Origin of the sequence: Mucilaginibacter gilvus (genome assembly GCF_004054195.1) — a bacterium.
GTDB lineage: Bacteria > Bacteroidota > Bacteroidia > Sphingobacteriales > Sphingobacteriaceae > Mucilaginibacter > Mucilaginibacter gilvus.
The window spans coordinates 1-57,671 of sequence record NZ_SBIW01000001.1; the positions used below are offsets into that span (position 1 = coordinate 1).

Annotated in this window: 60 protein-coding genes (1 of these 60 running past the window's edge); 40 read left to right on the forward strand and 20 right to left on the reverse strand. The window is 46.0% G+C overall.

All coding sequences use genetic code 11. The features are described 5' to 3' along the window. Positions 1-139 precede the first annotated feature (139 nt). Positions 140-331, forward strand: a complete 192-nt coding sequence (locus tag EPL05_RS00005) for a hypothetical protein (RefSeq protein WP_128531458.1) — start codon at positions 140-142, stop codon at positions 329-331. A 113-nt stretch (positions 332-444) separates the two neighbouring features. Here the strand turns inward: EPL05_RS00005 and EPL05_RS00010 are convergent, their stop codons facing one another. Continuing rightward, on the reverse strand, positions 445-939 hold the full coding sequence (locus EPL05_RS00010) for a hypothetical protein (RefSeq protein WP_128531459.1): 495 nt from the start codon (positions 937-939) through the stop codon (positions 445-447). 116 nt (positions 940-1,055) lie between these two features. Here EPL05_RS00010 and EPL05_RS00015 point away from each other — a divergent pair, with 116 nt between their 5' ends. Both EPL05_RS00015 and EPL05_RS00020 read left to right on the forward strand, forming a co-directional pair. After that, positions 1,056-1,610 carry a GNAT family N-acetyltransferase gene (locus EPL05_RS00015; protein ID WP_166727593.1) on the forward strand — a complete coding sequence of 185 codons (555 nt, stop codon included), beginning with the start codon at positions 1,056-1,058 and terminating at the stop codon, positions 1,608-1,610. Positions 1,611-1,756: 146 nt separating this feature from the next. After that, positions 1,757-1,969: a hypothetical protein gene (locus tag EPL05_RS00020; protein ID WP_128531461.1), complete on the forward strand. Its 213-nt coding sequence runs from the start codon at positions 1,757-1,759 to the stop codon at positions 1,967-1,969. A 52-nt stretch (positions 1,970-2,021) separates the two neighbouring features. Here EPL05_RS00020 and EPL05_RS00025 read toward each other — a convergent pair whose 3' ends face one another. Continuing rightward, positions 2,022-2,504 (reverse strand): CYTH domain-containing protein, encoded by a 483-nt coding sequence (locus EPL05_RS00025; RefSeq protein ID WP_128531462.1) that lies wholly within the window; start codon positions 2,502-2,504, stop codon positions 2,022-2,024. A 102-nt stretch (positions 2,505-2,606) separates the two neighbouring features. On the opposite strand from EPL05_RS00025, the gene EPL05_RS00030 reads away from it, so the two are divergent. From EPL05_RS00030 to EPL05_RS00045, 4 genes are all read left to right on the forward strand, one after another. Then, positions 2,607-5,330 (forward strand): carboxypeptidase regulatory-like domain-containing protein, encoded by a 2,724-nt coding sequence (locus EPL05_RS00030; protein ID WP_128531463.1) that lies wholly within the window; start codon positions 2,607-2,609, stop codon positions 5,328-5,330. A 124-nt stretch (positions 5,331-5,454) separates the two neighbouring features. Next, positions 5,455-5,859: a DUF1761 domain-containing protein gene (locus tag EPL05_RS00035; protein ID WP_128531464.1), complete on the forward strand. Its 405-nt coding sequence runs from the start codon at positions 5,455-5,457 to the stop codon at positions 5,857-5,859. Positions 5,860-6,066: 207 nt separating this feature from the next. Next, a complete protein-coding gene (locus EPL05_RS00040) occupies positions 6,067-6,936 on the forward strand; it encodes an aldo/keto reductase (protein ID WP_128531465.1) in 870 nt (289 codons plus the stop codon). Between the two features lie 89 nt (positions 6,937-7,025). Continuing rightward, positions 7,026-7,445, forward strand: a complete 420-nt coding sequence (locus EPL05_RS00045) for an amidohydrolase family protein (protein ID WP_128531466.1) — start codon at positions 7,026-7,028, stop codon at positions 7,443-7,445. A 34-nt stretch (positions 7,446-7,479) separates the two neighbouring features. On the opposite strand, the gene EPL05_RS00050 is transcribed toward EPL05_RS00045, so the two are convergent. Beyond that, a complete protein-coding gene (locus EPL05_RS00050) occupies positions 7,480-7,773 on the reverse strand; it encodes a YciI family protein (RefSeq protein ID WP_128531467.1) in 294 nt (97 codons plus the stop codon). Between the two features lie 138 nt (positions 7,774-7,911). Here EPL05_RS00050 and EPL05_RS00055 point away from each other — a divergent pair, with 138 nt between their 5' ends. The 4 genes from EPL05_RS00055 (at position 7,912) to EPL05_RS23830 (ending at position 10,630) form a co-directional block, all read left to right on the forward strand. Continuing rightward, positions 7,912-9,087, forward strand: coding sequence for a galactokinase (locus EPL05_RS00055; RefSeq protein ID WP_128531468.1), 1,176 nt, complete (start codon positions 7,912-7,914; stop codon positions 9,085-9,087). A 100-nt stretch (positions 9,088-9,187) separates the two neighbouring features. Beyond that, on the forward strand, positions 9,188-9,718 hold the full coding sequence (locus EPL05_RS00060) for an RNA methyltransferase (RefSeq protein ID WP_128531469.1): 531 nt from the start codon (positions 9,188-9,190) through the stop codon (positions 9,716-9,718). Positions 9,719-9,783: 65 nt separating this feature from the next. After that, positions 9,784-10,443, forward strand: a complete 660-nt coding sequence (locus tag EPL05_RS00065) for a YdeI/OmpD-associated family protein (protein WP_128531470.1) — start codon at positions 9,784-9,786, stop codon at positions 10,441-10,443. Between the two features lie 40 nt (positions 10,444-10,483). Continuing rightward, positions 10,484-10,630, forward strand: a complete 147-nt coding sequence (locus EPL05_RS23830; RefSeq protein ID WP_166727594.1) for a hypothetical protein — start codon at positions 10,484-10,486, stop codon at positions 10,628-10,630. A 228-nt stretch (positions 10,631-10,858) separates the two neighbouring features. On the opposite strand, the gene EPL05_RS00070 is transcribed toward EPL05_RS23830, so the two are convergent. Next, complete coding sequence (locus EPL05_RS00070) at positions 10,859-12,340, reverse strand: glutamate synthase subunit beta (RefSeq protein WP_128531471.1); 1,482 nt, start codon at positions 12,338-12,340, stop codon at positions 10,859-10,861. 2 nt (positions 12,341-12,342) lie between these two features. Further along, positions 12,343-16,866 (reverse strand): glutamate synthase large subunit, encoded by a 4,524-nt coding sequence (gene gltB, locus EPL05_RS00075; protein WP_128531472.1) that lies wholly within the window; start codon positions 16,864-16,866, stop codon positions 12,343-12,345. Positions 16,867-17,116: 250 nt separating this feature from the next. Between gltB and EPL05_RS00080 the strand changes: the two genes are divergently transcribed. The 12 genes from EPL05_RS00080 to EPL05_RS00135 all read left to right on the forward strand — a co-directional run bounded on the left by EPL05_RS00080 (position 17,117) and on the right by EPL05_RS00135 (position 28,736). Beyond that, positions 17,117-17,608, forward strand: a complete 492-nt coding sequence (locus EPL05_RS00080) for a D-glycero-alpha-D-manno-heptose-1,7-bisphosphate 7-phosphatase (RefSeq protein WP_128531473.1) — start codon at positions 17,117-17,119, stop codon at positions 17,606-17,608. A 235-nt stretch (positions 17,609-17,843) separates the two neighbouring features. Beyond that, entirely contained in the window at positions 17,844-19,379 is a 1,536-nt protein-coding gene (locus EPL05_RS00085; protein ID WP_128531474.1) for a hypothetical protein, read from the forward strand. Between the two features lie 336 nt (positions 19,380-19,715). Continuing rightward, positions 19,716-20,567, forward strand: a complete 852-nt coding sequence (gene hisG, locus EPL05_RS00090) for an ATP phosphoribosyltransferase (RefSeq protein WP_128531475.1) — start codon at positions 19,716-19,718, stop codon at positions 20,565-20,567. A gap of 93 nt (positions 20,568-20,660) precedes the next feature. Continuing rightward, the gene (hisD, locus tag EPL05_RS00095; RefSeq protein ID WP_128531476.1) at positions 20,661-21,950 is read left to right on the forward strand and encodes a histidinol dehydrogenase; all 1,290 of its coding nucleotides are present in this window, start codon (positions 20,661-20,663) and stop codon (positions 21,948-21,950) included. A 143-nt stretch (positions 21,951-22,093) separates the two neighbouring features. Continuing rightward, positions 22,094-23,140: a histidinol-phosphate transaminase gene (gene hisC, locus EPL05_RS00100; RefSeq protein ID WP_128531477.1), complete on the forward strand. Its 1,047-nt coding sequence runs from the start codon at positions 22,094-22,096 to the stop codon at positions 23,138-23,140. Beyond that, the gene (gene hisB, locus EPL05_RS00105) at positions 23,137-24,285 is read left to right on the forward strand and encodes a bifunctional histidinol-phosphatase/imidazoleglycerol-phosphate dehydratase HisB (protein ID WP_128531478.1); all 1,149 of its coding nucleotides are present in this window, start codon (positions 23,137-23,139) and stop codon (positions 24,283-24,285) included. Before hisC ends, hisB begins: the two co-directional genes overlap by 4 nt. A 43-nt stretch (positions 24,286-24,328) precedes the next feature. Beyond that, positions 24,329-25,012, forward strand: coding sequence for an imidazole glycerol phosphate synthase subunit HisH (gene hisH, locus EPL05_RS00110; RefSeq protein ID WP_128531479.1), 684 nt, complete (start codon positions 24,329-24,331; stop codon positions 25,010-25,012). Positions 25,013-25,017: 5 nt separating this feature from the next. Next, positions 25,018-25,767: a 1-(5-phosphoribosyl)-5-[(5-phosphoribosylamino)methylideneamino]imidazole-4-carboxamide isomerase gene (locus tag EPL05_RS00115; protein WP_128531480.1), complete on the forward strand. Its 750-nt coding sequence runs from the start codon at positions 25,018-25,020 to the stop codon at positions 25,765-25,767. Between the two features lie 53 nt (positions 25,768-25,820). Continuing rightward, positions 25,821-26,072, forward strand: coding sequence for an endonuclease domain-containing protein (locus tag EPL05_RS00120; protein WP_208394643.1), 252 nt, complete (start codon positions 25,821-25,823; stop codon positions 26,070-26,072). Positions 26,073-26,207: 135 nt separating this feature from the next. After that, positions 26,208-26,996: an imidazole glycerol phosphate synthase subunit HisF gene (hisF, locus tag EPL05_RS00125; RefSeq protein WP_128532051.1), complete on the forward strand. Its 789-nt coding sequence runs from the start codon at positions 26,208-26,210 to the stop codon at positions 26,994-26,996. 173 nt (positions 26,997-27,169) lie between these two features. Further along, on the forward strand, positions 27,170-27,757 hold the full coding sequence (hisIE, locus tag EPL05_RS00130) for a bifunctional phosphoribosyl-AMP cyclohydrolase/phosphoribosyl-ATP diphosphatase HisIE (RefSeq protein ID WP_128531481.1): 588 nt from the start codon (positions 27,170-27,172) through the stop codon (positions 27,755-27,757). A gap of 76 nt (positions 27,758-27,833) precedes the next feature. After that, positions 27,834-28,736, forward strand: coding sequence for a WD40 repeat domain-containing protein (locus tag EPL05_RS00135; RefSeq protein WP_128531482.1), 903 nt, complete (start codon positions 27,834-27,836; stop codon positions 28,734-28,736). 450 nt (positions 28,737-29,186) lie between these two features. On the opposite strand, the gene EPL05_RS00140 is transcribed toward EPL05_RS00135, so the two are convergent. Both EPL05_RS00140 and EPL05_RS00145 read right to left on the reverse strand, forming a co-directional pair. Next, entirely contained in the window at positions 29,187-29,912 is a 726-nt protein-coding gene (locus EPL05_RS00140; RefSeq protein ID WP_243837177.1) for a C40 family peptidase, read from the reverse strand. 147 nt (positions 29,913-30,059) lie between these two features. Then, entirely contained in the window at positions 30,060-30,413 is a 354-nt protein-coding gene (locus EPL05_RS00145; RefSeq protein WP_128531484.1) for a 4Fe-4S dicluster domain-containing protein, read from the reverse strand. A 104-nt stretch (positions 30,414-30,517) separates the two neighbouring features. On the opposite strand from EPL05_RS00145, the gene EPL05_RS00150 reads away from it, so the two are divergent. The 5 genes from EPL05_RS00150 to dnaJ all read left to right on the forward strand — a co-directional run bounded on the left by EPL05_RS00150 (position 30,518) and on the right by dnaJ (position 34,649). Next, on the forward strand, positions 30,518-31,540 hold the full coding sequence (locus tag EPL05_RS00150; RefSeq protein WP_128531485.1) for an acyl-CoA reductase: 1,023 nt from the start codon (positions 30,518-30,520) through the stop codon (positions 31,538-31,540). A 119-nt stretch (positions 31,541-31,659) separates the two neighbouring features. Beyond that, complete coding sequence (locus tag EPL05_RS00155; protein ID WP_128531486.1) at positions 31,660-31,863, forward strand: fructose-6-phosphate aldolase; 204 nt, start codon at positions 31,660-31,662, stop codon at positions 31,861-31,863. A 3-nt stretch (positions 31,864-31,866) separates the two neighbouring features. Then, the gene (locus EPL05_RS00160) at positions 31,867-32,550 is read left to right on the forward strand and encodes a cell division ATP-binding protein FtsE (RefSeq protein ID WP_128531487.1); all 684 of its coding nucleotides are present in this window, start codon (positions 31,867-31,869) and stop codon (positions 32,548-32,550) included. A 222-nt stretch (positions 32,551-32,772) separates the two neighbouring features. Further along, complete coding sequence (locus tag EPL05_RS00165; protein WP_243837178.1) at positions 32,773-33,363, forward strand: nucleotide exchange factor GrpE; 591 nt, start codon at positions 32,773-32,775, stop codon at positions 33,361-33,363. Positions 33,364-33,482: 119 nt separating this feature from the next. Further along, entirely contained in the window at positions 33,483-34,649 is a 1,167-nt protein-coding gene (gene dnaJ / locus EPL05_RS00170; RefSeq protein WP_128531489.1) for a molecular chaperone DnaJ, read from the forward strand. Positions 34,650-34,882: 233 nt separating this feature from the next. Here dnaJ and EPL05_RS00175 read toward each other — a convergent pair whose 3' ends face one another. Then, on the reverse strand, positions 34,883-35,872 hold the full coding sequence (locus tag EPL05_RS00175) for a nucleoside hydrolase (protein WP_128531490.1): 990 nt from the start codon (positions 35,870-35,872) through the stop codon (positions 34,883-34,885). Between the two features lie 81 nt (positions 35,873-35,953). Here EPL05_RS00175 and EPL05_RS00180 point away from each other — a divergent pair, with 81 nt between their 5' ends. The 4 genes from EPL05_RS00180 (at position 35,954) to EPL05_RS00195 (ending at position 39,990) form a co-directional block, all read left to right on the forward strand. Continuing rightward, entirely contained in the window at positions 35,954-36,577 is a 624-nt protein-coding gene (locus EPL05_RS00180; protein ID WP_128531491.1) for a hypothetical protein, read from the forward strand. A gap of 50 nt (positions 36,578-36,627) precedes the next feature. Then, positions 36,628-37,533, forward strand: a complete 906-nt coding sequence (locus EPL05_RS00185; protein ID WP_128531492.1) for an ABC transporter ATP-binding protein — start codon at positions 36,628-36,630, stop codon at positions 37,531-37,533. 3 nt (positions 37,534-37,536) lie between these two features. Further along, the gene (locus EPL05_RS00190; protein ID WP_128531493.1) at positions 37,537-38,790 is read left to right on the forward strand and encodes an ABC transporter permease; all 1,254 of its coding nucleotides are present in this window, start codon (positions 37,537-37,539) and stop codon (positions 38,788-38,790) included. A gap of 252 nt (positions 38,791-39,042) precedes the next feature. Continuing rightward, positions 39,043-39,990, forward strand: a complete 948-nt coding sequence (locus EPL05_RS00195) for a Ppx/GppA phosphatase family protein (RefSeq protein WP_128531494.1) — start codon at positions 39,043-39,045, stop codon at positions 39,988-39,990. Here EPL05_RS00195 and EPL05_RS00200 read toward each other — a convergent pair. From EPL05_RS00200 to EPL05_RS00215, 4 genes are read right to left on the reverse strand one after another with little or no spacing between them, the layout of a single operon-like run. Further along, on the reverse strand, positions 39,987-40,250 hold the full coding sequence (locus tag EPL05_RS00200) for a hypothetical protein (RefSeq protein ID WP_128531495.1): 264 nt from the start codon (positions 40,248-40,250) through the stop codon (positions 39,987-39,989). The genes EPL05_RS00195 and EPL05_RS00200 overlap by 4 nt on opposite strands. A 1-nt stretch (position 40,251) precedes the next feature. Continuing rightward, entirely contained in the window at positions 40,252-40,524 is a 273-nt protein-coding gene (locus EPL05_RS00205; RefSeq protein WP_128531496.1) for a hypothetical protein, read from the reverse strand. A 6-nt stretch (positions 40,525-40,530) separates the two neighbouring features. Beyond that, positions 40,531-41,934 (reverse strand): radical SAM protein, encoded by a 1,404-nt coding sequence (locus EPL05_RS00210; RefSeq protein ID WP_128531497.1) that lies wholly within the window; start codon positions 41,932-41,934, stop codon positions 40,531-40,533. Beyond that, positions 41,927-42,676, reverse strand: a complete 750-nt coding sequence (locus EPL05_RS00215) for a prolipoprotein diacylglyceryl transferase (protein ID WP_128531498.1) — start codon at positions 42,674-42,676, stop codon at positions 41,927-41,929. Before EPL05_RS00215 ends, EPL05_RS00210 begins: the two co-directional genes overlap by 8 nt. Before the next feature lie 108 nt (positions 42,677-42,784). Between EPL05_RS00215 and EPL05_RS00220 the strand changes: the two genes are divergently transcribed. Next, positions 42,785-44,764 (forward strand): M1 family metallopeptidase, encoded by a 1,980-nt coding sequence (locus EPL05_RS00220; RefSeq protein WP_128531499.1) that lies wholly within the window; start codon positions 42,785-42,787, stop codon positions 44,762-44,764. Between the two features lie 286 nt (positions 44,765-45,050). On the opposite strand, the gene EPL05_RS00225 is transcribed toward EPL05_RS00220, so the two are convergent. From EPL05_RS00225 to EPL05_RS00245, 5 genes are all read right to left on the reverse strand, one after another. Next, positions 45,051-45,620, reverse strand: a complete 570-nt coding sequence (locus tag EPL05_RS00225; protein ID WP_128531500.1) for a Maf family nucleotide pyrophosphatase — start codon at positions 45,618-45,620, stop codon at positions 45,051-45,053. A gap of 43 nt (positions 45,621-45,663) precedes the next feature. After that, positions 45,664-46,185, reverse strand: coding sequence for a KdsC family phosphatase (locus EPL05_RS00230; protein WP_128531501.1), 522 nt, complete (start codon positions 46,183-46,185; stop codon positions 45,664-45,666). Between the two features lie 71 nt (positions 46,186-46,256). Next, entirely contained in the window at positions 46,257-46,499 is a 243-nt protein-coding gene (gene iscX, locus EPL05_RS00235) for a Fe-S cluster assembly protein IscX (RefSeq protein WP_128531502.1), read from the reverse strand. A gap of 33 nt (positions 46,500-46,532) precedes the next feature. Then, a complete protein-coding gene (locus EPL05_RS00240) occupies positions 46,533-46,865 on the reverse strand; it encodes a 2Fe-2S iron-sulfur cluster-binding protein (RefSeq protein WP_128531503.1) in 333 nt (110 codons plus the stop codon). A 19-nt stretch (positions 46,866-46,884) separates the two neighbouring features. Further along, positions 46,885-47,667 carry a Rossmann-like and DUF2520 domain-containing protein gene (locus EPL05_RS00245; protein ID WP_128531504.1) on the reverse strand — a complete coding sequence of 261 codons (783 nt, stop codon included), beginning with the start codon at positions 47,665-47,667 and terminating at the stop codon, positions 46,885-46,887. Positions 47,668-47,754: 87 nt separating this feature from the next. Between EPL05_RS00245 and EPL05_RS00250 the strand changes: the two genes are divergently transcribed. The 3 genes from EPL05_RS00250 to EPL05_RS00260 all read left to right on the forward strand — a co-directional run bounded on the left by EPL05_RS00250 (position 47,755) and on the right by EPL05_RS00260 (position 50,746). After that, on the forward strand, positions 47,755-48,675 hold the full coding sequence (locus EPL05_RS00250; RefSeq protein WP_128531505.1) for an alpha/beta fold hydrolase: 921 nt from the start codon (positions 47,755-47,757) through the stop codon (positions 48,673-48,675). Between the two features lie 31 nt (positions 48,676-48,706). Further along, entirely contained in the window at positions 48,707-49,036 is a 330-nt protein-coding gene (locus EPL05_RS00255; RefSeq protein ID WP_128531506.1) for a YbjQ family protein, read from the forward strand. A 339-nt stretch (positions 49,037-49,375) separates the two neighbouring features. Next, entirely contained in the window at positions 49,376-50,746 is a 1,371-nt protein-coding gene (locus EPL05_RS00260) for a dipeptidase (protein WP_128531507.1), read from the forward strand. Positions 50,747-50,978: 232 nt separating this feature from the next. Here EPL05_RS00260 and EPL05_RS00265 read toward each other — a convergent pair whose 3' ends face one another. Then, entirely contained in the window at positions 50,979-52,091 is a 1,113-nt protein-coding gene (locus tag EPL05_RS00265) for a mandelate racemase/muconate lactonizing enzyme family protein (RefSeq protein ID WP_128531508.1), read from the reverse strand. Positions 52,092-52,326: 235 nt separating this feature from the next. Between EPL05_RS00265 and EPL05_RS00270 the strand changes: the two genes are divergently transcribed. The 4 genes from EPL05_RS00270 (at position 52,327) to EPL05_RS00285 (ending at position 56,844) form a co-directional block, all read left to right on the forward strand. Next, positions 52,327-53,112, forward strand: a complete 786-nt coding sequence (locus EPL05_RS00270) for a DUF4290 domain-containing protein (protein ID WP_128531509.1) — start codon at positions 52,327-52,329, stop codon at positions 53,110-53,112. A 211-nt stretch (positions 53,113-53,323) separates the two neighbouring features. Continuing rightward, a complete protein-coding gene (murA, locus tag EPL05_RS00275; RefSeq protein ID WP_128531510.1) occupies positions 53,324-54,631 on the forward strand; it encodes a UDP-N-acetylglucosamine 1-carboxyvinyltransferase in 1,308 nt (435 codons plus the stop codon). Between the two features lie 177 nt (positions 54,632-54,808). Then, a complete protein-coding gene (locus tag EPL05_RS00280) occupies positions 54,809-56,323 on the forward strand; it encodes an ArnT family glycosyltransferase (RefSeq protein ID WP_208394644.1) in 1,515 nt (504 codons plus the stop codon). 149 nt (positions 56,324-56,472) lie between these two features. After that, complete coding sequence (locus EPL05_RS00285) at positions 56,473-56,844, forward strand: DMT family protein (protein WP_128531512.1); 372 nt, start codon at positions 56,473-56,475, stop codon at positions 56,842-56,844. 60 nt (positions 56,845-56,904) lie between these two features. Here the strand turns inward: EPL05_RS00285 and EPL05_RS00290 are convergent, their stop codons facing one another. Further along, the gene (locus EPL05_RS00290; protein ID WP_128531513.1) at positions 56,905-57,210 is read right to left on the reverse strand and encodes an NTF2 fold immunity protein; all 306 of its coding nucleotides are present in this window, start codon (positions 57,208-57,210) and stop codon (positions 56,905-56,907) included. A 132-nt stretch (positions 57,211-57,342) separates the two neighbouring features. Further along, on the reverse strand, positions 57,343-57,671 hold the end of the coding sequence (locus tag EPL05_RS00295) for a pyridoxal-phosphate dependent enzyme (protein ID WP_128531514.1). Its footprint extends 1,033 nt past the window's final position; only the last 329 of its 1,362 coding nucleotides appear in the window; its start codon lies off the right edge, out of view; the stop codon is at positions 57,343-57,345.

The window sequence follows — 57,671 nt, forward strand, 5'->3', positions numbered from 1 at the left end:
ATTGGCCAGGCTGATACCAAAAAAGACATCGGACAGGCTGATACTAAAAAAGACATCGGTCAGGCAGACTAATTAATACCAATACCCCAAAGCGAATTAATAACATAAACAGATAACAACAACCCAAACAATATAGATCATGAAAAAAGTAATCGTAGCAGCAGCATTAATATTAACAACAGGCGTAGTATCAGCATTCACTATAGCTACCCCGGTAAAACGCGATACCACTACCACCAAACCATCAACTAAAAAAGACATTGGCCAGGCTGATACCAAAAAAGACATCGGACAGGCTGATACTAAAAAAGACATCGGTCAGGCAGACTAATTACAATACCTTTTATAACAGCCTCTAAATACAAAATGCACCAGGCAGGCCCGGCGCATTTAAGTAATTGTAAATTTAAATGAATAAGCGGCTGTTATTAAAACAGCTCTTCGCTACTTTTTAAATTTATCGCAGTTATCCATATTATATATAATAGTATAATCGGCCTTGGTATCTACCTGCTGGCGGCCGGTTTTAGCATCAACAGTAAAAGGCTTTTGGGCCAGTTGCTGCGAAGAAAGCTTAAACTCTACCGCCATGGTATCGGTTTTCCCCTCTTGCATAAAACTCCACACCGCTTTTATCTTATCACCATCTAAAGTCCCCAAAAGGGTTCCTTTGCGCCGGTCTTTTTCTTTGGGCAGCCAATTCATTTCTCCGCTTACCTTATTGGCATTTATTACGAGGTGCAGGGCAGTTGTGTCCTGCGCGGCAGTACCATCGGTATGTACAAAGCAGTACTCCATATTTTGGGCTGGTGTATTTGCTTTAACCGCGTAAGAGGTATCTGTTTTACCACTATCGGTTGCTACCGTATCGGCTCCTTTTTTACTGTTGCCCGCGCATGATGCCAGTGCAAGTACACCTATAATAATATAACTCTTCATGGGTATCGTGTTTAATTTTTTACTACTACAATTATAGCCGTAAATAGTTCGGCTTTTTCTCTTGCCCCCGGGCAGAAACTTTTTAAATGCCCTATATTTACTGTAAAAATACGCGTATGCTCGATGTTAATTTGCAACCCTTCCCTATACTTTCTACGCCCCGTTTAACACTTCGTGCCGTAAATTTTGGCGATGCGGAAGCCATTTTTGCGATGCGCACGGATGCAGAAGTGTTGAAATATATAGATATAGAGCGCCCCAAATCGATAGAAGCGGTGATTGATTGGATAAAAATGACCCACGAAATTCATAAAAAAAACGACGGTGTTTTATGGGGAATAACCTTAAAAGGCAGCGAGGAAATGTTGGGCAGCATTGGTTTCTGGAACATGGATAAAGCCAATCACCGTACCGAGACAGGTTATATGCTCGCCACCGCCTGGCAGGGGAAAGGCATTATGCAAGAAGCTTTAACAGAGGCAATTAAATACGCGTTCGAAACCATTGGCCTCCATTCTATACAAGCCAACATAAACCCGGCCAACAAGGCATCCATGAACCTGTTAGAGCGCACCGGCTTTGTGCGCGAAGCCTATTTTAGAGAGAACTATTACTACAAAGACAAATTCCTCAATTCGGCCGTGTATTCTTTAATTACAACAAAAAAATAACAACTATGCATAAAATTTGTTAGTTAAGTATAATTACATAACTTGCCTGCACAAAACCAATTGCCCCACTCTTAACCTAAATTATAATGCGGGGCGCAAAACAAATTTTAATTAATACAGTTTACACTTAAAAAAACTTAAAAGACATGGCAGCACAATCAGGAGGCATTACCGCCTATTCAGTAAAAACCAAAACCAAAAATGTTCCAATGATCGATCCGGTTATTGATATCAAATCGGGCCGTTACATAGCTACGGGTAAAGATGCCGATGGCAACAAAATGGCAGCTATTATGGGCAAAGCAACTGCAGAAGGTCATGTTGCATCAGGCGCAGCTACAAAAGGCTCTGGCTGGTAAATAATAGGTGCTATAAAACAAGAAAACCTGCCACGCGGCAGGTTTTCTTGTTTTATATACTAACGCCGCCCCAGTTTTTATACGGGTTTACCGATAGGCTGGCATTACTGTACCGGTGATCATCGGTTACCTCATCCGCCACCCAATCGGGTTTTTCAAAGGCTTGCTCCTCGTGTTCCAGTTCTATTTCGGCCACTATCAGGCCATCGTTATCACCGCTAAAAATATCTACCTCCCAGGTATTGCCTGCAAAATTTATTTCGTACCGCACTTTTTCTATTGATGATACGGTAAGTCCGCTTAATATTTCGTGGCCATCCGCAATGGGGATGGTATACTCATATTCGTTGCGACTGATGCCCGTGGTACTGCCCTTAAGGGTAAGGTAAGCGGCCTCGTCGGTTACGCGGATACGCACTGTGCGCTTATCATCGCTTAAAATATAGCCCTGTTTAAACAACTTCCCCTCCGGCTTTGCAAGCGCGTTCCATTTGGCCCTATTCACCAAAAATTTTCTTTCTATTTCTATCGCCATACTATTTATTTAACAATACTGTTATAAAATGTTAAATCACCATTGCTTTCAACACGCCGTAAAGCTAAATGTTTATATTAGCCCGGCTACATTATATTAAAAATGAACTTCAAAAGATCCGTATTATTTATATTACTGCTGATAGCTTTTTCCCCTGCGTTCGCACAACGGGATACCGTGGGTTTAAATACCATTGTAACCAAAACCACTAAGCTGATCACCTCCTACCCGTTTGAGAAAGTATACCTGCATTTAGATAAGCCATACTATGCCGCCGGCGATACCATCTGGTTTAAAGCTTATGTCACTATCGATCAGCACTCGCCCACCATTTTAAGCAATATTGTTTATGTAGATATTGCGAATAACCAGGATTCTATAACCCGGTTTATAAAGCTGCCGGTACTAAACGGCGTTGCCAATGGCAACATTGCCCTCACCCCGGCCGATTTTAAACAAGGCAACTACCACCTGCGCGCCTACACCGCCTACATGCGCAATTACGACCCCGATTACTACTTTAACAAAAACCTGGTGATAGGTAACCCGGTAGATAAGGATATTGTTACCAATGTATCGTTCAGTTCTTCGGAGGCTGCGGGCCTTACAAAAGTTGCGGCGAACGTGGCTTATAAGGATGCCCGCGAAAGTTTGCCGCTGCTTAATAAAAAAGTAAGCTGGACGGTGGTTGCCAATAGCGAAGAGCTTTTTAAGGGCAAAGGCACCACCGATGACAATGGCGTTTTTAAGGCCGAATTTAGTGGGGCACCCGCATCTTTAAAAGGTGCCAGCCTGGTAGCCGTAATAGATATGGGCAACCGCAAAGCCATCACCAGCACTTTTGCTTTAAAAACGGCGGCCAGCGGTAAAGACGTACAATTTTTCCCGGAAGGCGGTGAACTCATCATCGGTGTGCGATCTAAAATAGCGTTTAAAGCCGTAAACAGTAATGGGCTTGGTGTTGATGTAAAAGGCAGCGTTACAGATAACGAGGGTGCGGTGCTGGCCAACCTTAATTCGCAGCACTTAGGCATGGGGATTTTTGCCCTAATGCCCGAAAACGGTAAGACTTACAAGGTAAATATACAGTTTGCCGATGGTACAAAAGCAGTGTACGATCTGCCCCGCATCAAAGCATCGGGCATCAATCTATCTGTATTTAATAACGATGCAGACAATCTTAACATCAAATTATCGGCTAATGATTCTTATTTTCAGCTAAACCAAGGCAAAATCTACTACATCATTGCCCAAAACGGTGGCGCGGTATATTTTGCGGGCCAAACCAAGTTAGACGCTGCTATATACAGCGCTTCCATCCCAAAAAGCAAGTTCCCTACCGGTGTAGTGCAGCTTACCCTGCTTACAGACCATGGCGTTGCCCTTTGCGAACGGGTAGCGTTCGTTCAGCATAACGATGCTTTGAACGTTTCCATAGCCAGCGCGGCTAAAACATACAACGTCCGCCAAAAGGTAAAACTTAATATCTTGGCAAAAAACAAGGCCCTGCCAGTTGCCGGCACCTTCTCGGTATCGGTTATTGATGAAACCAAAGTGCCCTTTGATGAAAATGCCGAAACTACCATACTAACCAGTACCCTGCTCACATCCGAACTGAAAGGATACATCGAAAAACCCAATTACTATTTCATTAGCAAAGATGCCAACGCTGCCGAAAACCTGGATATCCTGATGCTTACCCAGGGCTACAGACGCGTATCGTACCGCAATGTACTCGCTAATAAAGTACCGCAGATAACCGTTTTCCCCGAGCAGAACGGGCTGGAGATCTCCGGCGTACTGCGCAACAACACCGGAATGACCATTGCCAAGGGCTACCTGCGCCTGCAAGTGCCATCGAGAAATTTTTATGCCGAAACCACTACCGATATGGTGGGTAACTACAAATTCTCAAAGCTTAATTTCATCGATTCGTCTAAAGTGATCATCAGCGCGCGCAGCAGCGCCAATGGCAAAAATTTGGTGGTGACCGCCAATCCCGAAACGTTTCAATATCCCTCAAAAAATAATATGGCGTTTGATGAAGTGGCCAATATTGATAGTACATTTAAGCCTTACCTCGAAAACAGTTTAAAGCAGTATAAAAACACGCACCAGTTAAAAGAGGTGGTGATAAAAGCAAATCCCATCAAAAAAACGGGACACTCAGATTATTCGGTATTTACAGGCTTACCTATGCTGGCCGATCAGGAATACTTGGCTGCCAACATGCGGAACTGTGCAAACCTTTACCTATGCCTGCAAACAATGATAATGGGTACCACCATTGATGATAATAAACTGTATTTTATGAAGAACTACAACAGCCAGGATAAAAAACCGATCCAAATATTTGTGAACGGTATGCCGGTAGATCTATCGTATCTTAATAGCGTAATGGTAAGCAATGTAGAATCGGTAGAGGTGTTTAAAAGTGCAGGTTTTAGTGGAATAGATGACCTTTATGGCACATCGGGCATTGTGGAGATCAACCTTAAGAAAGCGCCAAAGGGAACCAAAATATCATTTGCCGAATTGCAGGAACTTATCCCCCCGCCAAATATTTTAAGCATAAGCCCGGTTGGCTATGCCATAAACCGCGAGTTTTATGCGCCAAAATATGATGTGCCAAAACCCGGCACCCTTGGCGGCGATCTGCGCAGCACCGTTTACTGGGCACCAAAAGTAACTACCGACAAGGCCACCGGCGCAACGGCTATAGAATACTATAATGCCGATGGCCACGGCACCTACCGCGCCACTATAGAAGGCATGGATGTTGATGGTAACCTGGGCAGGTATGTATACAGGTATACGGTGAAGTAAAAGATAAGGCATAATTATAGCTTAAACATTTAGGCGTACATAGCGAAGCCCCACCCCGGCTTCGCTATTTGCATTTATCCTTTTTTATTGTCTAAATTTATGCAAACCTTAATCCCAATTAGTTATGGACATGAACCTTGTACATTGGCCCGCCGTTGTTGTGGCCGGCCTGTCTGCCTTTGCCGTTGGCGGTCTTTGGTATTCTAACGCGCTTTTTGGAAAAGCCTGGATGACGGATAGCGGTCTTGATATAAAAGAGATAAACGCATCCGGCAAGGGTAAAATATTTGGCTTTACCGCCCTCTTCTCCATCATCATGTCGGCCAACCTGGCTATGTTTTTGGCTGATGCCAAAACCGACCTGGCCTGGGGCGCAATAGCCGGTTTCCTTGCCGGAATATGGACGTTCGGTGCAATAGCTACGCATAGTCTTTTCGAGCTAAAATCATGGCGGTACATATTTATCAATGGCGGGTACAGTGTTGTTTCGCTTACGCTGATGGGGTTAATATTGGGTGCCTGGAGATAAAGCCTAACTATCTGTCTGAACCCGAATTTTAGGAATTAACGAATTTCCAGAAACTCTTCTTATGAGTTAGTAGCAATTCTATTAATTCTTAAAATTCGTTTAAAATTCGAGTTCAGATATAAACAAACATGACAGTAATATGTCCTCCCGCCCGAACAAAACAGTCCCCGGTAGCGTTAATTCATACTGATAAACAATAACAGCATCATGAGTAACAAAACCGCATCTTTCCAAAAAACGTTCAGCATAGGTGGCTATATTACCGTTAACCGTATAGGCTATGGTGCCATGCGCATCACCGGCAAGGGCATCTGGGGCCCGCCGAAGGATCATGACGAATCTATCCTTGTATTAAAACGCGCGGTAGAACTGGGCGTGAATTTTATCGACACTGCCGATAGCTACGGCCCCAACGTATCCGAAGAACTGATAGCCGAAGCGCTGCACCCCTACCCGGCTGGTTTGCTCATAGGCACTAAAGGTGGCTTGCTCCGCACCGGTCCCGACCAATGGCCCGTGGATGCCAGTCCCGAACATTTAAAGGAAGCACTGGAAGGCAGCCTGAAACGCTTGAAGCTTGACCAGATAGACCTGTACCAACTCCACCGGATAGACCCCAAGGTGCCCGCCGAAAAAACCTTCGCGTTTTTAAAACAGGCGCAGCAGGATGGTAAGATAAAGCACATCGGCCTATCCGAAGTGGGCATTGATGATATTAAAAAAGCACAGGAATACTTTGACGTGGTATCGGTACAAAACATGTACAGTGTAGATAACCGCAAATGGGAAGGCGTGCTGGAATACTGCGAACAGGAAAATATCGCATTTATCCCATGGTTCCCGCTGAGTGCCGGTAATGTGGCCAGCGAAGAGATCTTGCAAAAGGTAGCTGCAAAACATAGCGCGACCGTACACCAGGTAGCACTAAGCTGGCTGCTTAACCATTCGCCAAATATATTGCTCATCCCGGGAACCTCCAGCGTGGCGCATTTGGAAGAAAACATGAAAACCGCCGGTGTTGTACTGGATGCCCAAGATATAGACGAACTGGACGGTATATCGCCACCGGTGGGATAGTCCTGTCTTTAATAAATGAAAAGGATGTCGAAAACAGGCATCCTTTTTTTGTTGCTATCCAGCCTATGCAAACGTATTTTTGCTCACTGATGAAAAGCAAAGAAGAGATACTGAATAACTACTATGCGCAAGGCGCCGACGGGATGCCCGAAATTTCTGCGGATGGCTTGTTAAAGGCCATGGAGGAATATCGCCGGCAGGCAGAAGAAGCTGCCTTCAACGCCGCAAAGGAATTTGAGGGCGGGGTAATTGGCGGTAAAGAGCTTTTCGAAACCTATGAAGATTACAAAGCCAACCTCGTTGTCCCGGTGGCAGCACCCGCCGAGCCGGATGAATTAGCGCAGATCCAATTCATGGCCGATAGCATCCTGGAACTATTCATCCCGCAGGACAAAATTGTTGAGCAACTCTCCTTCGACATCCGCACCAACGGTAAGGAATACGTCGTAAGCTACAACAAAACCCCGCAGGGTTATTGGGTTTTCTCGGATTACACCCCTACCGAATAGCTTTCGAAAACTTTTGACTTTAAACTTTTAGCTTTTAACTTACCTGCGCTACTTTAAACGGCTTCACATCCACCGTTTCCCATATCTTCTGGGTAATGTAGGTTTCGCTTTGCTTCCAGGCTTCCAGCCCTTCTTCGGTTTCAAACTGCAGCACCATTACCGATCCTATCATTTTGCCTTCGTCGTTTAACATAGCACCGCCAAGGATATAGTTACCGCTGGCTTTTAGGGCAACGGCACCATCCAAATGATGCGGTCGAACGCCCATGCGGCGGTCCAATGCGCCTTCGTCGGTATAATCGTATGCGGTTATGAGGTATTGGTTCATGGCTGATTTGTTTAGTATAGTGATTACAAGTATACGGTGGTTCTGTTTAGCGTGCAAAAAAATTCTAAATGGGTGCAAATAAGTATATAAAATAACTGTAAGTTTTACAATATTTGTTGTTGAAACCAATACACTATAATGAGAGAGCAACTTCAGCAGAAATTTTTAGCACACTACGGTCAGGCACATAAGTTCACTTATTTTTCGCCTGGCAGGGTAAACCTCATAGGCGAGCATATTGATTATAACGGCGGGCTGGTAATGCCTTGCGCGGTTACGTTGGGTACCTACCTGCTTATTGCCCCTAATAATGATGGCGTTTTCCGCTTTAAAAGCATGAATTTTAAGGAAACAGCCGAAATTACCCTTGGATCCAGCAATGCCAAAAACGAAGAATTTTGGTTCAATTACCCAACCGGCGTTATAGAGCATTTTAATAACGATGGCAAAATACTGCATGGTTTGGATATGCTGTATTACGGCAATATCCCCATTGCTTCGGGCTTGTCGTCCTCCGCTTCCATAGAAGTTGCTACCGCCTTCGCGCTTAACGATCTGTTTGGCTGCGGATACACTAAGCTTGAATTGGTGAAACTTGCCAAATGGGTAGAAAATAGTTACATCGGCTTGCACAGTGGCATTATGGACCAGTTCGCGGTGGCCTTTGGTGAAAAGAACAAAGCACTGATGCTAAACTGCGATACCCTGGAGTACCAGGCGGTAAACAGCAACCTGGGTGAGTACCTGCTGGCTATCATCAACACCAATAAACCACGTAAGCTTGCCGAATCTAAATACAACGAACGTGTTCAGGAATGCGCTACTGCACTTGCCGCGTTAAAAACCGAACTGGACATTAACTACCTTTGTGATATTGATACCGAAACTTTTAACCAATACAAGCACCTGATAACAGACGAGGTTATTTTAAACCGGGCCACCCACGTAGTAGAAGAGAACGACCGTGTTAAACTGGCTGCGAAAGCGCTGAGCAATAACGACCTGGCCGAATTTGGCAGGCTGATGTACGCCTCGCACAATTCCCTAAGCACCCTTTACGAAGTAAGCGGGAAAGAACTGGATACCATCGTAAACTTCTGCAAACCCTACAAAGATGTGGCAGGTGCCCGTATGACGGGTGCAGGCTTCGGTGGCTGCGCTATCGCTTTAGTAAAAAAGGATTCTTTCGCTAAATTCAGCGAAGAGGTGGCAGAATACTACACCAAAGAAATTGGCTATGCGCCATCGATATACAGTTCTTTGATTGGCAATGGTGTTGGGCTTTTAAACGAAGTGGTAGCAGTATACGCGTAAGTGGTGAGTGGTGAGCAGAGGGTGGTGAGTAGTTGTTGATCCGCACTTTCTGCTCATCTACAAACAACCACTCACCTAATCAACCATCCACCAATCACCCATGCGCAAACTTAAATTAGACGAACTTAACCGGCCCAGTATAGCTGAGTTTAAAGACCAGCACAAGCTGCCCGTTGTAGTAGTACTTGATAACGTGCGCAGTATGCATAATATCGGTTCTATATTCCGCACCTCGGATGCACTTGCGGCAACGGCTGTATATCTTTGCGGCATTACCGCACAGCCCCCGCACCGCGATATTGAAAAAACCGCCCTCGGGGCAACCCAATCTGTTACCTGGCAATACTTTAGCGACACACTGGATGCTATCACGGAACTTCGCGCGGACGGGTATAAAATTGTGGCCATAGAGCAAGCGGAGAACAGTATTATGCTGAATGAGTTTACGCCTTCGGCAGATGAAAAATACGCTTTAATATTTGGTAACGAAGTAAACGGCGTGAGCGACGAGGCCATGCAAATGATCGATACCTGTATTGAGATCCCTCAATTTGGCACCAAGCATTCTTTTAATATCGTGGTATCGGCAGGGATCGTGCTTTGGGATTTTCTTGTTAAAATAGCCGTTTAAGCTAATTATTAAATTGATGTGGTTTCGTCTAAAAGGCACCAATGAACTACTGAACCATTGAACTAATGAGCCCTCTTGCCAAAAAACTGCTGATGAAACCCGGCCAAACATGGCTGGTATTAAACCCTCCCGAAGATTACCTGGCGGCATTGGAACCCCTGCCCGATGGCGTAACGCTTGCCGTCGAGTTAACAGGCGCGGTTGATGGCATCCAATTCTTTGTGAAAAATAGCGCGGAATTGGGCGCCAGCCTGGATCAGATGGCACCCATATTAAAGCCGGAGACGGTGCTTTGGTGCATCTACCCCAAAAAGAACAAAGGCATTGATACCGACCTTGAAATGATGAGCGGCTGGGAAGTGGCCAAAAAACACGGATTACGCCCTGTTGCCTCCGCAGCCATCAATGATATTTGGACCACCCTCCGTTTCCGTCCCGAAGTTTTGGTGAAGCATTCCGAATCGCGCAACGAGGCCATTAAAACAAACGATTACGCTAACTATATCGACCCGGAGAAGAAAACAGTGACCCTCCCCGCTGATGTAGCCGAAGCTTTGGATTCCGCGCCCGGCACATTGGCCGCGTTCAGCAAGCTGGCCTACTCGCACCGTAAGGAATACGTGGTTTGGGTACTCTCCGCCAAACAGGAACAAACCCGACTGAACCGCGTGACCAAAATGGCCGAAATGCTGGCCGCAGGTAAAAAAAACCCGTCGGAAAAGTAAGATTATAGCCGATTAAGTTAATTATGCAGATTGTAAGGATGTGGAGTTACCTCTTTGGCTCATCACCATCATCATCACCTGCCTGACTGTCCTCAGCCTCACTTATGTCCTCCAGCATTCGCTTTTGGGTATAATGGTAGGCATCAATGTAACACTGCTTATCAGGGTTATCCTGCCTTATCAATAAGGCACTATACCAATCCTGTTCACTGTAATCAATGTGTGATTGGTGTCGTTCATATTCAGTTTTCAACTCACTGAACCAGCGGCCAAAAGTGATGCGACGATTGCGGGCAAATCGGCAATAGCGTTAGAGAGCAATAATTACTTAACCGCCACCTCCTCGAACCTTATCACCAACCAAAAAAGCGCCCTTTTGAGGCGCTTTCGCATTATGATGGGGTTTGGATAGGGCTTAGTAAAACACCTGGTCGAACTGGTTCACGGCATCCTTGCTTTCCAGGTTGCTATGACCCATTAAAAATTCGTCCACCTTACGTGCGGCTTCACGGCCTTCTGATATAGCCCAAACCACTAATGACTGCCCACGGCGCATATCGCCTGCGGCAAATACTTTACTTACGTTGGTACGGTAAACACCTTCTTTAGCTTTTACGTTCTTGCGTTCGTCCAGGCCAACTTTTAGTTGCTCTAACGCGCCTTCAAACTGCGGGTTAAGGAAACCCATAGCCAAAAACACGCGCTGGCAAGGGATCTCGCGCTCGCTGCCTTCCACTTCGGCAAATTTAATAGGGCGACCCATTACATCAATTTCCCAGCTTACATCGGCTACTTTAATAGCTCTTAGCTCGCCGTTAGCATCGCCTAAAAACTCTTTGGTGTTAATTCCCCAAAAACGGTCAACACCTTCCTCGTGGCTGCTGGTGGTCTTCATTACCATTGGGTAAGTTGGCCACGGCATGTTGGCGGTACGCTGCTCTGGCGGCTGCACCATCACCTCAAATTGCTTAACAGAACTTGCACCCTGGCGGTTTGATGTCCCTACGCAATCACTGCCGGTGTCGCCACCGCCAATTACTACAACATCTTTGCCCGTGGTGGTTATTTCTTCCCACTCAAAAGTGGTGTTGCTTACGCGTTTGTTCTGCTGCTTTAAAAAGTCCATGGCAAAATGCACACCTTTAAACTCGCGGCCCGGGATAGGCAGGTTACGCGGAATGGTAGAACCACCTGCCAAAATAACGGCATCGTGCGTACGTACTACCTCATCGGCAGCAATATCTTTACCAATTTCGGTATTGCATTTAAACAAGATGCCATCCTCTTCCATGATCTGGATGCGGCGGTCGATCACCCATTTTTCTAATTTAAAATCGGGGATGCCGTAACGCAGCAAACCACCGGGGCGGTCGTCGCGTTCAAAAACGGTTACTTTATGGCCTGCTTTTGCCAGTTGGGCGGCAGCAGCCATACCCGCAGGGCCAGAGCCTACTACGGCAACCTTTTTACCCGTTTTAATTAAAGGGGCGGTAGGCTTAACCATATTTTTAGAGTAAGCAACCTCTATAATGTGCTTCTCAATTTCCTCAATGGCAACCGGCGGCTTGTTAATGCCAAGCACACATGCCGATTCGCATGGCGCGGGGCAAATTCTGCCGGTAAACTCGGGGAAGTTATTAGTTGATGATAATATCTCGTACGCTTCGCCCCAGTTTTTGCGGTACACGGCATCGTTAAACTCCGGTATCACGTTACCCAGCGGGCAACCGCTATGGCAAAACGGGATGCCGCAATTCATGCAGCGGGCGCTTTGCTGGTTCAATTTTTCCTCGGGGTACAAACCAACAAACTCGTTATAGTTTTTTAAACGCTCGGCAACCGGCGCTTTTTGGGGAAGTTCCCTGTTAAATTCCTGAAATCCTGTAGGTTTTCCCATAATTATCCTATAGCTTGTAATTGTTGTTTCTCTAAAACTCGTTTGTACTCTTTGGGGTAAACCTTAATAAAATCTGCCGAAGCTTTGCTCCAGTTTTTAAGGATCCCCTGGGCAACCTTACTGCCCGTTAGGTGGATATGTTTCTTCAGCAAGGCTGTAATTTGCTCCTGGTCGGTTACCGATAGCGGGTCGAGATCAACCATCTCCATATTACAGTTCCCGGCAAAGGTGCCTTTAGGATTGTAGATCCAGGCTAACCCGCCGCTCATACCTGCCGCGAAGTTTCTGCCTGTTTCGCCAAGGATCAACGCACGGCCACCGGTCATGTACTCGCAACCGTGGTCGCCAATACCTTCTACAACCGTGGTAGCGCCGGAGTTACGCACCGCGAAACGTTCGCCTGCCATACCTCTCACAAACAGCTCGCCAGATGTTGCACCGTAAAGCGCCACGTTGCCAATAATGATGTTCTCCTCGGGAGCGAAGGTTGCATTTGCAGCCGGGTAAATGGCTAACTGCGCGCCGGATAAGCCCTTACCCACGTAATCGTTACCCTCGCCTTCCAGTTCAAAGGAAACACCCTTGGTGGTGAACGCGCCAAAGCTTTGCCCTGCCGAACCTTTGAATTTGTAGTTGATAGTATTATCCGGCAAACCTGCAGACCCGTAGATCTTCGAGATCTCGTTAGAAAGCAGCGTACCAATGGTACGGTCTACGTTCTTCACATCGTAAGTTGCAAATACCGGGGTTTTATCTTCTAACGCGGCTTTGGCGTTTTCTAAAAGTTTCCAGTCGATAATATTGTCCATACCGTGGTCTTGCTTTTCGCTGTTGTACAGCGTCATGCCTTTGGTATTATTTATTGGATGCAGTATGCCGCTCAGGTCAACCTTTTTAGCTTTCCAGCTTTGGATGTTATCTCTTACTTTTAGGAACTGTACGCGCCCAACCATCTCCTGGATGGTACGGAAACCAAGTTCTGCCATGATCTCGCGCAACTCTTCCGCCATAAAACGGAACAGGTTCACTACGTGATCGGCCTTACCGCTAAACAGTTTTCTCAGTTCAGGGTCTTGTGTGGCAACGCCAACCGGGCAGGTGTTCAAATGGCATTTACGCATCATAATACAGCCACCGGCAACCAAAGCAGCGGTAGCAACGCCCCACTCCTCGGCACCCAATAAAGCTGCAATAGCTAAATCGCGACCGGTTTTTAACTGACCATCCGTTTGTAACACCACGCGGCTGCGTAGTTTGTTACGTACCAAAGTTTGGTGTGCTTCTGATAAGCCAAGCTCCCATGGCAAGCCGGCATGTTTTACCGAACTGATTGGCGATGCACCTGTACCACCATCATATCCGGCGATCAAAATAACATCGGCATGTGCTTTTGCAACACCCGCGGCTATAGTACCCACGCCTGCTTTTGATACCAGCTTTACGTTGATCCGGGCAGCGCGGTTAGCGTTCTTTAAATCGAAAATTAATTGCGCCAGATCCTCGATAGAGTAAATATCGTGGTGCGGTGGCGGAGATATTAAACCTACTCCCGGTGTAGAGTGGCGTGTTTTGGCAATCCAGTCGTCAACCTTGTGGCCGGGTAATTGTCCGCCCTCGCCAGGTTTCGCGCCCTGCGCCATTTTAATCTGCAGCTCATCGGCATTGGTAAGGTAGTTAGAAGTCACCCCGAAACGACCTGACGCTACCTGCTTGATAGCCGAGCGCATAGAATCGCCGTTCGGCATTTTTTCGTAACGTAATTCATCCTCACCGCCTTCGCCGGTATTGCTTTTACCGCCAATACGGTTCATGGCAATGGCCATAGTGCTGTGCGCTTCGTGCGAGATGGAGCCGAACGACATGGCACCTGTAGCAAAACGCTTCATGATCTCCTCTGCCGGTTCAACCTCATCAATACGGATGGCTTCGCGGTGATGGGCAAAATCAAGCAGGCCACGGATGGTGTAATGCTTCTCTGTCTGCTCGTTTATTTTAGCAGCGTAGTTTTTATAAACTGCGTAGCTGTTGCTGCGGGTAGCGTGTTGTAAAAGGTGAACGGTTTCCGGGTTAAACAAGTGAGCCTCTCCCCTGCGTTTCCACTGGTAGATCCCGCCCTCCGGCAATAATCGTACATCAGTTTTACTGCTGCCGAAACCGATTTTGTGTTTGCAAAGCGCTTCGCGGGCAATCTCGTCCAGGCCTAAACCGCCTATACGGGTTACACCGCCCGAGAAATATTTATCTACTACTGCTTTGTTGATGCCCAATATCTCGAACACCTGCGAACCGTGGTACGATTGCAAGGTAGAGATCCCCATTTTAGAGAAGATCTTGAGCAAGCCATCGTTAACCGATTTTACATAGTTTTTGTAAAGGGTCTTCAGATCGAGGTTGGTTTCCAGGTTACCGTTATCCTTCAGCGTTTCAATAGTGGAAAGCGCCAGGTATGGGTTAATGGCTGTTGCACCGAAAGCCAGCAAAGTAGCAAAGTGGTGTACTTCCCAAACATCGCCGGTCTCTACAACCAAACCTACAGCGCCTCTGCGCCCTTTTTTAATTAAGTGGTGATGCACTGCCGATACCGCTAAAAGCATTGGGATAGGCGCGTGTTCTGAGTCTACAGCACGGTCAGACAGGATCAGTACCTCAAAACCATCATCCACCGCGTCCTCGGCGTAGCGGCAAAGCCTGGCTATACCTTTTTCCAGCGACCCGGCCATGCCATCGGCATTAAAGTAGGTTTGCAGGGTTTTAGCGTGGAACAGCCCGGTATCAATACTTCGCAGTTTTTCCAGCTGGTGGTTCTTCAGTATCGGGTGGTCTAAAACCACGCAATGGCAATGCATTTTATCTTCGTCAAGCAGGTTGCCGTTGTTACCAATAAAGGTAGCCAAACTCATTACCAAACGCTCGCGGATTGGATCTATCGGCGGGTTGGTAACCTGGGCGAAGAATTGCTTAAAGTAGCTTGATAAATGCTGAGGTTTATCTGAAAGGATAGCCAAAGGCACATCTGTACCCATCGAGCCTACCGGCTCTTTGCCATCCAATGCCATCGGTTTAATAATGGTATCGATATCCTCGCGGCTGTAACCGAATACCTGCTGGTAACGGAAAACAGAATCGGGCGACAAACTGGCGAAGGCCAAACGCGGCTCAGACAGTTCGCCAAGGCGAATTTTATAGTTATCCAGCCAGCGGCCATAAGGCTGCTGAGAGGTTACTTGTTTCTTGATCTCGTCATCGGTAATGATCTTACCTTTCTCGGTATCTATCAGCAACATTTTGCCGGGCTGTAAACGGCCCTTGCGCAGTACGGTGCTTTCGTCAATGTTTAAAGTACCTGCTTCTGATGCGGCAATAACGCGGCCATCATTGGTAATCACATAACGCAAAGGGCGCAGACCGTTCCTGTCCAGCAATGCACCTACCAGTTTACCATCTGTAAACGTGATAGCTGCCGGGCCATCCCATGGCTCCATTAAGGTTGCGTGGTATTCGTAAAACGCTTTTTTTACCGGGTCCATGTGTACGTTGCCGTCCCATGCTTCTGGTATCAGCATCATCATTACGTGTGGTAATGAGCGGCCGGTGTGCAGCAAAATTTCGATGATGTTATCCAAACAGGCCGAATCCGACTGGTTGTTATCTATCACCGGCAACAGCATCTCCATTTCTTCTGCCGTGAAGTAGGTAGAAACATAAGATTTTAAGCCCGAGTAGAACCAGTTTAAGTTACCGGTAAGGGTGTTGATCTCGCCATTATGCGCTATCAAGCGGAACGGCTGAGCCAGCTTCCACGATGGGAAAGTATTGGTAGAGAAACGCGAGTGGATCATGGCAAAGCCCGATGCGATACGCGGATCTTTCAGGTCGGCAAAGTACTTACGCAATTGGTAAGTAGTCACCTGGCCTTTATATATAATGGTTCTGCAGCTTAACGAGGTGAAGTAAAAATACTCGCTCGCGGCAGGCACCGTTTCGGTAACTGTTTTGTTGATGTAGCGCCTTAATATATACAGCTTACGCTCAAAATCATCGGCATTGGTAATATGGTGCGGGCGGGAGATGAACAATTGTTCAACGTCCGGCTCGGCCTGGCGGGCTGTTTCGCCAATAGCAGATGAATCTACTGCAAGCTTACGGTAGCCGAGCTTATGCAGCCCCATTTTCTCTATCGCATTAGTAATAATTACGCGGCATGCCTTCTTCAAGGCAGGCTCTTTGGGGAAGAAGATCATCCCGACACCATACTCACCCGGTTCGGGCAGGTTGATCTCGAGGTTAGCACATTCTTCCATTAAAAATTCGTGGGGGAGCTGAATTAATATACCTGCGCCGTCACCTGTTTCAGGGTCACAGCCGCATGCACCGCGATGCTCCATGTTCTCTAACATGGTTAACGCGTCATCAATAATATGGTATGATTTATGTCCGTTTATATTGGTTATAAACCCAGTTCCGCAAGAATCGTGTTCAAATTCCGGCCGGTAAAGGCCCTGCTGGTTGCCATCGGTTTGATCCATTTTTTTATCCGATTTTTTGTAATTCGGGTAATAACGAAGTTAACGAATTATAATATTTTTATAATAACGCTATTAATTTTTTCAAATTTATTAAAATAATGCTATTATTAAGTTAATTTATTATTAAGTCGACAAAAAACGTAGGCTTAATGTATGAAATTCTTAATTTTGTCTTATTGTTTAATATGCACACATAGTAAATAAGCTTATTAAACTATTTTTGCCGAAAGCACATTACATCATATATTTTATGCCTGATAAGAATAAAGCTGTTTTTTTAGACCGAGACGGAGTGTTGAACAAAGAGATGGGCGATTACGTTTGTAAGCTCGGGGATTTCCACGTACTGGACAATTTTGATGCTTTAAAAGAATTGCAGAACAGGGGTTATATGCTGTTGGTTGCCACCAACCAGGGCGGCCTGGCAAAAGGCTGGTACGATGTGCCCGAGCTTAACAAAATGCACGCCCAACTAAAACAGGTTTACCAGGAGCATGGTGTGGAAATAACCGATTTTTTTTACTGCCCCCACCACCCCAACTTTACCGGCGACTGCGATTGCCGCAAACCAAAACCCGGCCTGCTTTTTCAGGGGATAGAAAAATATAACATCGACCCATCGCTATCCTATTTCATTGGCGACCGCGAGCGCGACGTAGAGGCGGGAACCGCAGCCGGTGTAAAAGGTATATTAATAGATAGCGACCAGCCCATAGCGACGGTATTAGACCAGATAGCGTAACACTTAGTGTATACGATTTTAGCGAAGCAAATTAGAGGAATGTAAAAAACACGCAAAAGGCGCAAAAAGATGCGTTTTTTTGATAAATTTTGATAAAAAACTGCATTTTTTTAGAGAGTAATTAGCGGTACAATTAGATAGTGTACATGCTGAATGATTAGATCCGGCAGCCTTTTAGAAGTCGCCGGATCGGTATGCCGAAAACAATTTTATCTTTTTATCCTTTTACACGGTAATGGTAAAACCCAAATCCATACACGATTATAATACCCTTATAGCCTGCGGACTGGGCTTTTTCCTGATCTGCCTGTACACCAGTTACAGCGGTATCGGCATCTCCCCCGACTCCATTATGTATACCAGCGCCGCACGCAGTTTTGCCACGGATGGCACGCTTAAAACCTTCAACCACATCCCTATAGTAGATTTCCCGATGTTCTACCCTTTGTTTTTGGGGATCATCAAAGTCATCAGCCGGGTAGATCCGGTAACCTTCGGGGCCACGCTCAATTGTATCCTGTTCGCGTCCTTATTATATAGCAGCGGTTGGATCATGAACCGCTTTGCACCCTCCTCGCAATTATATAAATGGCTTATACTGGTTGCTATAGCCTTGAGCCCTGGGCTATTGCAGATCTACTCCTACCTATGGTCGGAGACCTTGTTTATATTAGAGGTGCTGTTTTTTATTATTGCCTTTCGCCAATACTTAAACACCCATGCCGGCAAGTGGCTGGTAGCCGCTGCAGCTATAGCTGCCATTGGCTGCGTTACCCGTTACGCCGCGGTAACCATTGTAGGTACCGGTGGCCTGCTCCTACTGCTGGACAGGACGTTACCCATCAAAAAAAAGATTGGGCATCTATTTATATATGGAGTTATCTGTATCTCGCTACTGGTAAGTAACCTTGTTTTCAACGCGTTCATGTCCGGCACGGTAACCGGCCCGCGCGAGCCTTCTATTACGCCGTTCATCAAAAACCTGTATTATTTCGGCACCGTAATGTGCGATTGGATGGGGCTTACGCCAAACCAATACTTCCTGGCTATTCCAATAGCATCGGTAATGTTGTTGGGCTTTATTATTTCGCTGGGCTTTAACTACTTCCGCAGGCACTTAAACAGTTACGAGAATTTGGCTATCACCTTCTCGCTGGTGTATGGGTTATTCATTATCCTGTCGTCAACCTTCTCGCGGTACGAGCGCATCAATAGCCGATTGTTATCACCTTTATATATAACCGCGTTGTGGGGATATACCAGTTGGGTGCTGCTATGGCTTAAAAGCATCGAACTGAAACGCACCCGAATGATAGTAGCAACTATATCAATCCAACTGATGCTGGGCTTTATAGGTAAAGAGTTTTATATTGATTACGACCGCTACAACGACCAGGTGAAGGACGATTATGGCGCCCCCGGCTATACCGACGCCAGCTGGCAGGATAATGAATTTGCCAACTACCTGCGCGCGATAGATAAAAAAATGTTCGCCCCTGATGTATTGATCTATACCGATGCGCATGAGGCGGTATACTTCCTCTCGGGCATATCATCCTACCTCGTTCCGCATAAATTCTTTAAAAACGACGTAACGCTATTTTATAGTCGCAAGCGCTTCTACCTCATCTGGTTCAACAACCTGGAGAACCCGGAACTCATCAATATCAAGGATATCCAAAAGGTAAAAACGCTGAAGCTGCTGAAGCAATTCCCGGAAGGGGCGATATATGAGTATGAGGGTAGTCTGAATCAGAATTTACAGAATTAAAGAATTTTCAGAATTTAAGTTATATCAAAGATCCTGTTCATTCTAAAATTCTGTAAGTTCTTTCAGACAATTATATAAGTACTTATACATATTGCCACTTTGTTAAAGAATCATCATAAAAATTACTAAATTCTAAAATTTGCTACTCAAAGATTTTGATTTTCCGCTCAAGTAGCTATATTTGCATCGCTAATCTATAGTATTACTATACAAAAATGGAATTGTACAAACAACATCATCTGCATTTGCACCATCACCGCCCGGTGATGAATAGATAATGTATGTTTCTACGCGAAATAACAGCCCCATTTTATTATAGTACCTTAAACTCATTTTGTGAAAACACTAAAAATAGCGATCCAAAAATCGGGTCGGCTCAACGAAAAATCCGTTGAATTATTAAAGAATTGCGGCCTTAATTTTGAAAATTACAAGAGCTCGCTAATCTCTCCCGTATCAAATTTCCCTTTAGAAATTCTTTTTCTGCGCGATGATGATATTCCCGAATACGTTCAGGATGGCATCGCCGATCTGGGTATCGTAGGTGAAAACGTGATAGAAGAAACCGAAGTGGAAGTTGCTTACCTGCAACGCCTTGGATTTGGCAAATGCTCGCTTAAAATAGCGGTGCCAAATAACAATGATATTGCTACCCTTGCCGATTTGAACGGCAAAGCCATTGCTACCACCTACCCGGTTATTTTAGGCAAATACCTTAAAAAGCAAGGCATTACCTCTGATATCCGTACCATTTCGGGTTCGGTAGAGATCTCTCCGGGTCTGGGCTTGAGCGATGCTATCTGCGACCTGGTATCAACCGGTGGCACCTTAAAAAGCAACGGCCTAAAGCCATTTGCCGATGTAATGAGCAGCGAAGCAGTATTAATTGCCAGCAAAGGAAGCGAAAACAACGACCTGATACAGGAGTTGATACAGCGTATCCAGTCAGTATTGCGTGCTAAGGAAACCAAGTACGTGGTATTGAATGTAAAACGCGATAACCTGGATGCCGTCATCGCTTTATTGCCGGGCGTAAAAAGTCCGTCGGTAGTGCCATTGGCCGAAGCTGATTGGGTTGCGGTACACACCGTTATCCCCGAGCGCGACTTTTGGGACCGCATTAGCCAGCTAAAACAAGCCGGCGCGCAAGGCATTGTAGTAATGCCGATTGAGAAGATAATATTGTAGGTTGCCTCACCTAAATCCTCTCCAAAGTAGAGGACTTAAGAAGGGCTTAACATAAAAAGCCCCTCTCCTTTGGAGAGGGGTTGGGGTGAGGCTATGGAAACATTCAAATATTCAGAATTAACTAAGGAAAGCATTCAAAAGCTCGTTCAACGTAATGTTGACCCGGCGAATGAGATCCGCGCTTTGGTGGAGGATGTGATAGAACACGTAAAACTGAACGGCGATAGCGCCCTGGTGGATTATGCCCTGAAGTTTGATAAGGTGGAGCTGGATAAGCTATACCTGGATAAAGCCGAACTGCAGGAAATTGCCTCGGCAGTATCTCCCGATCAGCAGGAAGCCTTGCAAACCGCTTACGCCAACATCTACAAATTCCACAAGGCACAGTTGAAGGAAGAGGAGCGGATTGAAACCATGCCCGGTGTAACCTGCTGGCGCGAATTGCGGGCGATAGAGAAAGTGGGCTTATACATTCCTGGTGGTACTGCGGTACTGCCATCTACCTTTTTAATGCTGGGCATCCCCGCAAGGATAGCAGGTTGCAGCGAGATCGTAGTTTGCTCTCCCCCGCAAAAAAACGGTAAGGTAAACGCCTTTATCGCGTATGTAGCGCTGATGCTGGGTATAAATAAAGTGTATTTGGTGGGTGGCTCACAAGCCATTGCCGCTATGGCTTATGGCACCGAAACCATCACTAAGGTGGATAAGATCTTCGGACCGGGTAACCAATTTGTAACCAAGGCAAAAACTATTATCCAATCGACAACCACCACCGCTATCGATATGCCGGCGGGACCGTCGGAAGTATTGGTGATAGCTGATGATACCGCTAAACCCGCGTATGTTGCCGCGGATTTGCTGGCACAGGCAGAGCATGGAATAGATAGTCAATCGATTTTGGTTTGCACCTCGCAAACCATAGCGGAGCAAACTTTAAAAGAAGTTGAAAAACAATTAGCTGTACTACCACGTGCCGAAATAGCCCGCCAGGCGATTGATAACTCTTACATCGTCATTACCAATAGTTTGGATGAAGCGATGGATTTCAGCAATGAATACGCGCCGGAGCACTTGATTTTGGCAACTGAAAGCTGGAAACAGCTCACGCCAAAGATCATCAACGCGGGTTCGGTATTCCTTGGCAATTTAACACCGGAGAGCGTGGGCGACTATGCATCGGGCACTAACCATACGCTACCAACCAGCAGTTATTCGAGGGCTTATTCTGGCGTATCGGTAGATTCATTTGTAAAGAAGATCACCTTCCAGTTTTTAACAAAGGAAGGTATCCAAAATATAGGCCCGGCGGTAGAGATACTGGCAGAAATGGAAGGCTTGCACGCGCACAAGAACGCGGTTTCAATCCGTCTTAATAATAAATAACGTCATTGCGAGGCACGAAGCCTCACCCTGCCCTCTCCAAAGGAGAGGGTTCTAAAAAAAAATCAAGTCCTCTCCTTTGGAGAGGATTTAGGTGAGGCTACGACGCTCGCAATGACGGGTTAATAATTTAGAATAACAACACAATGTACGATATAAATAACCTCCTTCGCCCAAACATCAAAAACCTAACCCCCTACTCCTCCGCACGGGATGAGTTCCAGGGTGAGGCAAGCGTGTTTTTGGATGCGAACGAAAATGCTTTCGGTTCGCCGCTGGATGCGGCCTATAACCGCTACCCCGACCCGATGCAGTACGCCGTTAAAATGCGCCTTAGCGAAATAAAGGGCGTACCCGCCCGCAATATTTTCGTAGGCAACGGCAGCGATGAAGCCATCGATATCCTGTTCCGTAGTTTTTGCAACCCGGGTGTAGATAATGTCGTCATCGTGCCCCCTACCTACGGCATGTACCAGGTTTCGGCAAATATTAATGATGTGGAAACTAAAAAAGTACTGCTTACCGACGAATACCAACTGAACCTGGAAGGCATCGCCGAAGCAATAAACGAGCGCACCAAACTCATCTTTATCTGTTCGCCAAATAATCCAACCGGCAACTCTATCAACCGCGAGGATATAGAAACCTTGCTGGCCAACTTCAACGGCATTGTGGTAGTAGATGAGGCTTATATCAACTTTAGTCGCCAAAAAAGCTTCATACAGGAACTGACAGAATACGCCAATCTGGTGGTAATGCAAACCCTCTCCAAAGCATGGGGTTTGGCCGGCTTACGTGTAGGCATGGCTTTCGCCAGTGAAGAAATTATCGAGGTGATGAACCGCGTAAAACCACCTTACAACGTAAACGAAGCATCACAGCAGTTAGCACTGCAAGCCTTGCAAAACGTACAGCAGGTAAACGATTGGATAAAAGAAACGCTTATCCAGCGCGATAAACTGGTGATTACGCTGAAAACGATGGATTTTGTGCTCGATATTTACCCGTCGGACGCCAACTTCGTCCTGGTTAAAACCGCCAACGCAACGGGCATTTACAATTACCTGGTAGAAAAAGGCATCATTGTACGCAACCGTACCAATGTAGAACTTTGCGAGGGCTGCCTCCGCATCACCGTTGGTACGCCCGAAGAAAATAATACACTGCTATCAACTTTACAGCAATACAAATGAGCAAGCTGCAAAAAATACTCTTTATAGACCGCGACGGCACCATCATTAACGAAACACCTGATGAGCAGATAGATTCCTTCGCCAAGCTTACTTTTTACCCCGGCGCGCTGCAATACCTGCCAAAAATTGCCGCTGAGCTTGACTACGAACTGGTAATGGTTACCAACCAGGATGGTTTAGGCACTTCGGTTTACCCGGAGGACACCTTTTACCCGGTACATAACCTCATCATCAAAACATTTGCAAACGAGGGCGTGCATTTTACTTACGAGGCTATTGACCGCACTTTCCCTGCAGATAACGCCCCTACCCGCAAACCAGCAACCGGGCTGCTAACCCAATACCTCGACGTAAGCAAATATGACCTTAAAAACTCCTTCACCATTGGCGACAGGAAGAACGATGTGTTGCTGGCCAAAAACCTTGGTGCGAAAGCCATCTGGATCAATAATAAATCGGGCCTGGGTGATGGAGAATTTCAACCCGAAATTGATAGCGATATTGCCGGTGTGGTCGCCCTGCAAACCCTCAGCTGGAAGGCTATTTATGAGTTTTTGAAACTGGGCGAGCGCGTTATAGAGCACCGCCGTACTACCAAGGAGACAGATATCTACATCAAACTAAACTTGGATGGTACCGGCGAAGCAAAAGTATCAACCGGCCTGTATTTCTTCGATCACATGCTGGATCAGATCGCACGCCACGGCGGCATCGACCTGGAAGTAATCGCCAAAGGCGACCTGCATATAGACGAGCATCACACTATAGAAGATACCGGCATAGCACTTGGCGAGGTGATAGCCACGGCCTTAGGCAATAAAATGGGGATAGAGCGCTATGGCTTTTGCTTACCGATGGACGATTGCCTGGCACAGGCCGCTATTGATTTCGGTGGCCGCAACTGGATAGTTTGGGATGCTGAATTTAAACGCGAAAAGGTGGGCGATGTACCTACCGAGATGTTTTACCACTTCTTCAAATCGTTCAGCGATGCCTCCAAAAGCAACCTCAACATAAAAGCAGAAGGGCAAAACGAACATCACAAAATAGAAGCTATATTTAAAGCCTTTGCCAAAGCCATTAAAATGGCGATAAAAAGGGATGTGAATAAAATGGTTTTACCAAGCACGAAGGGGCTGCTTTAAGAGCCCCCCAGCTCCCTGAAGGGGGAGCAGAATTTTGATAATCATGGTTAAAACTGAAAATAATAAAATAGCTTCTCAACAACTTCCCCCTAAAGAGGCTGGGGAGCTCAAGGCACCCCCTTCAGGTGGCGGGGGGGGCATCGGTATTATCCGCTACGGCGCCGGCAACATATTTTCGCTCACTGCTACTTTAGAGCGGCTGGGCATTGCCTATGGCATGATCAACACCGAGGCCGACTTTGAACTGTACGACCGCTACATTATTCCCGGCGTGGGCCACGCGGGTGCTGCCATGCACAAGCTGGAGCATACCGGGCTGGTGCCTGCCATCAAAGCGCTCAATAAGCCTACTTTGGGGATCTGCGTAGGCATGCAATTGCTTACCAGCTACAGCGAGGAAGGCGATAGCGACCTGCTCGCTCTGTTCCCGATTAAAACGCTAAAATTCCCGGCTACCCATTGTTTTAAGGTACCGCACACCGGCTGGAACCAAGTTTTCCCGGAAAAAGAAAACCCACTTTTTGCAAATATTCCAACGGGATCACACTTTTACTTTGTACATTCATACTTTATTGAGTATGACCCCTTATACACTTTATCATCAACAAATTACGTTAATAAGTTTTCGGCATCAATTTGGCGGGATAATTTTTATGGCGTACAATTTCATCCCGAGAAATCTGGCGCCTACGGCGAACAACTATTAAAGAACTTTTCAAAAATCTAAAAGCAATGTATATAATCCCCGCCATTGATATTTTAAACAAAAAAGTTGTAAGGCTGCGCGAAGGCGATTACGGCCAGGTAACTGAGTATGATGTAACCCTCGAAGAAATGATAGACCGGTACCAAAGTAACGGCACCAACTTTATCCATATCATCGACCTCAACGGCGCAAAAAACGACTTTAGCAACCAGCAATACCTGTTTGATGTGATCCGCAAAACAGATATGCAGGTGCAATATGGCGGCGGTATCCGCAGCATTGATAAGGTAAAAGAACTGATAGACGCGGGCGTTCACCGCGTTATTGTGGGCACCCAGGCCATCACCAACCCCGCTTTTCTGCACGATCTGAGTAAAGCAATCTGTGGTCGCGACAAATGCAGCGACCAGGTGGTAATAGCTATCGACGTGTTAGACGAGGTGATCAAATACTCAGGCTGGATGGAAAGCTCACCGCTAAAACTGATGGATTATGTAGATAAGTGCTTGTCGCTGGGCTTCTTCCGCTTTTTGTGTACCGATATTGATAAGGACGGTAAACTGGCGGGCGCAGGTGTAGAACTGTACGAAAAACTGCTTGACCATTCGCCATTCATCAAACTAATCGCCTCAGGCGGCGTAAGCTCCATGGCAGATATAGAACAGCTGAACAACATCAAAGTAGAATCGTGCGTGGTAGGCAAAGCCATCTACGAAGGCCATATCAGCATCGAAGAAATAAAGAACTGGAATTTGGAGAGTTTGATGTCCATATAACCCCCCAACCCCCTGAAGGGGGAGCTTTTGATTTGCATAGTGAACAAATTTCTATGAGTAAACACCTATTTTTAAGTGCAGGGCCACAGATTTTTGAGAACGCAAAAGCTCTACGCCACAACTTGACTCAAGCCGAACTTGTGCTTTGGGGGCATTTAAAGGGCAATCAGTTTGGGGTACGATTCAGAAGGCAATATCCGTTAGGAATTTATATTGCAGACTTTTATTGCCATCAGTATAAATTAATCATCGAATTAGATGGTAGCATTCATAATCTGCCTGAAGTAGCCGCAAACGATATCTAAAGGCAAAAAAATCTTGAAGCAGATGGCTTTCGATTTCTACGATTTACAAACACCGAAGTATTTACTCAACTCGAGAAAGTTTTGACTATTATAAAAAACAATTTAAATTTTCAGCTCAGCGGTAAAGCCGACGGCATTAAAAGCTCCCCCTTCAGGGGGCGGGGTGGGTTAACCAAGCGCATCATCCCCTGCCTCGACGTTAAAGACGGCCGCACCGTAAAGGGCGTAAACTTTGTTGACCTGCGCGACGCCGGCGACCCGGTAGAACTTGCCTGGAACTATTCTCAGCAAGGCGCCGATGAACTGGTATTTTTAGATATTACCGCTACAGTAGAAAAACGCAAGACGCTGGTAGAACTGGTAAAGGCCGTTGCCAGGCAGATCAACATCCCTTTCACTATTGGTGGCGGCATCATGGAAATTGCCGATGCCGATGCCTTGCTAAATGCAGGTGCGGATAAGATCTCCATCAACTCCGCAGCTGTGCGCAACCCGGCTTTGATAGATGAACTGGCCAAAGCATTTGGTGTACAGTTTGTCATAGTTGCGGTAGATACCCGCGTAATGGGCGATAAAAATATTGTACACCTTAACGGGGGTCGATTACCAACCGATAAACAAACTTTAGACTGGATATTGGAAGCTGAAAACCGTGGCGCTGGTGAGATCTTGCTTACTTCCATGGACCATGATGGTACCAAGGCAGGCTTTGATAACGGCCTTTTAACAAAGGTAAACAACGCCGTAAATATCCCGGTGATCGCCTCGGGTGGTGCCGGTTCGGTGCAGCATTTTGTAGATGTGTTTGAACAAACCAATGTTGATGCTGCTTTGGCAGCCTCGGTATTCCACTATGGCGAGATATTGATACCAGATCTGAAAACCGTTTTAAGGCAGAATAATATTGAGGTAAGGGAAATATAAAAGCAGAAGGCCTGTGCGATTCCCCTCTTGAGAGGGGTGGCAGGGGTGTGTTAGCCGCGCGTATAAACACACCCCTGCCACCACACATTTCCGGCGCGCCCCCTCTCAAGAGGGGAATAAAAGAAAAATAAACCCCGTTGGCGGTGTCCTCACCGCCAACAAACAACGAGAACATGAACATCGATTTCAACAAAACAAACGGGCTTGTACCCGTAATTATACAGGGCGAGCACACGCTTGAAGTGCTGATGCTGGGCTACATGAACCAAGAGGCTTACGATAAAACCGTGGCGGAAAATGTAGTTACCTTTTTCTCCCGCTCCAAAAACCGCCTGTGGACCAAGGGCGAAACCAGCAAAAACTACCTGCATGTAAAAGCCATGCATATAGATTGCGATAACGATACCCTGCTGATAAAAGTTAGCGCCGATGGCCCAACCTGCCATACCGGCTCGCGCAGCTGTTTCCAAACAGAATACAACCAAAACTTTATTATGCAGCTGGAAGGTATCATTGCCGATAGGTATGCCAACCCGTTAGAAGGCTCGTATGTAAACAAATTACGCGCGAAAGGCCTCAACAAAATTGCCCAAAAAGTGGGCGAAGAAGGCGTAGAAACGGTTATAGCGGCCCTCGCCGAAACCGAAACCGACCTTATCAACGAAGCATCGGACCTGGTGTTCCACCTGCTGGTTCTGCTTCGCGAAAAGAATTTAACACTGGAGCGGATAGCTAAAAATTTAGAGGAAAGACATAAATAAGTTCATAGCCCATAGTCGATAGTCCATGGAAAAAGGAATTCGGCTATCGACCATGGACTATTGACCATCGACTAACATGCATGTAATAAAAACCGCGGATCTTACCGGCCACAGCAACCCCATTTTTACGCTGGAGCTTTCGCAAAAGTCGGGGGTATTGTTTACCGGCGGCAACGACAAAGGCTTGGTAGAATGGAACCTGGCGGATAACAGTTTCATCAAAGTGATGTTCCCGGTACCTACTTCTATTTACGCTATTCATTGTCCCGAAGGTTACCCGCTGCTATTTGCCGGGCTGCGGAGCGGCGAGGTGTTGGTTTTTAATTTTATAGAGCAGAAGATCACACACCGGTTACGCAAGCATATCAAACCCATTTTCGATATTAAATCCATTAGCAAAAAGGATGAGTTGCTAATCGCTTCCGAAGATGGCACCGTATCCGTATGGAGCCTAAAAACGCTGGAATTGCTGCATACCATTCAAGTATCTGACGATACCGTACGATGTATAGCTGTAAGCCCAACCGGCGACCGCCTTGCTTTTGGCTGCCGCGATAATAGGGTGATGGTTTACGATTGGGAAGATTACAGCCCCATTAAAGCACTTATCGGGCATACCATGGCGGTATTTTCGTTAGCGTATTCTCCTAATGGAGAGTACCTCGTATCCGGTGCAAGGGATGCACAGGTAAAAATTTGGGATAATAAAACCTATACACTAATACAAAACGTCCCCGCGCATTTATTCGCGGTGAATCATATTGCCTTCCACCCTACCCGGGCTTATTTTGCTACGGCAAGTATGGATAAAAGCATCAAAATTTGGGATGCGGCCGATTTTAAACTACGCAAGATCATCAGCCGCGAAAAGGGCTACCCCGCGCACGTTCTCTCTATCAATAAACTGGCCTGGAACGGTGATGAATTACTATCCGTAAGCGACGACAAAACCATTATGCGCTGGCAGGTTGAGTTTTAGATCAGTTGATTTATGCTCACTTAGCCGCCTTTATTAATTATTCTGCAATTTTTTTTCAAAAACTTTCATCCGCGCACAACAAATTACGTATGTAGTATGTTAAGTTATTATATCGGCAAAGTAAATTATCCATTATGCTTTTGCTGATGATAACCAATTGTAAAGCAGTAACTCATTAACTGCATTTTGAACGAAATATTGAGGAGATGGAAAAGATGCGATATGTTAAAAAGGGGCCTAAGAGGCTTGTTTTTTTAGTTCTGGCTACATTAAGCTTATGCTTACCCACACAATATACCTTTGCACAAGAAAGCTTCGTAAATGTATACGCCGGAAAACTGGCTTTTATAAATGCTTTCGAGGTATTTTTAATTGTAGGGGTGTTAATGTTTGTGAACTTCGTTTTGTTTCACAGCAATAAAAACACCGAACGAAATACGGAATTATAGGCTATAGAAAGCGTTTGATCACTTTTAGCTTGTGGGTGTACCGCTTTAACTCTTCAGACCAGACCCCCTCATTATCCAGCAGATCAATTTTCACCTTGCCCGATGCATGTATAATTTGCCCGTTGTTAAGGATAATGCCCACATGTGTTATTCTCCCCTCCGGGTTAGTAAAGAAGGCCAGGTCGCCCATTTTTGATTGCGCCAGGTTTGCAACCAACTGTCCCTGGTTTGCCTGCATAGAAGCATCTCGCTGTAAATTAACCCCGCATAAGCGGTAAACCACCTGCGTATATCCCGAACAATCAATACCGAAATGGGTGCGGCCACCCCATAGATAAGGCGCATTTAAAAAAGAGCGGGCAATGTTGGCAATATGGTCGGTTTCGCCAATTTCACCTATGATCTCAAATTTTTGGGTGCCTATATAACTGGTGGTTCCCTGCAAAAAAGCCAGTGAACTGCCTGCAGAAAGATAAATTATGGAATTGTCCTCTATCTTCCAGGCTTGGGTAACTGCGCGGTAAGTAAGGGGCGCGGGGTTACGTTGCAGGTCCTTATAAGCAATATGCCCCAGGGAAACAAACTGCAGCCTGTCTATCCAACCGGTGTAACTATCAATGGCCGTTACTATTTTGGCCCATTTATTACTATACTCTGTAACCTCAAACGCTTCGCCAAACAAAAGTTGCGACACCATCTCGCTGCGGTCGCTGGGTTCAGCGCGCATAGGTACGATAGCAAGATTGCAAATGCCGTATTCCATTTCTTACAAGAAGTAGTATGACGTTCTCAGGTTAATAAAGTGTCAAGATAACAAAAAAAGGGGAAGCTTGTTTTGCTTCCCCTTTTGTAACGACATTGTTTCTTAATATAGTTACCCGTTAGCGTGCAACCAATCTTTTTTAGCGTGTAATTCTTCTTCCGTTTCGCGTACGTCCTCATCATCCACACAACAATCAACAGGGCAAACCGCAGCACATTGTGGCTCATCATGAAAACCAACACACTCGGTACATTTATCGGGCACTATGTAATAAATGTCGTCAGACAAAGCAGCTTGTGCTTCTTCTGCGTTCAATGTATTACCATCACCAAAATCAATAATTCCTTTTAAATCCGTCCCGTCCGAAAAACGCCAGGCGGCACCTGCATCATAAATTGCATTATTTGGGCACTCTGGCTCGCAGGCTCCGCAGTTTATGCATTCATCGGTGATTATAATCGCCATATTTTTAAAATAATCTTATATTCTCAATTAACTTTGCCCCCGCTATGGAAAGCACGCAAATATAACAAAAAAACACTTTAAGGGTTTAGCTCCTTAACATATATATGTCAAAATTAGTGATAAATAATACCGTAAATACATTTTCCGAACTCGGAAAACGCCTTGAAGCACCCAATGAGGCCCTGATGGAGGTCATTAACACCGAGCGCCAGTACAATGCCTGGTTTACACCTGAAAGTGTTTTAGAAGCCGTAAAGGCCAACGGCGGGATGCTGAACAGCAGCGATCTAACTAAATGGCTCGGCACTTACAACATCGCCGAAGGCGAAAATAAAAAGATTGGTTTGGTATTGGCCGGCAATATCCCGCTGGTAGGTTTCCACGATGTGCTTTGCGTTTTAGCGAGCGGCAACCATGCTTTAATTAAAGCCTCATCGCAGGATGCCCGGCTGATAAAATACGTATTGAATTTACTGGTGGAGATAGATGAAAGCTACAAAGATCAGTTTAGTTTTGTGGAGCGACTGGTTGATTTTGATGCCATCATCGCCACCGGCAGTAATAATACCTCGCGCTATTTTGAGTATTACTTTGCAAAAGTGCCCAACATCATCCGCAAGAACCGTAACAGCGTGGCATTGCTTACCGGCAATGAAACAACCGAAGAACTGCACAGCCTGGGCCGCGACATTTTCGACTACTACGGACTGGGTTGCCGCAATGTATCCAAGGTATTTGTGCCCGAGGGCTACGTATTCAATACTTTTTTTGAATCGATAGAGGATTTTAACCCCATCATCAACCACCATAAATACAACAACAACTACGATTACAACAAATCTATATACCTGGTGAACCGGGACGAGCACCTCGATAATGGTTTTTTGTTGCTCAAGCAGGATGAGCGGCTGGTATCGCCACTGGCGGTGTTGTTTTACGATACTTACACCAGCCTTGCAACGGTACAAAAACAGTTGGAAGAACAAAACGAACAGCTGCAATGCATAGTAACAACGGCAACGCTGCAAACCAAAAACCAGGTAGTAACTTTCGGCCATAGCCAACACCCGCAATTGTGGGATTATGCCGATGGTGTAGATACGATGGAATTCTTGGCAAATCTTTAAAATAACAATACCTTTGGGGAAGAGGGTTCATAGTTCATGGATTATAGTTCATAGCAAAAGCGAAGAGCTCCTATGAACCAAGAACTATCATCTATGAACTATCACCCATGAACTAACGCATGTACATTATAAAAGTAAAAGGCGTTGCCAAAATACCTGATTACGTGCAGTTGCGGGACGACAAGTTTACGCTGCTGGCCTATTTTAGGGTAGACAGGCCCGATAAATCGCTGGATAAAATTGGGCTGGGCGACAGGCAAGATTATATTATGGGCATTGTTAACGATTTACCCTTTGGGAAAATATTAAAATTAGAGCTATAAAAAATGATTGGAAACTCTATTATAAAACTCAATAACGTTGATATTTTTCAGCAGAAGCACCTGGTGTTATCAAACGTTAATCTGCATATTGATAAAGGCGATTTTGTATGGCTGATAGGCCAAACAGGTTCGGGTAAAAGTAGTTTGCTGAAGGTTATTTACGGCGACCTGAGTGTTGCCAGCGGAACCGGCCATGCCTGCGGGTACGAGCTAAGCAAACTCGCCAGCAAAGAGATCCCTTACCTGCGCCGCAAGCTGGGGATCGTTTTCCAGGATTTTCAGTTGCTTACGGATAGATCGGTAGAGCAAAACCTGCATTTTGTACTGCGGGCCACCGGATGGAAAGATAAAAAGGAAATCTCCGACCGTATTTTAGATGTGTTGGAAAAAGTGGGCCTCCGCTCTAAACTAAAGAAAATGCCGCACGAACTTTCCGGCGGCGAGCAGCAGCGCGTGGTAATTGCCCGCGCATTGCTTAACAACCCCGAAATTATACTGGCCGACGAACCAACCGGCAACCTGGACCCGGATACCTCCGAAGAAATTGTATTGCTGCTTAAACAAATAAGCCAAATGGGTACCGCCGTGGTAATTGCCACGCACGATTACCATATTATCCGCACTTTCCCATCGCGTATTATTAAATGCGAAAACGGCAAGGTATTAGAGGATGTGCAGATAGCATAGTAGGAAGTAGCAGTAGGCCTCACCCTGCCCTCTGCAAAGGAGAAGATTTTTTAATATTTTAAAGTCCTCTCCTTTGGAGAGGATTTAGGTGAGGCTTCTTAGAACTGCCAACCGAAACTGCCAACTGCCAAGCGCAAACTGCAAACTTTACATAAAAATTTAATCAATTCTGACAGGCTGTCGGTTTTACACCGGTGGCAAGATACTTGATTAGCACTATTCATGAATTTTAACGACATGTTGAAGAAAAAAAAGAAGGAAAATTCAGAAACACCTGAAAACACAGTGGAAATAACAAACGAAAATAACCCGGGCGACGAACAGGAAGTAGCCCAGCAGGAAGAAACTACTGAAGTTACCGTTTCGGCAGAAGATAAATTGAAAGAAGAACTATCACAGGCAAATGATAAGTATTTACGCTTATATGCCGAGTTTGACAACTTTCGTCGCCGTACCGTAAAAGAACGCGAAGAGGCTCGTAAAACAGAAGGCAAAGAGCTGATTGTAGCTTTATTGCCGGTGTTGGACGATTTTGAGCGCGCCCTGCGTGCTACCGAAAACGCTACCGAGGTAGCACCGGTACGCGAAGGTGTTATACTGATACAAAATAAGTTAAAGAATATTTTAACGCAAAAGGGCTTAAAAGAAATGCAATCTATCGGCACTGAATTTAATGCCGATATACACGAGGCCATTACCAGCATCCCCGCCCCTACAGATGATATGAAGGGCAAAGTAATAGATGAAATGGAAAAAGGTTACGAGCTTAACGAGCGCGTGGTACGTTTTGCCAAAGTAATTGTGGGAGCGTAAGGTGGATAGCGGATTTCGGATGTTCGATTTCGGATTTGTCCTGAACCAACTATTCCCGTATCCTAAAATATTTATACTAAATCCGAAATTGAAAATTCGAAATCCGAAATAAGAAGACTATGGCTAAGAGAGATTATTACGATGTGCTTGGAGTAAGCAAAGGCGCTGATGCTGATGAGATAAAAAAAGCATATCGTAAAATGGCTATTAAGTATCACCCTGATAAGAACGAGGGAGATAAAGCAGCCGAAGAGAAGTTTAAAGAAGCTGCCGAGGCATACGAAGTGCTTAGTAGTGCCGAAAAACGCCAGCGGTACGACCAGTTTGGCCACGCGGCCAATGCATCCTCGCCAAATGGCGGGGGCGGTTACGGCGGTGGTAGCATGAATATGGACGACATATTCAGCCAGTTTGGCGATATATTCGGCGGTGGCGGCGGCGCGTTCGAAGGTTTCTTTGGCGGCGGCAGGCAAAGTGGCGGTGGCCGCCGTGTTGCGCGTGGCAGTAACCTGCGTATTAAAGTGCGCTTAACTTTAGAAGAAATTGCCAACGGTGCCGAAAAGAAGATAAAAGTAAACAAGCAGATCATCTGTAAAACCTGCGAGGGCAGCGGCGCTAAGGATAAAGCATCTTTTAGTACCTGTAAAACCTGCGGTGGACAAGGTTCTGTACGCAGGGTAACCAATACTATTCTGGGCCAGATGCAAACTACCAGCACCTGCCCTACCTGTAACGGCGAAGGCTCTACCATTACCTCAAAATGTACAGTTTGCCATGGCGACGGTGTTGTACGCGGCGAAGAAACCATCACCATCAACGTACCTGCAGGTGTAAGCGAAGGCATGCAATTAAGTATGAGCGGCAAAGGTAACGCAGCCCCACGCGGCGGCGTACCGGGCGACCTGATCATACTGATTGAGGAAGTACCGCACGAAACCCTGAAACGCGATGGCAACAACATTATCTACGATCTGCATGTAAACTTTGTTGATGCAGCCATAGGTACCAGTGTAGAAGTACCTACTATAGACGGTAAAGCAAAAATTAAACTGGAGCCGGGCACCCAGGGCGGCAAAATACTGCGTCTGAAAGGCAAAGGCGTACCGGAGGTAAACTCATACCACCGTGGCGACCAACTTATCCACATCAACATCTGGACGCCCAAAGCATTAAGCCGCGAAGAGCGCGAAATGTTGGAAAAACTGCAAGGCTCACCCAACTTTAAACCAAACCCGGGCAAGAACGAGAAAAGTTTCTTTGAGAGGATGAAGGAATATTTTGAGTAAGTTTTGAGGTGAAAGCCTAAAAAGCGAAAGGTAAAAAGAAGCCCGGGGTTAGTTTGACTCCGGGCTTTTTGTTTACTGTATTTTTGTTAAATTAGTCAGATAGATTATGATGAAACTAAGCCTGAGGAAAACTTATTGTGTTATAGTTATTACACTGATATATATAATATTAGTTGCTTTATCTGGCATGTTTAACATCACCCATACCTGTTGCGGTGTCTCACCGCAACCATTCACCGCCGCGGCTGATGCATCATCAGTTTATTGATCACATCTGCCACTTCCTTCGGCGGCATTTTCGCCACCAGGTAAGCATGCACTTTGCCGCTATTATCCCAGGTATTGCTGCCGTTAGCGGCAATATTTATCCGGCCTTTGTGCAAAGTGTAATACGGAGAATAACCTTTTACAGCAACCAGCACAGCGGTTTCGTCCCAACTATTACGACCGGGCGCGTCCTCCGCAGCCATGGGGATACAAATACTGAAAACATCCTTTACCGGCGAGTTTTTAATAGCCGCGTTGTGGATAAGTGGAAGCCCGGTTTTTACCTTCTCCCCTATTTCGCCGCCGCTGAAAATAACGGGCACGGGCCAGTTATCAAGCGCGTACTTGCTCGCAAGCGCATCTTGGTTCACGTTAAACTCAGAACCTTCCGGGAATTTACCGCCCATACTCACCAGCACTTTCACCTTCGTAGCAACCAAAGCCCTGCCATCAAGTTTGGAGTACTCATCGGGTGGTGATTTGAGCAGATCGCTCATATTGGTAAGAAAACCGATGGTAACAATGGTTACGCTGTGATTAGGCTGGGTGGCCAGTATTTTACGGTACAGTTTCACAGCATCCTCTGCCTCAGCATTGGTTTTTATTTGGTGGGGATATTTAAGCAGCACGGTGTCTGTCCAGTGCTGCCAGTCGCGCAGGCCCAGGGCTTTGCCATTGGGTACGCCAATCGGTATACCTGGCCTCTTAAAGTAAGTATTGAATACGTTTAGCACGCCGGCAACGCCCGGGTAATTGGTACTGGCCATGGTGGCGAGTATTTTGGCTTCGCCCTTATCGGCAAAGGCATGGAGCATGGCTATCGCGCCCACGTCATCATAATCCGGCCCCATATCGCTGTCAAAAATAATGCTGACGGGCTTTTTAGCTGCAGGCTGACCGCTTGCAACTATCGAGCAGCAAAAAACAAGAGCAAATGCTGTAATGAACTTATACATAGGTGTATTTTATTGTATCTTGGGTTTGTAATTGGCAAATAAAATTAATGATAAAAGCTGGTTATACACCTTATTACACTAATGAAAGTCAACCTAAAAACACAGCAGTATGCCCTTTACCTTACATATGGGTACATCGTAGCTGTTCTGATTTCTACCATCCTGCGTTTTGCCGGAGTGGGGCTAAGCCCGGCTTTGGATAAATTAAAACTCACTGCGCTTCAGGTAGCATACGTTTTAATATTCGTGTATATCACCATGCTGTTGGCCACCAATCGCGAAAGGCGGGCCGTTGTAATAGCTTTTGCCATCTATACAACTTTGGCTGCACTGGGCAGCATGATGATCTTTATCAGCGATTATGGCCTTCTGAGGATCTTCTTAATCACATTCGGGAGCGCAGGCACGCTGGTTGTGATATACCTTATTGTACTTATTTTTTGGATAAGGCATCCGATTATCAGCAAGTACTGCAAAACATTAGGAGCGATAATGGCTTCCCTTACGGCGCTTAAAATTCTTATGCCTTTTGCGGCGGGATATATGGGCAACTACTACAGCAATTCCCTCTACCGGATCGGCTGGTTATATATCGAACTTTATGCCTTGCTGATACCCGTTGTGATCATTGTACTTTTGAAACGCACCCGTGTTTTATTAACTGATTATGTACCCCCTGCCGAAACATATGAGGAATACCTGTAACAAAGCTACAACCTATCACTCTAAATAATCATAAAACACCACCCACAAACATGCTAAGCATACGTAACATTGTTAAGCAATACGCCGGCCACCGCGCGTTAGACGATGTGAGTTTAGAAGTAGAAAGCGGCAAAATATTTGGCCTGCTTGGCCCAAATGGCGCCGGTAAAACTTCCCTCATCCGCATTATCAACCAAATTACCGCTCCCGATTCGGGCGAAGTGTACTTCAACGGGCAAAAGCTCGATCAGTCGCACATTAACCGCATTGGCTACCTGCCCGAAGAACGCGGGCTGTACAAAAAAATGGAGATTGGCGAGCAAATGATCTACCTCGCCCGCCTGAAAGGTCTTAGCCGTGCCGAAGCCACAGCTAAACTCAAATTCTGGTTTGAGAAGCTGGGTATGGAAACCTGGTGGAAAAAGAAGATAGAAGAACTCTCTAAGGGGATGCAGCAAAAAGCGCAGTTTGTGGCCACCGTACTGCACGAACCCGAGCTGATCATTTTAGATGAACCCTTCAGCGGTTTCGACCCGGTGAACGCGGAGCTGATAAAAGATGAGATATTGGAACTGAACAAAAAAGGCGCTACAATCCTGTTTTCTACCCACCGCATGGAATCGGTAGAGGAACTTTGCGACGCCATTGCGCTCATCCACAAATCGCACAAGATATTGGACGGACGAGTGAAAACCATCCGCAACTCTTACAAAAACGATACTTACCTGGTAGAATACACCGGCGACCATTTAGATTTCAGCGGCGCGCAACCGTTCGACCTCATTAGTGATATACCCGGGGAAAATAGCAGCCACACCATCAAAATAAAGCTGAACAACACCACGGCTAATGATGTGCTGCAATACCTGCTGCCCAAAACCCGCATTAATATGCTACAGGAAGTTATCCCCAGCATGAACGAGATCTTCATCGAAAAAGTGAACCAAATTAAATAAGCCATGAATAAAGTATTACTTATTATACAGCGCGAGTACGTAACCCGCGTAAGGAAGAAAGCCTTTATTGTGATGATATTTGTGGTACCTGCGTTACTGTTGGGTATGTCGGCATTAATTGGTTATGTTGCTAAAAACAACCAGGAGCTTAGTAGCGACCAAGTGGTTAAAGTGATTGACGAAAGCAAAGCTTTCGAAGGAAAATTCCACAACCAAAAACATATTAAATTTGAGCCGGCCAAGCAATCCTTAACGGATGCTAAAGCTGGCTTGCAGGCAAATGACGACCTTTCGGTACTGCTGATCCCTGCCGACTACGCGAAAAAGCAGGTACAGATCTTCTCTAAAAAGAAGCCTTCCTACCAGCTTACCGAAGAAGTAGAAAAGCAAATGAACAGTATCGCATCTACCAAAAGTATGATAGACCATCATATAGATACCGCGTTCCTGAACAGCATCAACAAAAATCGCATCTCTGTAAATGCTATGGAGGTTACCGCAACCGGTACCAAGGATGCCAACGTGGGGACCACCATGTTTGTAGGCATAGCTTGTGCTATTTTGATTTACCTGTCGTTATTTATTTACGGTGCCCAGGTAATGCGTGGCGTTATCGAAGAAAAAACCAGCCGCATTATCGAGGTGATCATTTCCTCGGTTAAACCTTTTCAGCTAATGCTCGGTAAGATCATTGGTGTTGGGTTGGTTGGCTTAACGCAATTCGGGGCCTGGATATTGCTTTCTGTGATATCATCAAAAATTGCCGGGCACGCGTTTTCCGGGCCGGGCAGCCCAATTGCGGGCGCGTTGGCAGTTATCGCAACCATCCCTTTTGGCTATATAATGGGCTGCTTTATTTTCTATTTCCTTACCGGGTATCTGCTTTACAGCGCATTGTTTGCAGCGGTAGGCTCCGCAGTGGATAGCGAGACCGAAACACAGCAGTTTATGTTCCCCATCACTTTGCCATTGTTGTTTACTTACCTGCTATCGGTAACCGTATTGTTCCAGGCGCCGGATAGCCCGCTGGCGGTTTGGTTATCTATTATACCGTTTACAGCACCAGTAGCCATGATGGTTCGTATCCCTTTTGGCGGAGTGCCCGATTGGCAGTTAGGCTTATCTATGTTTTTTATGATAGCCGGATTTTTATTCACCACCTACGTTGCCGCCCGCATTTACCGCGTTGGCGTACTGATGTATGGTAAAAAAGCGAGCTTTAAAGAACTGGCTAAGTGGTTTTTTTATAAAGAGTAATATTTTTTTTATTAGATGGGATAAGTGCCCTCCTCTAAGCGAATAGCACAAATTTATGTTAACGCCAGCAATTTAACAACTATTTCATTATCAGATACTTAAAAAAGTTAACATTGAATTGTGTTAACTTTTGGAAACTTTTTTGCCTGGTATTTCCCCATGGCGCTATAAATAATCTTCACCCAAACCACATCATAGTTCAAAAATCCCTTGCGAAAGACATACTTTTGCGGGGATTTTTAATTTCTGCCCATGCCGCAACAAAACAACTCTTTCGCCAAACGCATCGCTGTGATGGACCTTGGCACTAATACCTTTCACCTGCTGATAGCGGAAGGCAGCCCCACCGACTTTAAAATTATCCACCATCAAACCGAGGCGGTAAAAATTGGCGAAGGGGGCATCAATAAAGGCATCATCCAACAAGCGGCCTTTACCCGTGGTATAAAAACCATGCAGGATTTTAAGAAACAGATTGACGGGGCAGGTGCAAGCGAGGTTAGGGCAATTGCTACCTCCGCCCTGCGCAACGCAGCAAATGGCAACGATTTTATAGCCGAAGTGGAGGCCAAAGCCGGCATCCAAATAGAAATTATTAATGGAGAACAGGAAGCCGCGTTTATTTACGAAGGGATAAAAGCCAGCGGCGCGCTTACCGATGAAAACGCCCTTATTATAGATATTGGTGGCGGCAGCGTAGAGTTTATCATCGGTAACAATAAAGAAGTGCTTTGGAAGCAGAGTTTTGAAATAGGGGCTGCAAGGCTGATGGACAAGTTCCATAAAACCGACCCGATCCCGGTGATCTCCATAAAAGCTATGACCGCGTACCTAAACCAGCAGTTAGCTGATCTGTTTATCGCCGCAATGCAGTACAAGCCCACTGTTCTTATTGGATCCTCGGGCGCGTTCGAAAGCTTTGCCGAGGTGATAGAACTGGAAAAGGGTAAAGCATTCGACATTAAAAAAACAAAATCCTACGAGTTTGATACCGACGACCTGCTCGAACTCATCGAGCGCCTTATCAAATCAACCCATGCCAAACGCGCCAGTACAAAAGGCATCATCCCGGTACGGGTGGATATGATCGTAACCGCCAGCCTGGTTACCATCTACATTATGCAAAAACTGGGGCTGGTGGATGTAAGCATGTCTACCTATTCGCTTAAAGAAGGCGTATTGGCGGGGATGCTGGGTTAGCCGCCTATTACCATTACACAGGTTGAAAAACCAATAAGTACGACAAGGGCGGCACTCAATAAAAACTCTTTTCGGTAAATAAATATTGCCGTTATTAAACATATAATAAACTGGATGGCATTTAATATTGCAACAGCAATAAAGTTATATTCTCCTTTTTCGGCAACATCAAAATATATAGTGTAAGCAATAAGCACCAAAATATTGATAACAATGATGACCAATCTCAACTTTGGTACGGGGTTCTCCGTTTGTTCCATATTAAAATCCTCCTCTTAGCTGACCAATACCCACGCAGGTAGAAAAACCAATAACTAATACCAGCACCCCACTCAGCAGCCATTGCAATCTCTTAGGGCCGGTAAGGGTCAATATTAAACATAACATCACATGGAAGAATATTAAAAAGGCGTCAAAGAGTACCCCCCCGGATGGTATGGCGGAAATAAGTGTATATCCGGCTAAAATGCCCAAATTGATGCCTACTATTTTATAGCTTAACTCTTGCTTAGGTATCAGATCTTTTTCGTCCATATTTTATTAAAAAGTTGCGGCCATTTCAGTGCGTAATTGTTCCAGGTACTCCCGCTTGTCGTCCCGGTAAAAAATGTTCATGGTTTCAAACGGGATGATCTGCATATCCTTGTTCACAATATGCACACACGATTTTTTGATGGCGCGTACATCAAAATTCTGCGCATCTATAAAGTTCATAATAATAACCCGGAAAAGGTTATCGTAACCCAGTTGCGGCGCATCAATTTCGGGCAGGCAGCATAGGATAGATTTGAGGTGCTCTTTGGCTTTCTCCACCGAATTACCGGTACTGAACATATTGAGCAAATGCCCTTTCAATTGCTCGTCCTGCTCGTATACGATGGTGTTTTTGGAGTTATCCAGCAGGTCATCGGGGTTTATCATCCGCGTAAGCGGGAAAACCTGTCCGCCCAGTTTAAGCGCGTAGCCCATTACCAGGGCATCGGGGTTACAGGGCACAGGGATGAGGTCGTTGGCGTTGAAAACATTGGTTTGCGCCAATATGGCGCTACGCACCTCGGTAAGAGTATAGCGGTCGGTAGCCGGATTAAAGTTCTCCAGCCGCCCTGCCTGTTGCGTTGGCTGGAAGGTCACGCCGCGGATGCAGGGTTGCTGCAAGGCATATTCTATTATCTTGCCTATTTCATGGGTGTTTAGCCCTTTTTGCAAGGTAACCACCAGCGTGGTAGATAGGTTATACTTGTTGAGGTGTTCGATGGCTTTGCTCCGCACATCGCGCAGATCCTCGCCTCTTAGTTTTATCAACGCTTCTGCTTCAAAAGAGTCAAACTGCAGGTAGATCTCAAAATCGGGCTGATAAGTGGCCAGGCGTTTTACAAAGTTCTCGTCCTTAGCTATCCGGATGCCGTTGGTGTTTAGCATCAGGTGTTTGATGGGCTTTGTTTTGGCGATATCCAATATCTCGAAAAACTGCGGATGCACGGTAGGCTCCCCGCCGCTCAGTTGCACCACATCGGGCTGGCCCTCGTTCTCTACAATTACATCCAGCATCTGCTCAATCTCGTGCAGGGTGCGGTGCCTGCCATAATGCGGCGAGGACATAGCGTAGCAGGTTGGGCAACTTAGATTACAGCGGTCGGTAACCTCAATTACCGTAAGGCAGGAATGTTGTTCGTGATCGCGGCACAGCCCGCAATCGTAAGGGCAGCCGTAATGGGTTTCGGCATTAAATTTTAGCGGCATCTCGCTGCGCTTGGCGTAGTTGCGGCAATTTTTATAATACTCAATATCGGTAGCTATCAGCACTTTTTCGAAACCATGCTGGCGGCAATTCTTCAGCATATAAACGTTGCCTTCTTCAAACACTATCTTGGCATCCACCCTGCGCAAACAGGTAGAGCAAATGCTAAGGGTAAAGTCGTAATAAATGTACGGGCGTTCAGGCATAGGTTTTTATGAGTTTTGAAGGATAGAGAAATACTTTATAATAATACAAAATTCCGCCGATACAAACCAACTGAATTACCGACAGCCCGAAGCCAAAAAAGTAAGCGGGCTTAATAAACTCCACCAGCAGGCGGAAGATAAGATAGCTTACCATGAAAACTTTAAACCGAGCACCGTTGGCAAATTCGTGCTTACGCTCCATCAAATTCAGGCTTATCCAAAGCAACAGCCAAAACAATATCTCGTACAAATTGGTAGGGTGCCTGCGGATGCCGTCGCCAAAGTTGATGGCCCAGGGTAAATTGCTGGCTATGCCGTAGGTGCCGTCTTCCAACCCGGCCAAAAAGCAGCCGGTGCGGCCGATGATCATGGCTAATATCAGCGGGTAAACCATCAGATCGCCGGAGGACACGGTAACGCCAATTTGTTTTTTGGTGAGCTCTACCCCTATCAGTCCGCCCAGCATGCCGCCTACTATTGTTTTATTACCCATAAAATAGATGAGGTTAAACTGCGACAGCAAGGTTGGGTTCTCCAGCACACCAACAATATGGCTGCCTAAAAATGCGCCAAATGCTGCCCCAATAAAAATTAGGAGCCGGTTATTGGCGCTGATCTGATCCTGAGTATTCTTGCGGAGATAAGCGTAATACCGGTAGCCAAGGAAATAGGCCAGCGTTTCGCATACAAAATGAACAGGGATAGCAGCAGAACCAATTGGGATATTTACCGGGAAATGCAAATTGGATATAGTTTAGCGTTCCCTAAAGGTAGTAATTAGCCAAATATCAAACTAAAAATAAATTTGTTAGCTGCGCTTTGTATCTTGCTGTGCTTTTTACTCACAGCTATGAAAACCACCTCCCTAACCGCCGCCCTGTTATTTGTTACTGCAATTGCCGCCCAGGCGCAAAAGAAAAACCCTAACGATACCATTGCCAGCAACTACCAGCCGGCGGCTCTGTTCTCCACCAATCCCTTTACCGAAAAGGGTAACGAGTTCCATTCGCCCAATGGCGAGCCGGGCGCAAAGTACTGGCAAAACCGTGTGGATTATCAGCTGGATGTGAAATTGGATACCGTGGCCAAAACCATCAGCGGATCGGCAAATATCAGCTATACCAATAATAGCCCCGATGCACTTCAATACCTATGGCTGCACCTCGATCAAAACACCTATAAAAAAGACGCACGCTCTAACTTTGTAACCGGCTTCGCCGCGCCGGACCATACTACGGGCTACCAAATCGAATCGGTGTCGATGCTGCAAAACGGCAAGGCTACCAAGCTGAATTATGTAATAACTGATACCCGGATGCAGGTACGTCTGCCATTGGCGGTAAGTCCGAAAGGTGGCAAAATAAGCTTTGTAGTAAAATACCATTACACCATCCCTGGTAATTTTGGCGGAAGGACGGATTATACCGATACCAAAAATGGCAAGATCTACGAGATTGCCCAGTTTTACCCCCGCATGTGCGTGTACGATGATATGCGCGGCTGGGACACCGCCCCTTTCCTGGGCAGCGGCGAATTTTATTTAGAGTACGGCGATATCGATTATAAGGTAACTCTCCCTGCGGATATGATCGTGGCTGGCTCGGGTGAGTTGGTAAATCCTGCAGAAGTGCTTACCCCAACCCAAATAAGCCGCCTGGCTGCCGCTAAAGCCAGCGACAAAACCGTAATGATCCGCACCGCGGCCGAAGTTACGCAACCATCATCGCGCCCGGCAACTCAAGCCAACCTCACCTGGCACTTTAAAATGCTGAATACCCGCGATGTAGCCTTTGGCGCATCAAAGGCTTATATATGGGATGCCGCAAGGGTTAACCTGCCGGGCGGTAAAAAGTCGCTTGCTATGTCGGTTTACCCCGTAGAGAGCGCCGGCAAAGAAGCCTGGGACAGGGCTACGGAGTATCTGAAAGGTTCGATAGAATATTTTTCCGAAAAATGGTTTGTGTACCCCTACCCGGTTGCCGTGAACGAAGCGGGTATTGCGGGCGGCATGGAGTACCCCGGCATCGTTTTCGATGGCATTACCGATAAGGGTAAAGACCTGTTTTGGATCACCGCGCACGAGATTGGGCACAACTGGTTCCCCATGATCGTAGGTAGCGACGAGCGACGCTTTGCCTGGATGGACGAAGGCTTTAACACTTTTATAGATGTTTATGCCTCAGATATGGTGAACAAAGGCGAGTTCGGCCCGAAACGTGACAGCGAGTATGCCGAGAACGGTGGCAACCCGGCAGATGAGATCATCCCTTTCATCATCGACCCGGAAGCACCATCCATGATGACCGCACCCGATGCCATACCCGAAAAGTACCGCCACCCCTTCACCTACTTTAAACCTGCTTTTGGGTTGATATTGCTTCGCGAACAGATCTTGGGTAAAGACAGGTTTGATTACGCTTTTAAAAACTACATCTACAAATGGGCCTACAAACACCCGCAGCCCGATGACTTTTTCCGTTCGATGGAAAACGGCGCGGGCGAAGATTTAAGCTGGTTTTGGAAAGGCTGGTTCTACAACAACTATAAATTGGATCTCGCCCTGATAGATGCCAAATACGCCGATAAGGATCACTCCAAAGGCATTAAAATAACCGTAGCCAATAAAGAGCTGATGGCTATGCCGTTTACCGTAGAAGTTAAATTAAAAGACGGCAGTAAGCAACGCACCTATTTCCCGGTAGAAACCTGGCTGCAACAAAAGGTGGCGACCATCAACATCCCAACCACACAGGATGTTGAAAGCGTTGTAGTGGACCCGGATAACGCCCTGCCGGATGTGAACAGGAAGAATAATGGGAAGAAGTTTTAGTGATTTCGGAATTGGGATTTGAGATTTCGGATTTTATTGATGTCGAATTTTCGAATGTTCAATTTCGAATGTAAAAAACTTAGTCATTGCGAGGAGCAGTGGGCGGGATGAGCGAAAGGGCGCCGTGGCAACCTCATAGGACGTTATCCCGTAGCAGGTGAATTTGCATAATTAAACATCCTATGAGGTTGCCGCGCTTCGCTCGCAATGACAGGGTGGTTAATAAAAGAGACGCGAAGTATCGCGTCTCTACATTCTGAAAATTCGTAAACTCTGTTATTCTGATTCAGACAAGCTTCTTCAACTGCTGATACACCTTCTCCGTAGGCAAACCTACCACATTGGTATACGAACCATTGATCCGCTCGATGCCAATAAGGCCGATGCGCTGCTGGATGCCGTACGAACCGGCTTTATCAAAGGGTTGGTATTCTGCCACATAACTCCTGATCTCTTCGTCAGTAAGTTTGCGGAAAAACACTTCAGACATATCGTAGAATTTGTTGTATTGGTGCTTATGCAGCAGGCAAACGCCGGTGTACACCTCGTGTACGTTTCCGCTTAGCTTATGCAGCATTTCTATAGCGTGTTCCGCATTATCGGGCTTGCCCAGTATCTCACCCTTTATACAAACAATGGTATCGGCGGTGAGCACTACCTCGTCGGTAATGTCTTCGTCGAATGCCTCGGCTTTTTTCTGGGCAATGTAGAGGGCTATTTCGGCAGGTGTAAGCCCGTCCGGATAAGATTCATCCACCTCCTTTAAAACCACCCGGAAATCAATATCCATCAGTTTCAAAAGTTCCTGCCGCCTCGGCGACTTAGAAGCGAGAATTATTTGGGGTAAACCACTCATACCGGAAAGCTTTTGACTTTTTACTTTAAACTTTTGACTTGAACTACCAGCTATACGCCTGTTCGTTCATCCACTTGCCTTGTATCTTCATCACCTTTTCAATGATGTCGCGTACGCAGCCTTTGCCACCGGCGTAGGGCGATACAAAGGCACTAACGGCTTTGATCTCTTCGCAGGCATCGGCAGGGCAAACCGGGAGGCCTACCATTTTCATTACGCCAAGGTCGGGGATATCATCGGCCATGTACAGCACGTTTGATGGGTGGATGCTTTTCTCTTCCACGTAGATCTTAAACCTTTCGGTTTTGGTGTGCGCGCCAAGGTAAACATCATTAATCCCTAAACTATTTAAACGAAACAATGCGCTTTTACTGCGGCTGCCAGATATAGCTGCCACATTGTACCCACTTTTTACGGCCAGCTGCAAAGCATATCCATCCTTAATATTAAAAGAACGGCTTTGCACGCCGGTTTCAGTCACCATGATCGATCCGTCGGTCAGTACCCCATCCACATCAAAAATAAAAGTGGTTATATCTTTAAGCTTGTTTAAAAAGGATTCCATTTATGATAAAGTCATTGGGTCATTATTTCATTGAGTCATTGGCTAAGCGGAAAGCTAACTGCCAGCTGCAACTATTGATTATCCCGCCACTCGTATACCCAGGCACTTTGGATTTGCTCCAGGTGGCCCTCGTTAGATTCTTCGCGCGTGCCGGCAAAGTTGGGGAGAGAAAGTACCCAATCCAATAGTTCCGTAAAACGGATGCGGTAGATCTTCGATTCGCCAAAATCATCGCCGAACTTTTCGTACAGGCTCAGGGCTATATCTTCGTGGTCGGCCCAGTGTATTGGCAGGGCGAATTTATCGTCGTTCATTTCTTGCTTGTGAGTGATCGTTTCTATTTATAATTAGTGGCCCATAAAACCCGATTGATCGGGCAGGGTAACTTCAATATCGCCATCTATAATTACGCACTGGCAGCCCAGGCGCGATGTAATGCGCGGATTTACCGCCCTGTCAATAAAGTCTTCTTCTTTATCAGAGATCTCCTGGATGTTATCCATCCCTTTATTAACATATATGTGGCAGGTGCTGCAACCGCAAACGCCGCCGCAATTGTGCTGTAAATCTATGCCGTTTTCCAGGCATACGTCCAAAACAGATTCCCCTTCGGCAATAGGCAGTTCAATGGTATCATGGTCTGCCTCTTCGAAGTTGATCTTTATCTTAAAAATATTCATTTTGGCAAAAGTAACAAAATTAACTATCCCTGTTACCTGTGTTACTGTTTTTGATAATATCCTGACTTAGCAACAGGTAAATTTGCTGTAATTCATCCTTTCCATCCAGCATTTGCAGGTGTGCCTGCATGGTATGTTCGTCTTTACGCACCGCAGGGCCGGTTTGAACCGCGGCCGGATGATGCGTTTTTATCTTATCGGCGGTCTCCAGTATCAGCGGGCGCAACATATCAAAGCTCATATTGTGCTCCTTTAAAAGCGCTTCGGATACGGCATACAGATGATTGGTGAAATTGCAGGCGAATACTGCCGAAAGGTGCAATATTTTTCGCTGCGCGGAATTTACCCGGTAAACATTATTGCTGATGGTGCGGGCAAGCTCTTCCAATTGTTTGGTTATCTCTTCGGTAGCGCCTTCAATACATATCGGCACATCCCAAAAATTGAGCTCTTTGGTTTTGCTGAAGGTTTGCAGCGGATAAAAAACACCAGCCTCCGTAGTGAAATTCAGCAGCGTTTGCAGCTCCACAGCGCCCGAAGTGTGTACAATCGACTTTTTAAACGGGGACAATTTGGGAACAATTTCGGCTATCGCGTCGTCCTTAACGGCGATGATAAAGATGTCGGTTTCGCTGTCAATGTCCTTAAGACTATCAATGGCTACTGCGCCAACATGATAGCCCAGCATAGCGGCATTTTGCATATTGGGGCTGTAAACCTGCACCAAACGGTGGCCGGCATTTTTTAACGCTGCAGCCAGATGTGTGGCAACATTGCCCGAACCGATGAGGGTGATACGCATTAGTTTTTAATATACATTATGGCACAAAATTAAATAATTCCATTACTTTTATTTCCTCATTCGATATTTGTTATTCCCCCACAAAAAATGAAGTTCCTTAAGCGTTTTGTTATTTTTCTCCTGCTGCTCATTGTTTTAGCAGCAGCCGTTGTAGCCATTATCTATTTCACTCAAAATAAAGAAACAAAAGAGCTTACTTACAATTTGCGCAAAAACACCAATGGTAGTTATGTAGAATTAAGCGGCGGGGTTACCCACTATGAGCTGGATGGTCCCGATTCCGGTAAAATAGTTGTGCTGGTACATGGTTTTAGCGTACCCTACTATATATGGAACGGCACCTATGAATATTTAGCAGAACACGGCTTCCGTGTATTGCGCTATGATGAATTTGGCAGGGGCTATTCTGACAGGCCCGACACCGTTTATAACAAGGCACTTTACCTTGACCAGTTAAAAGAGCTGATGCAAAAACTGGAAATGAAAAAACCGGTAAACCTGGTAGGCGTGTCATTCGGCGCAGCCGTTGTGACCGATTTTGCCAACGAATACCCAGATATGGTGAATAAAGTTGTATTGGTAGACCCGGTTTACAAATTTGGCAAGCCCGGCTTTATATCATACATCACCACTTTTAAAGAAATACTTAATGCCGATAAGCGCGCGCTTGGCCAGATGGAGGATTTTAAATACCCCGACAGGCACCCTACCTGGGTAGAACAATACACCCCACAGATGGAATATAAGGGCTTTCGCAATGCGTTGGTTTCTACCCAATACAACTACTTGTTCAATGCCAGCGAAAGCTACGCTACCCTTGGCGCGAAAAATAAACCCGTGATGCTGATATGGGGAAAAGAGGATAAAACAGTGCCGTTTACCTACAGCGATTCGGTAAACCGGGTTTTAAAATCGGAATTTTTGCCGGTTGAAGACGCAGGTCACCTTCCTTTTATTGAGCAGGGCGAGATTGTGAACCCGGCCTTGGTAACATTTTTAAAGAAATAGTATCTAAACTTTAAATTAATCATACAATATTATGGACACTTCACTCATCACTACCAGCAACACGTTAGAAGGTTACAAAGTCACTAAACACCTGGGCGTTGTGCGCGGCATCACCGTACGCAGCCGCAGCGTTGTGGGCAATTTTGCGGGTGGCATACAGTCGCTTTTTGGCGGCAGGCTTTCTGTTTATGTAGAGCTTTGCGAAAACGCCCGCGAAGAAGCTTACCAGCTATTGATACAGCATGCCCGCGCCACGGGTGCCAATGCTATCATCAATATGCGTTACGATGCTAATGAAGTAATGCAGGGCATTACCGAAGTTTTGGCCTATGGCACCGCTGTTGTGGTGGAGAAGGCGTAATAGCCTCACCCTGCCCTCTCCAAAGGGTAATAGCCCACCGTTACACACGTTGGTAATTCATAATACGTTCCGCTGGAACGTTAGATGGTTCTTTGGCATTTTCTACCCATAAAACATCCCGAAGGGATGAAAACGAAATCGTTTCGCAGGAACGTCTCATGGGTAGAAGAATAATGGCGATTTTTACGTTCCAGCGGAACGTTTTATGGAATCTGTTTAATGGTGGGCTATTACCCTCCAAAGGATTTAGGTGAGGCTTCGCAATCGCACAAGAAAAATCTTCGCCTAAAATATTACCCCCAAATAAACAACACTATATTTGCCTCAAATACATTTACCATGCAGGTTATAAAGCAATATATAGAAGATAATAAACAGCGTTTGCTGGATGAATTGTTCGAACTGCTGCGGTTTCCATCCGTTAGTGCCGACCCAAAATACAAAGCCGATGTTTTAAACGCCGCCGATTACGTGGCTAAAAAACTAACTGACGCCGGTGCCGATAAGGTAGAAGTTTGCCAAACCGCAGGCTACCCTATTGTTTACGGCGAAAAAATAATTGACGCAGCGCTACCAACTGTTTTGGTTTACGGACATTACGATGTGCAGCCTGCCGATCCGCTGGAACTTTGGAAAACCCCGCCTTTTGAACCCACCATTCGCGATGGTAAAATTTACGCGCGCGGCGCCTGCGATGATAAAGGACAGTTTTACATGCACGTAAAGGCATTTGAACTGATGATGCAGACGGATACCTTACCCTGCAATATCAAATTTATGATAGAGGGCGAGGAAGAAGTAGGCTCTAACAACCTAAGTATTTTTGTAAAACAAAATAAGGAACGCCTGAAAGCCGATGTGGTGCTGATATCTGATACCTCGATGATCAGCATGGAGCACCCTTCGCTGGAAACCGGCTTGCGTGGCTTATCTTATTTGGAAGTAGAAGTTACCGGCCCTAACCGCGACCTGCACTCGGGTGTTTACGGTGGCGCTGTGGCCAACCCGGCAACTATCCTTGCCAAAATGATCGCTTCTCTGCACGATGATGATAACCACATCGCTATCCCCGGCTTTTATGATGATGTAACAGAACTTACCGAAACCGAGCGTGTGGAGCTGAACGCCGCGCCTTACGACGAGGAAGAATACAAAATGGACTTGGACATAGCCGAGGTTTGGGGCGAGAAAGGCTACACCACCTTCGAGCGCACCGGCACTCGCCCTACTCTGGAAGTGAATGGCATTTGGGGCGGATACATTGGCGAAGGCGCGAAAACCGTACTACCGTCAAAGGCCAGCGCCAAAATTTCCATGCGATTAGTGCCGAATCAAACCTCTGAAAAAATAACCCAACTGTTTACAGATCACTTCCTGAAGATAGCGCCACCTTTTGTAAAGGTGAAAGTTACCCCGCACCATGGCGGCGAGCCGGTGGTTACCCCTACCGATAGCATTGCCTACAAGGCGGCACAGAAAGCCATAGCCGAAGCATTTGGTAAGCAGCCTATTCCAACCCGGGGCGGCGGCAGCATCCCTATCGTAGCTTTATTTGAAGCCGAACTGGGTTTAAAAACCGTACTGATGGGCTTTGGCCTCGACAGCGATGCCCTGCACTCACCAAACGAGAAGTATGATATATTCAACTATTACAAAGGGATAGAGACGATACCCTTGTTTCATAAGTATTTTGCGGAGCTGAGTAAATAATCTGAATCAGGGTTTTAGAATTAACAGAATTTGCTGCCCTTACCGTCATGCCGAAATTTTTTCGGCACCTCATATGCAAGGTGACGAGGGTGCAAATAGCACCGTGTAGGCAACCTGTCCTGTGGGGTCTTGAAACAAGTTCAGGATGACGTGGTGGTTAAGTTAAATAATGATCGCGAATCAAAATTTCATTCTGAAAATTCTAAAATTCTGAAAATTCTGATTCAGACATTTAAACCGTCCACTTCTCGCACCCCTCCAAAAACCCTTTATCCGCATCTGCCCCAATCCCCGGCGCATCGCTAATATCTAAATGATATCCATTGTATTGGGCACCGCCTACGCAGGGGTCTATCAAGTGGCCAAGTTTACAGGTATCCATATCATAAAACTGGATATTAGGGCTGGCGTATACAAAATGCACTTTGCTGCTGAGGGCTATGCGGCTTTCCAGCATACCGCCCATCATACAGGGGATGCCGCGTTCGGCGCAGGTATCGTGAATCTTTTTCGCTTCGGTAATGCCACCTGCTTTGGCCATTTTTATGTTTACGTAGTGGCAGCTGCCGCTTTCTATCTGTTTGCGGGCATCATGGTGGATGTAAACGCTTTCGTCTGCCATAATTTTTACAGGAGAGAGTCCCATCAGTTCGGGCAGGCGGTCGTCGTACCAGGTACGCATGGGTTGTTCGCAAAACTCAATATCGTATTCGCTTAAAGCCTGCAGGGCGAAAACGGCCTCGTCAAAGCTCCAGCCCTGGTTAGCATCAATGCGGATCTTCATTTCGGGGCCAACCGCCTCGCGGATCTGTTTGATGCGTTCCACATCAACAGCAGCACCTTTGCCCAGTTTCACCTTTAAAATATTAGCGCCGGATGCTTTAAAGTCAATAGCTTTTTTAGCCATTACTTCCGGTGTACCAATGCCTATGGTGATATCGCTTTCCACCACGCGCTTTTCTCCGCCTAAAAACTTGTACAGCGGCAAGCCCGCGTTTTTGGCGGCAATATCATACAAAGCCATATCAAAGGCGCTTTTAATGGTGCCGTTACCGGCGGTGGCGTCGTGTAGTTGCTGCATCCGGGCGGGGACATCCAGCGCGTTTTGTCCTTTCCATAATTTGGCGAAATCTTTGGCCATCACCAGGCAGGTTTCCTGTGTTTCCCCAACGATCATCGGGAAGGCGGAGCATTCTCCCACCCCATAAAAACCGGCGTCGGTATGTACGCGGATAAAAGTGTTCATGGCATGGTCCATGGTGCCGGTGGCAATGGTAAAAGGCTCCATGGGGATGCTGAAGCGATAGATATCTACGGAGGTAATGGTTACAACGGATTTATTCATAACGAACACGAATTTCACGAATTAAGGCAAATTTTCACGAATCGTGGTATATCATTGTCAATATTTGTCGTAAGCGGAGTAATTGAATTCGTATAATTCGTGAAATTCGTGTATGTTTGCGTTAGTACTTCGTACGCATTCATTTCGGCTCTCCGGTTTCTGCCCTCTATTCTAAGAAACTGTCCATGCGCCGGAAAACACCTTCAAGAGATTTTATTAAATTAAAAAAATATACATGGCATTAACAAACTTGCCTGGTGGTTTTGATTATAACTCAACCAGGAATAAACTTTTACTTACCGAATACGGCCGCAACGTACAAAACATGGTGAAATACATTGTTGCGCTGCCTACCAAGGAAGAACGCAACAAATACGCACAGGTGGTTATAGACCTGATGGGCTTTTTAAACCCGCACCTGCGCGATGTAGCCGATTTTAAACACAAGCTTTGGGATCACCTGCACATCATCTCCGATTTTCAATTGGATGTAGATTCCCCGTACCCAAAACCGAGCCCGGAGGCTATACACCTGAAACCCGAGCCGCTTAAATATCCGCATCAGCGGATCCGCTACAAGCACTATGGTAAAACTATCGAAATGATGATAGAAAAAGCCAAAAGCATTGACGAACCGGAACGCAAACGCCACATGGTACAGGCCATTGCCAACTTTATGAAAATGGCCTACGTGCAGTGGAATAAAGATTCGGTTGCCGATGATCTGATCATATCCGATCTGTTGCACCTATCTGGCGGTGAGCTAAAACTGGAAGAGAACGTAAACCTTAACCGTGTAGAGTTCCGTACCAACCCGTACAGCAACAACAACCAAAACAATAATAACAACCGCGGTGGCCGTACAAATAACAACAACAACAACCAAAACAACCGCAACAATGGCGGCGGCGGCGGTGGTGGCCGTACCAATAACAACAACAATAATCAGCGCAGCAATAACAACAACCAAAACAATAACAATAACCGTGGGCGCAACCCGGGCGGCACTAAGAAGTATTAAGTTGGTGAGTGGTGAGTGGTGAGTGGTGAGTGGTGAGTGGTGAGTGGTGAGTGGTGAGTGGTGAGTGGGAAAACTTTTTGCCTTTCGATTGTTTGTGCTTATGAAATATATTTATCCAATTATTTTATAATCTTTGCTCCTTTAAACCAGAGAACGTTCTGCTATGAACTATTCACTATGAACGTCTACGAACCATCAACCACGAACTAAAATGAGAAACGCATTTGAAATACAGGGCGGTAAAAAGCTAAAAGGGGAAATTATCCCACAGGGTGCCAAAAACGAGGCACTGCAAATCATATCGGCTGTATTGCTTACCGGCGAAAAAATGACCATCAATAACATCCCCGATATTCAGGATGTTAATAAACTAATAGAACTACTTGGCGATATGGGTGTTGAGGTGAACCGTACCTCCCGCTCTACCTGTACTTTCGAAGCAAAAGAGATAGACCAGGATTTTTTCAATTCTGAAGCTTTTAAAACAAAGGGCGGCGGCTTACGCGGTTCTATCATGATACTGGGTCCACTTTTGGCCCGTTTCGGCAAAGCATCTATCCCAAAACCTGGTGGCGACAAAATTGGCCGCCGCAGGCTGGATACCCACTTCCTGGGTTTCGAAAAACTGGGCGCGCGCTTTGATTACAACCCCGAAACCAGCTTTTACAATGTAGATGCATCAAACCTCAGGGGTACGTACATCCTGCTGGATGAAGCATCGGTAACCGGCACGGCCAATATTGTAATGGCGGCGGTTTTAGCCAAAGGCACTACCACTATTTATAACGCGGCCTGCGAACCGTACCTGCAGCAGCTTTGTAAAATGCTGAACCGTATGGGTGCAAAAATTAGCGGCATCGCATCTAATCTGCTTACCATAGAAGGCGTTGATAGCCTTGGCGGTACCGAGCATACCATGCTTCCGGATATGATAGAGATAGGCTCGTTCATCGGCCTTGCTGCCATGACGGGGTCCGAGATCACCATTAAGGATGTGAAGTATAAGGAACTGGGCATGATACCCGACGTATTTAAACGCCTCGGCATTCAAATGGAATTGCGCGGTGATGATATATACATCCCCTCGCAAGATCATTACGAGATAGATACTTTCATAGACGGGTCGCTATTAACCGTTGCCGATTCACCATGGCCGGGCTTTACGCCCGATCTGCTGAGTATTGTGCTGGTTGTAGCCACACAGGCAAAAGGTTCGGTGTTGATCCACCAGAAAATGTTTGAAAGCCGCTTATTCTTTGTAGACAAACTACTGGATATGGGTGCCAACATCATCCTCTGCGATCCTCACCGTGCCACCGTTATCGGCCTGGATAAACAGATCCAGCTGCGCGGTATCTCCATGACCTCTCCCGATATCCGTGCCGGGGTTTCCCTGTTAATTGCAGCATTATCGGCACAGGGAAAATCAACCATTTACAACATCGAGCAAATAGAGCGCGGCTACCAAAATATCGATACCCGCCTAAAGGCATTGGGTGCCGATATTACGAGGATATAATTTGGACGAAGGACGAGAAGATGAAGGAGCAAGGAAATATTACGGTCTTTGAATCCTTTATCTTTTCGTCTTTTATCTTTTCTACTCCCCTTTCTCCTTTTTAATTATCTTTAGCGCAACCAACTAAACCATTTAATGTCCTATAAAAACCGGAAACCTGGGTACTCCAAGTTTATAATGATTTTTGTTGCCATAAAGGTACTACTGAACGCGTTGGCAATCAGTCGGTTTGGCTTTCACCGCGACGAATTTCTGCATTTGGTTCTGGCCGATCACCTGGATTGGGGTTATAAGGAAGTCCCTCCCTTCATCGCCATACTGGCAAAGATCACGCTTTCTGTTTTTGGCGACTCTGTTTTTGCGGCGAGGATATTCTCCACCATTGCAAGCGGCTTAATTGTGTGGCTCACCGGGCGTATTACGGTAGAACTGGGCGGGCGCAGGTTTGCCATTACGCTGGCCTGTTTAGCTTTAATATTCTCACCGGCATTTGCGGCAAGCGGTTACCTTTTTCAACCTGTAGTGTTCGATCAGTTGTGGTGGGTGCTTACTGTTTGGCTGTTCTGCAAATACCTGAACACGGCAGATGTACGCTACCTGTACTGGCTTGGCGCGGCGGTTGGTTTTGGGATGCTTACCAAGTATTCCATGGCTTTTTTTACCTTTTCTCTCATCATCGGTATCCTGATAAGCAAAGAACGTAAGTTGCTTTTTAACCGCCACGTGATTATCTCGGCCCTGATAGCCGTACTCATATTTCTCCCCAACATCATCTGGCAGTTTGTGCATCATTTGCCTGTGATAACGCACATGAAACAGCTACAGGCCACCCAATTGGATTACGTAAAACCAATGGATTTTGTGATACAGCAGTTACTGGTTAACGGACCGTCGCTGTTTGTATGGCTCACCGGTTTCGCGTTTTTGATGCTGTCGTTCAAACTAAGGCGGTTTAGGTATCTGGCTATTGCGTATGTGCTCATCTTCCTGTTCCTTTTAAAAATGAACGGGAAAAACTACTACCTGTTTGGTGCCTACCCTATGCTGTTTGCTGCCGGTGGCTTTGCGTTTGAAAAGATGATCACACGGTCGAAAGTGATTTTACGGGTAGCTACAATTGTGCTATTTGTGCTGCCAAACCTATTGCTCTTACCCCTATTTTTACCCATTTTCTCTTTCGATAGAACTGTCTCGCTTTTTAAATACGCGCACGAACATGTAAGGTTTTTAGATTTTGCCGTAACCTGGGAGGACCAAAAACAACACCCTACCACGCAAGATTACGCCGATATGCTTGGCTGGGAAGAAATGGCTCAAAAAGCCGCCCAAACCTACCACAGCCTTACGCCCGAGCAGCAAAAGCAAGCCCAGATCTTCGCCGATAATTATGGCGAAGCGGGTGCCTTGCATCACTTCCATAAAAAATACAATATGCCCGATGTGGTAAGCCTCAACAGCAGCTTCGCGCTGTGGGCACCCGATAACCTGGATGCTAAATATATTATTTATGTGGACGACGACGATAATGTAACAGCGCGCCTTGCACCGTTATTGGAAAGCTATAAGCAAACCGGCGAGGTATTTACCCCGCTGGCACGCGAAAAGGGAACGCGGATATACCTATTGGTAAATCCCTCCCCAAAACTTAACGAGGTATATAAAGCGGAACTGGCGAAAAAGAGGCTGGAGTAAAGTTGTCCCCACGCCATCCCGAGCCTGCTTCGAAAACTCACATGCAGAGCCACTATGCAAAGTGGCTCTGCATGTGGGCGCTGAAACACATTCAGCACGACGAGCTTTATAATATTTTATTAATCGTGTTAATCTATAATTCGTGTAACATGCGCGGACTAAAAACTATCATCTTCCTCACCATATCAAACCTGTTTATGACGTTCGCCTGGTATGGTCACCTTAAGTTTAAAGAATACGACTGGGGCAAAAACCTGGGGCTGATCTCCATTATCTTCATCAGTTGGGGGCTGGCATTTTTTGAGTACATTTTCCAGGTGCCGGCAAACCGCTTAGGCTTTAAGGGCGATGGTGGGCCATTCACCCTTGTTCAGCTTAAAACTATACAGGAAGCCATTACGCTGACCATGTTTATGGTGTTCACCATCGTTTTCTTCAAAACCGAAAAACTCGGCTGGAACCATTTGGTAGGCTTCGCGCTGATCGTATTGGCGGTGTTTGTGATATTTAAAAAATGGTGAGTGGCGGATGTGCGGGTATGCAGATGTGCAGATGAGAAAAAACAACTTGTTGTGCTGAGTTTATTTGCCGTGCGTTAAATAGATCACCTGCCCTGTTTTTGCATTGATCATGATATAAAAAACGCCCCCGAGATCGCTCCACAAGTGCCCGGTCATCAACCAATAACAATCCGCATTGCCAACGGTATAAGGCCTCTCTGCTTTAATTTTCTTTTCGCCATATACTGGGAACAGCGCGGCCTCGGCAGCCTTTACAAAGCTTTTTTCGTCCGTTATTTTTATCGGGGAAACAGGATATTTCCGGGGATATTGTTTTTGGCCGTTTAAGCCGGCGGTAACGTATGCTTTAACTTCGTTAGCTGGCATGTGCAAATTCTCCCACGTACCCCCACAGGCGGTCAACAAAAATAATAAGGCGATTACGTTTTTTTTCACAAACGAAATATAAAAAAAGAGACGCGAAGTATCGCATCTCTATAAAAAAACTTTCAGTCTAACCTACGCCGATATCGCGTTGATGATATCGTATTGGGTAATGATCTCTATCTTTCCGTTTTCGTCTTCTACCAATACGGCGATGTTATCTCTGTTGATCATGCCCGAAATTTTATCGATAGAAGTGTTCAAATCGATAAAAGGGAATGGCGCGGTGGAAATACTTTTAACCGGCTGAGATTTGATACCCGGATTTTCCATCAGCGAGGTTAGGATATCGCTTTCGGTTATCTTGCCAATCACCATACCTTTTTGGGTAACCGGGATCTGCGAGATATTGAGCGATTTGATGGTGTTGATCGCCTCCAGAACGGTTTTTTCGCAGTCGATGG

Coding starts and splice junctions, on each gene's coding strand:
- EPL05_RS00005 (WP_128531458.1), top strand. CDS start 140: ATGAAAAAAGTAATCGTAGCAGCAGCATTAATATTAACAACAGGCGTA.
- EPL05_RS00010 (WP_128531459.1), bottom strand. CDS start 939: ATGAAGAGTTATATTATTATAGGTGTACTTGCACTGGCATCATGCGCG.
- EPL05_RS00015 (WP_166727593.1), top strand. CDS start 1,056: ATGCTCGATGTTAATTTGCAACCCTTCCCTATACTTTCTACGCCCCGT.
- EPL05_RS00020 (WP_128531461.1), top strand. CDS start 1,757: ATGGCAGCACAATCAGGAGGCATTACCGCCTATTCAGTAAAAACCAAA.
- EPL05_RS00025 (WP_128531462.1), bottom strand. CDS start 2,504: ATGGCGATAGAAATAGAAAGAAAATTTTTGGTGAATAGGGCCAAATGG.
- EPL05_RS00030 (WP_128531463.1), top strand. CDS start 2,607: ATGAACTTCAAAAGATCCGTATTATTTATATTACTGCTGATAGCTTTT.
- EPL05_RS00035 (WP_128531464.1), top strand. CDS start 5,455: ATGGACATGAACCTTGTACATTGGCCCGCCGTTGTTGTGGCCGGCCTG.
- EPL05_RS00040 (WP_128531465.1), top strand. CDS start 6,067: ATGAGTAACAAAACCGCATCTTTCCAAAAAACGTTCAGCATAGGTGGC.
- EPL05_RS00045 (WP_128531466.1), top strand. CDS start 7,026: ATGAAAAGCAAAGAAGAGATACTGAATAACTACTATGCGCAAGGCGCC.
- EPL05_RS00050 (WP_128531467.1), bottom strand. CDS start 7,773: ATGAACCAATACCTCATAACCGCATACGATTATACCGACGAAGGCGCA.
- EPL05_RS00055 (WP_128531468.1), top strand. CDS start 7,912: ATGAGAGAGCAACTTCAGCAGAAATTTTTAGCACACTACGGTCAGGCA.
- EPL05_RS00060 (WP_128531469.1), top strand. CDS start 9,188: ATGCGCAAACTTAAATTAGACGAACTTAACCGGCCCAGTATAGCTGAG.
- EPL05_RS00065 (WP_128531470.1), top strand. CDS start 9,784: ATGAGCCCTCTTGCCAAAAAACTGCTGATGAAACCCGGCCAAACATGG.
- EPL05_RS00070 (WP_128531471.1), bottom strand. CDS start 12,340: ATGGGAAAACCTACAGGATTTCAGGAATTTAACAGGGAACTTCCCCAA.
- gltB (WP_128531472.1), bottom strand. CDS start 16,866: ATGGATCAAACCGATGGCAACCAGCAGGGCCTTTACCGGCCGGAATTT.
- EPL05_RS00080 (WP_128531473.1), top strand. CDS start 17,117: ATGCCTGATAAGAATAAAGCTGTTTTTTTAGACCGAGACGGAGTGTTG.
- EPL05_RS00085 (WP_128531474.1), top strand. CDS start 17,844: ATGGTAAAACCCAAATCCATACACGATTATAATACCCTTATAGCCTGC.
- hisD (WP_128531476.1), top strand. CDS start 20,661: ATGGAAACATTCAAATATTCAGAATTAACTAAGGAAAGCATTCAAAAG.
- hisC (WP_128531477.1), top strand. CDS start 22,094: ATGTACGATATAAATAACCTCCTTCGCCCAAACATCAAAAACCTAACC.
- hisB (WP_128531478.1), top strand. CDS start 23,137: ATGAGCAAGCTGCAAAAAATACTCTTTATAGACCGCGACGGCACCATC.
- hisH (WP_128531479.1), top strand. CDS start 24,329: ATGGTTAAAACTGAAAATAATAAAATAGCTTCTCAACAACTTCCCCCT.
- EPL05_RS00115 (WP_128531480.1), top strand. CDS start 25,018: ATGTATATAATCCCCGCCATTGATATTTTAAACAAAAAAGTTGTAAGG.
- EPL05_RS00120 (WP_208394643.1), top strand. CDS start 25,821: ATGAGTAAACACCTATTTTTAAGTGCAGGGCCACAGATTTTTGAGAAC.
- hisIE (WP_128531481.1), top strand. CDS start 27,170: ATGAACATCGATTTCAACAAAACAAACGGGCTTGTACCCGTAATTATA.
- EPL05_RS00135 (WP_128531482.1), top strand. CDS start 27,834: ATGCATGTAATAAAAACCGCGGATCTTACCGGCCACAGCAACCCCATT.
- EPL05_RS00140 (WP_243837177.1), bottom strand. CDS start 29,912: ATGCGCGCTGAACCCAGCGACCGCAGCGAGATGGTGTCGCAACTTTTG.
- EPL05_RS00145 (WP_128531484.1), bottom strand. CDS start 30,413: ATGGCGATTATAATCACCGATGAATGCATAAACTGCGGAGCCTGCGAG.
- EPL05_RS00150 (WP_128531485.1), top strand. CDS start 30,518: ATGTCAAAATTAGTGATAAATAATACCGTAAATACATTTTCCGAACTC.
- EPL05_RS00155 (WP_128531486.1), top strand. CDS start 31,660: ATGTACATTATAAAAGTAAAAGGCGTTGCCAAAATACCTGATTACGTG.
- EPL05_RS00160 (WP_128531487.1), top strand. CDS start 31,867: ATGATTGGAAACTCTATTATAAAACTCAATAACGTTGATATTTTTCAG.
- EPL05_RS00165 (WP_243837178.1), top strand. CDS start 32,773: ATGAATTTTAACGACATGTTGAAGAAAAAAAAGAAGGAAAATTCAGAA.
- dnaJ (WP_128531489.1), top strand. CDS start 33,483: ATGGCTAAGAGAGATTATTACGATGTGCTTGGAGTAAGCAAAGGCGCT.
- EPL05_RS00175 (WP_128531490.1), bottom strand. CDS start 35,872: ATGTATAAGTTCATTACAGCATTTGCTCTTGTTTTTTGCTGCTCGATA.
- EPL05_RS00180 (WP_128531491.1), top strand. CDS start 35,954: ATGAAAGTCAACCTAAAAACACAGCAGTATGCCCTTTACCTTACATAT.
- EPL05_RS00185 (WP_128531492.1), top strand. CDS start 36,628: ATGCTAAGCATACGTAACATTGTTAAGCAATACGCCGGCCACCGCGCG.
- EPL05_RS00190 (WP_128531493.1), top strand. CDS start 37,537: ATGAATAAAGTATTACTTATTATACAGCGCGAGTACGTAACCCGCGTA.
- EPL05_RS00195 (WP_128531494.1), top strand. CDS start 39,043: ATGCCGCAACAAAACAACTCTTTCGCCAAACGCATCGCTGTGATGGAC.
- EPL05_RS00200 (WP_128531495.1), bottom strand. CDS start 40,250: ATGGAACAAACGGAGAACCCCGTACCAAAGTTGAGATTGGTCATCATT.
- EPL05_RS00205 (WP_128531496.1), bottom strand. CDS start 40,524: ATGGACGAAAAAGATCTGATACCTAAGCAAGAGTTAAGCTATAAAATA.
- EPL05_RS00210 (WP_128531497.1), bottom strand. CDS start 41,934: ATGCCTGAACGCCCGTACATTTATTACGACTTTACCCTTAGCATTTGC.
- EPL05_RS00220 (WP_128531499.1), top strand. CDS start 42,785: ATGAAAACCACCTCCCTAACCGCCGCCCTGTTATTTGTTACTGCAATT.
- EPL05_RS00225 (WP_128531500.1), bottom strand. CDS start 45,620: ATGAGTGGTTTACCCCAAATAATTCTCGCTTCTAAGTCGCCGAGGCGG.
- EPL05_RS00230 (WP_128531501.1), bottom strand. CDS start 46,185: ATGGAATCCTTTTTAAACAAGCTTAAAGATATAACCACTTTTATTTTT.
- iscX (WP_128531502.1), bottom strand. CDS start 46,499: ATGAACGACGATAAATTCGCCCTGCCAATACACTGGGCCGACCACGAA.
- EPL05_RS00240 (WP_128531503.1), bottom strand. CDS start 46,865: ATGAATATTTTTAAGATAAAGATCAACTTCGAAGAGGCAGACCATGAT.
- EPL05_RS00245 (WP_128531504.1), bottom strand. CDS start 47,667: ATGCGTATCACCCTCATCGGTTCGGGCAATGTTGCCACACATCTGGCT.
- EPL05_RS00250 (WP_128531505.1), top strand. CDS start 47,755: ATGAAGTTCCTTAAGCGTTTTGTTATTTTTCTCCTGCTGCTCATTGTT.
- EPL05_RS00255 (WP_128531506.1), top strand. CDS start 48,707: ATGGACACTTCACTCATCACTACCAGCAACACGTTAGAAGGTTACAAA.
- EPL05_RS00260 (WP_128531507.1), top strand. CDS start 49,376: ATGCAGGTTATAAAGCAATATATAGAAGATAATAAACAGCGTTTGCTG.
- EPL05_RS00265 (WP_128531508.1), bottom strand. CDS start 52,091: ATGAATAAATCCGTTGTAACCATTACCTCCGTAGATATCTATCGCTTC.
- EPL05_RS00270 (WP_128531509.1), top strand. CDS start 52,327: ATGGCATTAACAAACTTGCCTGGTGGTTTTGATTATAACTCAACCAGG.
- murA (WP_128531510.1), top strand. CDS start 53,324: ATGAGAAACGCATTTGAAATACAGGGCGGTAAAAAGCTAAAAGGGGAA.
- EPL05_RS00280 (WP_208394644.1), top strand. CDS start 54,809: ATGATTTTTGTTGCCATAAAGGTACTACTGAACGCGTTGGCAATCAGT.
- EPL05_RS00285 (WP_128531512.1), top strand. CDS start 56,473: ATGCGCGGACTAAAAACTATCATCTTCCTCACCATATCAAACCTGTTT.
- EPL05_RS00290 (WP_128531513.1), bottom strand. CDS start 57,210: ATGCCAGCTAACGAAGTTAAAGCATACGTTACCGCCGGCTTAAACGGC.